Source organism: Enterococcus raffinosus (assembly GCF_018917525.1).
Lineage (GTDB): Bacteria > Bacillota > Bacilli > Lactobacillales > Enterococcaceae > Enterococcus_A > Enterococcus_A raffinosus_A.
On the sequence record NZ_JAHLOS010000001.1, the window covers coordinates 115,154 to 172,824 of the forward strand.

The 57,671-nt window shown below is 39.9% G+C and carries 45 protein-coding genes and 1 pseudogene (2 of these 46 running past the window's edge); 36 read left to right on the forward strand and 10 right to left on the reverse strand.

Annotated features, from left to right (window positions below):
* The 4 genes from KQI58_RS00615 to KQI58_RS00625 form a co-directional block, all read left to right on the forward strand.
* On the forward strand, positions 1–649 hold the 3' portion of the coding sequence (locus tag KQI58_RS00615; RefSeq protein WP_216405923.1) for a glycoside hydrolase family 43 protein. Its footprint begins 299 nt before the window's first position; 649 of the gene's 948 nt are visible here — the last part of the coding sequence; its start codon lies off the left edge, out of view; its stop codon occupies positions 647–649.
* A 91-nt stretch (positions 650–740) separates the two neighbouring features.
* A complete protein-coding gene (locus KQI58_RS00620; protein WP_216405550.1) occupies positions 741–2,180 on the forward strand; it encodes an alpha-N-arabinofuranosidase in 1,440 nt (479 codons plus the stop codon).
* Positions 2,181–2,183: 3 nt separating this feature from the next.
* Positions 2,184–2,426, forward strand: a complete 243-nt coding sequence (locus KQI58_RS22515) for a DUF6171 family protein (RefSeq protein ID WP_253295706.1) — start codon at positions 2,184–2,186, stop codon at positions 2,424–2,426.
* Between the two features lie 37 nt (positions 2,427–2,463).
* Positions 2,464–3,573, forward strand: coding sequence for an ABC transporter ATP-binding protein (locus KQI58_RS00625; protein WP_216405552.1), 1,110 nt, complete (start codon positions 2,464–2,466; stop codon positions 3,571–3,573).
* A gap of 176 nt (positions 3,574–3,749) precedes the next feature.
* On the opposite strand, the gene KQI58_RS00630 is transcribed toward KQI58_RS00625, so the two are convergent.
* The gene (locus KQI58_RS00630) at positions 3,750–4,577 is read right to left on the reverse strand and encodes a helix-turn-helix domain-containing protein (RefSeq protein ID WP_216405554.1); all 828 of its coding nucleotides are present in this window, start codon (positions 4,575–4,577) and stop codon (positions 3,750–3,752) included.
* A gap of 278 nt (positions 4,578–4,855) precedes the next feature.
* On the opposite strand from KQI58_RS00630, the gene KQI58_RS00635 reads away from it, so the two are divergent.
* The 4 genes from KQI58_RS00635 to KQI58_RS00650 all read left to right on the forward strand — a co-directional run bounded on the left by KQI58_RS00635 (position 4,856) and on the right by KQI58_RS00650 (position 10,400).
* Positions 4,856–6,127, forward strand: coding sequence for a sugar ABC transporter substrate-binding protein (locus KQI58_RS00635; protein ID WP_216405556.1), 1,272 nt, complete (start codon positions 4,856–4,858; stop codon positions 6,125–6,127).
* 90 nt (positions 6,128–6,217) lie between these two features.
* The gene (locus KQI58_RS00640) at positions 6,218–7,495 is read left to right on the forward strand and encodes a carbohydrate ABC transporter permease (RefSeq protein ID WP_216405558.1); all 1,278 of its coding nucleotides are present in this window, start codon (positions 6,218–6,220) and stop codon (positions 7,493–7,495) included.
* A gap of 1 nt (position 7,496) precedes the next feature.
* A complete protein-coding gene (locus KQI58_RS00645) occupies positions 7,497–8,354 on the forward strand; it encodes a sugar ABC transporter permease (RefSeq protein WP_216405560.1) in 858 nt (285 codons plus the stop codon).
* A 6-nt stretch (positions 8,355–8,360) separates the two neighbouring features.
* Positions 8,361–10,400 (forward strand): beta-galactosidase, encoded by a 2,040-nt coding sequence (locus KQI58_RS00650; RefSeq protein WP_216405562.1) that lies wholly within the window; start codon positions 8,361–8,363, stop codon positions 10,398–10,400.
* Between the two features lie 405 nt (positions 10,401–10,805).
* Here the strand turns inward: KQI58_RS00650 and KQI58_RS00655 are convergent, their stop codons facing one another.
* Entirely contained in the window at positions 10,806–11,729 is a 924-nt protein-coding gene (locus tag KQI58_RS00655) for an oxidoreductase (protein ID WP_216405564.1), read from the reverse strand.
* 122 nt (positions 11,730–11,851) lie between these two features.
* Between KQI58_RS00655 and KQI58_RS00660 the strand changes: the two genes are divergently transcribed.
* Entirely contained in the window at positions 11,852–12,388 is a 537-nt protein-coding gene (locus tag KQI58_RS00660) for a TetR/AcrR family transcriptional regulator (protein WP_253295707.1), read from the forward strand.
* Between the two features lie 81 nt (positions 12,389–12,469).
* On the opposite strand, the gene KQI58_RS00665 is transcribed toward KQI58_RS00660, so the two are convergent.
* From KQI58_RS00665 to KQI58_RS00700, 8 genes are all read right to left on the reverse strand, one after another.
* The gene (locus tag KQI58_RS00665) at positions 12,470–12,916 is read right to left on the reverse strand and encodes a hypothetical protein (protein ID WP_216405568.1); all 447 of its coding nucleotides are present in this window, start codon (positions 12,914–12,916) and stop codon (positions 12,470–12,472) included.
* Positions 12,917–12,993: 77 nt separating this feature from the next.
* On the reverse strand, positions 12,994–13,791 hold the full coding sequence (locus tag KQI58_RS00670; protein ID WP_253295708.1) for a peptidoglycan amidohydrolase family protein: 798 nt from the start codon (positions 13,789–13,791) through the stop codon (positions 12,994–12,996).
* Positions 13,792–13,804: 13 nt separating this feature from the next.
* Complete coding sequence (locus KQI58_RS00675; protein ID WP_216405572.1) at positions 13,805–14,236, reverse strand: phage holin family protein; 432 nt, start codon at positions 14,234–14,236, stop codon at positions 13,805–13,807.
* A 102-nt stretch (positions 14,237–14,338) separates the two neighbouring features.
* On the reverse strand, positions 14,339–14,941 hold the full coding sequence (locus KQI58_RS00680; RefSeq protein ID WP_216405574.1) for a hypothetical protein: 603 nt from the start codon (positions 14,939–14,941) through the stop codon (positions 14,339–14,341).
* Between the two features lie 45 nt (positions 14,942–14,986).
* Positions 14,987–15,370: a hypothetical protein gene (locus tag KQI58_RS00685; RefSeq protein ID WP_216405576.1), complete on the reverse strand. Its 384-nt coding sequence runs from the start codon at positions 15,368–15,370 to the stop codon at positions 14,987–14,989.
* Between the two features lie 34 nt (positions 15,371–15,404).
* Entirely contained in the window at positions 15,405–15,641 is a 237-nt protein-coding gene (locus tag KQI58_RS00690) for a DUF2922 domain-containing protein (RefSeq protein ID WP_216405578.1), read from the reverse strand.
* Between the two features lie 15 nt (positions 15,642–15,656).
* Positions 15,657–15,860, reverse strand: coding sequence for a hypothetical protein (locus KQI58_RS00695; RefSeq protein WP_216405580.1), 204 nt, complete (start codon positions 15,858–15,860; stop codon positions 15,657–15,659).
* Between the two features lie 394 nt (positions 15,861–16,254).
* The gene (locus KQI58_RS00700; protein ID WP_216405582.1) at positions 16,255–16,974 is read right to left on the reverse strand and encodes a hypothetical protein; all 720 of its coding nucleotides are present in this window, start codon (positions 16,972–16,974) and stop codon (positions 16,255–16,257) included.
* Positions 16,975–17,538: 564 nt separating this feature from the next.
* On the opposite strand from KQI58_RS00700, the gene KQI58_RS00705 reads away from it, so the two are divergent.
* The 27 genes and pseudogenes from KQI58_RS00705 to KQI58_RS00835 form a co-directional block, all read left to right on the forward strand.
* The gene (locus KQI58_RS00705) at positions 17,539–18,654 is read left to right on the forward strand and encodes a tyrosine-type recombinase/integrase (protein ID WP_216405584.1); all 1,116 of its coding nucleotides are present in this window, start codon (positions 17,539–17,541) and stop codon (positions 18,652–18,654) included.
* Between the two features lie 412 nt (positions 18,655–19,066).
* A complete protein-coding gene (locus KQI58_RS00710) occupies positions 19,067–19,483 on the forward strand; it encodes a DUF1149 family protein (protein WP_216405586.1) in 417 nt (138 codons plus the stop codon).
* Entirely contained in the window at positions 19,461–21,044 is a 1,584-nt protein-coding gene (locus KQI58_RS00715; RefSeq protein ID WP_437177483.1) for a glucosaminidase domain-containing protein, read from the forward strand. Before KQI58_RS00710 ends, KQI58_RS00715 begins: the two co-directional genes overlap by 23 nt.
* 9 nt (positions 21,045–21,053) lie before the next feature.
* Positions 21,054–21,656: a DivIVA domain-containing protein gene (locus tag KQI58_RS00720; protein ID WP_216405588.1), complete on the forward strand. Its 603-nt coding sequence runs from the start codon at positions 21,054–21,056 to the stop codon at positions 21,654–21,656.
* 13 nt (positions 21,657–21,669) lie between these two features.
* A complete protein-coding gene (locus KQI58_RS00725; protein WP_216405590.1) occupies positions 21,670–22,389 on the forward strand; it encodes a DivIVA domain-containing protein in 720 nt (239 codons plus the stop codon).
* A gap of 10 nt (positions 22,390–22,399) precedes the next feature.
* A complete protein-coding gene (locus KQI58_RS00730) occupies positions 22,400–22,690 on the forward strand; it encodes a hypothetical protein (protein ID WP_216405592.1) in 291 nt (96 codons plus the stop codon).
* Between the two features lie 43 nt (positions 22,691–22,733).
* Complete coding sequence (locus KQI58_RS00735) at positions 22,734–24,380, forward strand: hypothetical protein (RefSeq protein ID WP_216405594.1); 1,647 nt, start codon at positions 22,734–22,736, stop codon at positions 24,378–24,380.
* A 69-nt stretch (positions 24,381–24,449) separates the two neighbouring features.
* A complete protein-coding gene (locus tag KQI58_RS00740; RefSeq protein ID WP_253295710.1) occupies positions 24,450–29,087 on the forward strand; it encodes a MucBP domain-containing protein in 4,638 nt (1,545 codons plus the stop codon).
* Between the two features lie 11 nt (positions 29,088–29,098).
* Positions 29,099–29,179, forward strand: a pseudogene (locus tag KQI58_RS23100) (hypothetical protein); the annotation flags it as partial.
* An 82-nt stretch (positions 29,180–29,261) separates the two neighbouring features.
* Positions 29,262–35,891, forward strand: a complete 6,630-nt coding sequence (locus KQI58_RS00750; RefSeq protein WP_216405596.1) for a MucBP domain-containing protein — start codon at positions 29,262–29,264, stop codon at positions 35,889–35,891.
* 79 nt (positions 35,892–35,970) lie between these two features.
* Positions 35,971–36,693, forward strand: coding sequence for a class A sortase (locus KQI58_RS00755; RefSeq protein ID WP_216405598.1), 723 nt, complete (start codon positions 35,971–35,973; stop codon positions 36,691–36,693).
* Positions 36,694–36,741: 48 nt separating this feature from the next.
* Positions 36,742–37,467, forward strand: a complete 726-nt coding sequence (locus tag KQI58_RS00760; RefSeq protein ID WP_216405600.1) for a hypothetical protein — start codon at positions 36,742–36,744, stop codon at positions 37,465–37,467.
* Positions 37,467–39,602, forward strand: coding sequence for a hypothetical protein (locus tag KQI58_RS00765; RefSeq protein WP_216405602.1), 2,136 nt, complete (start codon positions 37,467–37,469; stop codon positions 39,600–39,602). The genes KQI58_RS00760 and KQI58_RS00765 overlap by 1 nt, the downstream gene beginning before the upstream one ends.
* 13 nt (positions 39,603–39,615) lie before the next feature.
* Complete coding sequence (locus KQI58_RS00770; RefSeq protein ID WP_216405603.1) at positions 39,616–40,332, forward strand: winged helix-turn-helix domain-containing protein; 717 nt, start codon at positions 39,616–39,618, stop codon at positions 40,330–40,332.
* Entirely contained in the window at positions 40,322–41,257 is a 936-nt protein-coding gene (locus tag KQI58_RS00775) for a hypothetical protein (RefSeq protein WP_216405605.1), read from the forward strand. The genes KQI58_RS00770 and KQI58_RS00775 overlap by 11 nt, the downstream gene beginning before the upstream one ends.
* A 21-nt stretch (positions 41,258–41,278) precedes the next feature.
* Positions 41,279–41,689, forward strand: coding sequence for a hypothetical protein (locus tag KQI58_RS00780; RefSeq protein WP_216405607.1), 411 nt, complete (start codon positions 41,279–41,281; stop codon positions 41,687–41,689).
* Between the two features lie 53 nt (positions 41,690–41,742).
* The gene (locus KQI58_RS00785) at positions 41,743–42,126 is read left to right on the forward strand and encodes an LNS2 domain-containing protein (RefSeq protein ID WP_216405609.1); all 384 of its coding nucleotides are present in this window, start codon (positions 41,743–41,745) and stop codon (positions 42,124–42,126) included.
* A complete protein-coding gene (locus KQI58_RS00790) occupies positions 42,114–43,820 on the forward strand; it encodes an aminoglycoside phosphotransferase family protein (protein ID WP_216405611.1) in 1,707 nt (568 codons plus the stop codon). The genes KQI58_RS00785 and KQI58_RS00790 overlap by 13 nt, the downstream gene beginning before the upstream one ends.
* 40 nt (positions 43,821–43,860) lie before the next feature.
* Positions 43,861–44,595: a sugar phosphate nucleotidyltransferase gene (locus KQI58_RS00795; RefSeq protein ID WP_216405613.1), complete on the forward strand. Its 735-nt coding sequence runs from the start codon at positions 43,861–43,863 to the stop codon at positions 44,593–44,595.
* Between the two features lie 24 nt (positions 44,596–44,619).
* Positions 44,620–46,440 (forward strand): hypothetical protein, encoded by a 1,821-nt coding sequence (locus tag KQI58_RS00800; RefSeq protein ID WP_216405615.1) that lies wholly within the window; start codon positions 44,620–44,622, stop codon positions 46,438–46,440.
* A 36-nt stretch (positions 46,441–46,476) separates the two neighbouring features.
* Positions 46,477–46,854, forward strand: a complete 378-nt coding sequence (locus KQI58_RS00805) for a hypothetical protein (protein ID WP_216405617.1) — start codon at positions 46,477–46,479, stop codon at positions 46,852–46,854.
* Positions 46,851–47,978 carry a Mur ligase family protein gene (locus KQI58_RS00810; RefSeq protein ID WP_216405619.1) on the forward strand — a complete coding sequence of 376 codons (1,128 nt, stop codon included), beginning with the start codon at positions 46,851–46,853 and terminating at the stop codon, positions 47,976–47,978. The genes KQI58_RS00805 and KQI58_RS00810 overlap by 4 nt, the downstream gene beginning before the upstream one ends.
* A 15-nt stretch (positions 47,979–47,993) precedes the next feature.
* Entirely contained in the window at positions 47,994–48,443 is a 450-nt protein-coding gene (locus KQI58_RS00815) for a hypothetical protein (protein WP_216405621.1), read from the forward strand.
* 42 nt (positions 48,444–48,485) lie between these two features.
* A complete protein-coding gene (locus KQI58_RS00820) occupies positions 48,486–49,505 on the forward strand; it encodes a D-alanine--D-alanine ligase family protein (RefSeq protein WP_216405623.1) in 1,020 nt (339 codons plus the stop codon).
* 78 nt (positions 49,506–49,583) lie between these two features.
* Positions 49,584–49,919: an LPXTG cell wall anchor domain-containing protein gene (locus KQI58_RS00825; protein WP_216405626.1), complete on the forward strand. Its 336-nt coding sequence runs from the start codon at positions 49,584–49,586 to the stop codon at positions 49,917–49,919.
* A 295-nt stretch (positions 49,920–50,214) separates the two neighbouring features.
* Positions 50,215–50,802 (forward strand): hypothetical protein, encoded by a 588-nt coding sequence (locus KQI58_RS00830; RefSeq protein WP_216405628.1) that lies wholly within the window; start codon positions 50,215–50,217, stop codon positions 50,800–50,802.
* Positions 50,803–51,397: 595 nt separating this feature from the next.
* Positions 51,398–57,671: the 5' portion of an InlB B-repeat-containing protein gene (locus KQI58_RS00835; protein WP_216405630.1), read on the forward strand. The gene runs 2,927 nt beyond the window's last position; the window shows 6,274 of its 9,201 coding nt (coding positions 1–6,274); it begins with the start codon at positions 51,398–51,400; its stop codon lies beyond the right edge, outside the window.

Genomic DNA, 57,671 nt, shown 5'->3' on the forward strand with positions numbered 1-57,671 from the left:
TCATCGCATGTTCGTCATTGAAAACAGCAGCCCGAATCCTTTTGAAGGAGAATGGATCGAAAAAGGACAAATCAAGACCCAGCAGGAAAGCTTTAGTTTAGATGGGACAGTTTTCACTTATCAGGAGGATCTTTATTATGTGTGGGCGCAATTAGACCCCGCCATTCCAGGAAATTCTAATTTATATTTGTCAAAGATGGAAAATCCGTGGACATTGACAGGTAAAGAGTTATTGCTATCGATACCTGAGTTTGAGTGGGAAAAAATTGGCTTTAAGGTCAATGAAGGCCCAGCGGTCATTCAACGCAATGGCAAAATTTTTATTACGTATTCGGCAAGCGCCACAGACGAAAATTACTGCATGGGATTACTGTGGGCAGATGAGACAAGTGATTTGCTGGATGGCTACAGCTGGAATAAAAGTCCGGTTCCTGTCTTTCAAACATCCGAAGAAAATCAACTGTTTGGACCGGGTCACAATTCCTTTACGGTTTCAGAGGATGGCAGCCAAGATTTGATTATCTATCATGCCCGACCGGAAAAAAATCAGGCAGGTGATCCTTTAGATAATCCTAATCGTCATGCCCATGTACAAGCATTTACGTGGGATGAACAGGGCTTTCCTGTGTTTGGAATACCAAAAATGTAGAACAGACAGTAAAGCGCCACTGAACGAATAAAGAGAGAATGCTCCTACTTTCAGTGAGAAGAAAGCAGGAAACCTAGAAAGGACAAATCAAATGAAAATCTTAACCAATAAAAAAGGCCCAAAAATCAGCAAGTACATTTATGGTCATTTCGCGGAACACTTAGGTCGTTGCATCTACGAAGGACTTTATGTTGGAACTGATTCTGACATTCCCAACGTAAATGGGATGCGGACCGATGTGGTAGAGGCCTTGAAGAATATTAAGATACCTGTGCTGCGTTGGCCAGGCGGATGTTTTGCCGATGAGTACCATTGGAAAGATGGAATCGGTGCGCTAGAAGATCGCAAAACCATCGTCAACACTCACTGGGGCGGTGTAACGGAAACGAATCATTTTGGGACCCATGAATTTTTCGAGTTGGTACGCCAACTGGAATGTGAAGCCTATGTCAACGGCAACGTTGGTAGTGGTACCGTTCAGGAAATGTCCGAATGGGTGGAATATATAACAATGGGCGGTACCTCTCCGATGGCTGACTGGCGGCGTGAAAACGGTCAAGCAGAACCATGGAAGATGGCATTCTTCGGAGTCGGCAACGAAAATTGGGGCTGCGGCGGCAATATGCGGCCAGAATACTATGCCGACCTTTACCGTCGCTATCAGACCTATGTCCGCCAATATGGGGAGGACAAAATATATAAGATCGCTGGCGGTGCCAATGTTGATGATTATCATTGGACGGAAGTATTAATGGAAAACGCCCATTGGATGATGGACGGTCTAAGCCTGCACTACTATGTTCATCCTCAAGGCTGGGAGAAAAAGGGCAGTGCGTTAGACTTCGATGAAGCAGAATGGTTCGTTACCTGTGAAAAAGCCGATCATATGGATGAACTGATCACCCGCCACAGTGCAATTATGGACCAGTATGATCCAGAAAAACGTGTCGGTATTATCGTCGATGAGTGGGGGACTTGGTTTAATGTGGAGCCTGGCACCAATCCTGGCTTCTTGTATCAGCAAAATACCATTCGCGATGCAATGGTGGCCGCGATTACCTTAAATATTTTCCACAAGCATGCAGAGCGGGTTCACATGGCAAATATTGCGCAAACAGTCAACGTACTGCAGGCGATGATTTTAACAGAAGGCGATAAAATGGTGAAAACCCCAAGCTATCATGTATTCGATTTGTACAAGGTGCATCAGGATGCCGAACGGATCGACAGCTATGGTGATGATTTGCCAACGACCATGACACATACTATTTCGAAAAAGGACAATCTCGTAAGTCTGTCCTTATGTAATTATGCAGTTACGGGTTCTGAGGATGTAACTTTTGAGTTTGAAGGTGTGAAAAACGCCAAGAGTGCCCGCTATATTCTGGGAGACAAAATGAATGCTTATAACGACTTTGATCATCCAGAAAATATTGTGATTAAGGAGTTTAACAATTTCACTTTGGAAGGTAATACCTTAAAGGTAACCGCACCAGCGATGAGCGTAATTACCCTACAATTCGAGGTGTAGCACATGGCTTGTATTGGGTGTGAAATCAAAGAAGAAGCACAAAATATAAATATTCAAGCGTTGATCGATGAGCAACTAGCGTTAGAGCAGCACCTCGCCCCCGAGTCGCTCTTTCAGCAGCGGATACAGACCTGTGAACAATGCCCCTTTCGATCCTTGCATACCTGTACCAAATGCGGTTGCTTTTATGAATTTCGCGCCCATCTTGCCAATAAACAATGCCCGGCCGCGCGCTGGAAGGAATAAGAACACAATCATAGAAAGAACGAAAAGAGGAATTAGAATGGTAAAAATGGCGCTGCAGCAGGTATATAAAAAGTACGACAACGCTGATAATTACTCAGTCACCGATTTTAATCTTGATATCGCCGATCGTGAATTTATTGTTTTTGTTGGACCATCAGGTTGTGGGAAATCTACTACACTGCGAATGATTGCCGGTCTGGAGGATATCTCTGAAGGAGAGTTGATCATTGGGGATACTGTGATGAATGATGTGGCTCCTAAAGATCGGGATATCGCGATGGTCTTCCAGAACTATGCGTTGTATCCACATATGACCGTTTTTGATAACATGGCCTTCGGGTTAAAACTACGCAAATACGATAAAGCAAATATCAAACAACGGGTGGATTCGGCAGCTGAAATTCTTGGGCTGACCGAATACTTGGATCGTAAACCAGCCGCACTTTCTGGCGGACAACGACAACGGGTAGCTTTAGGTCGCGCGATTGTTCGGGATGCGAAAGTATTCTTGATGGATGAACCTTTATCTAATTTGGATGCGAAGCTGAGGGTAGCCATGCGTGCGGAGATTGCGAAACTGCATCAACGATTAGACACGACCACTATTTATGTGACTCATGATCAAACAGAAGCCATGACAATGGCCGATCGAATCGTTATTATGAAGGATGGATTCATTCAACAAATCGGCACGCCCCAACAAGTGTACGATACACCTGTCAACGTGTTTGTTGCTGGATTTATCGGTTCGCCTGCAATGAACTTCTTCAAGGTGACGTTAAATGACGGGGTCATATCAGATAATCACGGCTTGAAGCTGCGGATTCCAGAAGGAAAAAACAAAGTATTAGTAGAAAAAGGCTACAATGGAAAGGAAGTCATCTTTGGAATTCGTCCAGAAGATATCCACAGTGAACAGGTCGCATTATCCGCTTCACCAGAAGCAACGGTTCGAGCAGAAGTTGTTGTCTCTGAATTATTAGGAGCAGAATCGATGCTTTATACAAAAGTTGGCGATACGGAGTTTGTTTCTAAGGTCGATGCTCGTGATTTCCATCGTCCAGGAGAAATCATGGAACTGGCCTTCAATATCTCAAAGGGTCATTTCTTTGATAAGGAATCAGAAGAAGTCATTAAACTTCCATAGCAGTAGAGGAGACATTGAAATAGTCAGCCAAACAGACGTTTAACGTCCGTTTGGCTGACTATTTTTTAGAAAAAAGATTCTTGATTGTAGAGTTTACAAAAATTTCAGAATGAAAACACCCGAAATAGTCCGCAGCCAAAATCTGTCATAATCTTGCTAATCGAACTATTTTTTGTTCATTCAAAAGAACTATTTTTTTTTGCCTCTAATGAGGTGGTGGAATCTTCATGGACACCTCGTTGATACTCCCTTGGGGAAGTACCAGTTACTCGCTTGAACTGGCGATAAAAATGGACATCACTGCTGTAACCACAAATCTCCGCAATCTCTGTAATCGTCAAGTCACTGGTTGCAATTAAACGTTGTGCCTTTGCTACTCTATTATGAATCACGTCTGCCTTCAGTGATTGTTGGAAAAAAGTTTTATACAAATGCTGGAAATGCGATAGGCTGATAGCCATCTCTTCTGCTAATGCTTCCGGTGAATAATGCATTTCCGGTCTGTTTTGGATATCCATTCGAATTTTCTGAAAGGCATAAAAGTATGGATTATCAATCTTTGTGTCCTGCTTTTCTTTGGTAATCGCAAAAAAATTATTTAACAATACTAAGAGCAATAAAGAAGCATTTTCAGACCCCAACGGATGGTCGGTGATATTACGTTCCCAGATCAAATCATGGACATAATTTTGAATCAGTATTCCTTTAGGTATCTGAAAAAATTGATTGAGCAGTGGGCGTAAACGATTGCTCCAATGATCATCTACCGTATTAAAATAGAGCCAATCATCAGAATAATCACCTTCAGGATTGAAATAGGTATACGGAGTATTCTTGTCAATAATCCCTACAGAATGTGCAGGAACATCATGATGCACCCCTGCAATACTGAAATGAGCAGGGGTGTTGGTAATAAGCAACGTATAATCTGGAAATCCACTATTGCGCAGTACATAAATAGATGAGTGATGTGATTGAACACCGCCGCCAGTAATTGTTAACATGCTTTTTCCTCCTTTGCAGAAAATGTTAGTACATTTTACACATTAGACAATATCATAATTGTCTAAATAAACATATAATGAACTTGTTAAATCAGTTATGACAAGGTTTCTGCAGGAGCTCAATGATTAGGCTTAGTATAACATATTTTTTTATTTATTAAAAAGGTTATTAAACACAATGCCGTTCAGCTATAAGCAATTATTTTTTTTAGTACAAATGAAGACGTTTTCTTTTTTGTATAATGATTTTAGTAGGACAAAGAATAGGAGAGACTGTGATGAAAAGAACAACAAAATTTTTGGTTGGTTTAGGGATCGCATTATTGTCGTTAACTGCTTGTGGCCCAGGTGAAACTAACGACAACAAAGGTAAAGCAAGCGGAAAGAGTAGCGGCGATTATGACTTGCTAGTTTGGGAGGATCAGCAAAAAACTGCAGGGATCGAGGATGCGATTGCGGCCTTTGAAAAAGAGCGCGATGTAAAAATAAAGGTCGTTGAAAAAGCATACGCTAAACAATTAGAGGACTTGCGTTTAGATGGTCCTGCGGGTACTGGCGCTGATGTTATCACAATTCCTGGCGATCAGATTGGTACTGCTACAACGGAAGGCTTATTACAGGAGTTGAAGGTAGACGATGCAGTGAAATCCACGTTCACAGAAGCAGCGATGGAGTCACAAATCGTTAAGGGGAAAGTCTACGGACTTCCAAAAGCGATTGAGACCCAGGTTTTATTCTATAACAAAGACCTAATCACTGAAGATCAGCTGCCAGAAACATTGGATGAATGGTATGACTATTCGAAGAAAATCACCGACAACGAAAAAGATAAATACGGTCTTATTGCTACATTTGACCAAATTTATTATGCGCAAGGAATAATGAATGGTTACGGGGGCTACATATTCGGAAAGAATGAAGATGGTTCCTTTAACCCTAAAGATATCGGCTTGGCCAACAAGGGTGCGATTGAAGGAGCGGAGCAAATCAAGAAGTTCTATGACAATAAAGTCTTGCCAACTGGGATCATCGGAGAACAGGGAACTACAGTCTTAGATTCTTTATTCACTGAAGGGAAAGCCGCTGCTGTCATCTCAGGACCATGGAACTTAACACCATTTAAAGAAGCAAACATTGATTATGGTGTAAAGGAATTACCGTTGCTAAACAATGGCAAGCATATGGGTTCTTTTATTGGTGTGAAGAGTTATAACGTTTCGAGTTATAGCAAGAATGCTGAATTAGCAGAAGAGTTTGTTGCCTTTATTACGAATGAAGAGAATTCAAAGGTTCGTTATGAAAAAACACAAGAAGTTCCTGCTGTTGCAACTTTAGCGGAGGATCCATCGGTTAAGGAAAGTGAAGGCGCGATGGCAATTGCTGAACAATCTAAATATGCAGAATTGACACCAGGCATCACGGAAATGGATTCTGTGTGGAAGCCGATTGATGCAGCACTACAAACAATTGCGACAGGCAAGGTAGAGGTCAAGAAGGCTTTAGATCAAGCAGTTGATCAGATTGAATCTAGTATTGCCGCAAATCAATAGCCCCTTTAGGAATGACAGCAATACTCTGATCATTGCTGTCCATTCCTTTGTCACTAGATCTGGATACACATACGAAAGGACGACAAGCATATGGAAGGGACATCACTTTCAACCACTCGAGGAAAAAAGGCGGCGCTACTTTCACTGCTGCCGGGCATGGGTCAATTTTTCAACAAACAGTATGCCAAAGGTGCGCTTTTTCTCTTTTTCTTCATCATGTATTTATTCGTTTTTAAAGACTTATTTAATATGGGAATCTGGGGACTGCTGACATTAGGTACAGAAGTTCCGCGAGACAACTCTATTTTTCTTTTAGCAGAAGGCTTAGTTGCATTAATTGTGATTGCTTTTGGTCTTCTTTTTTATTACTTAAATCTGCGTGATGCATACAAAAATGGTGAAAAAATCAGTATGGGTCATAAGCCGAATGGGATTAGAGAATCCTACCACGCACTATTAGCAGAAGGGTATCCGTATCTAATCAGCAGTCCAGCTTTTATTTTATTAGTTTTCTCAGTCATCTTTCCAATCTTGTTTAGTCTTACTTTAGCTTTTACAAATTACGATTTGTATCACTCAGCACCTGCAAACTTGGCAGACTGGGTAGGGTTAGAAACGTTTAAAAAAATATTTACAGTTGATATTTGGCGTGACACCTTCTTTGGGGTTCTTGGTTGGACGGCCGTCTGGACCTTGATCGCTTCAACCTTGCAGGTGTCAATCGGAGTCTTTTTAGCGATTGTGGTTCATCAAAAAGAACTAAAATTCAAACGATTTTTCCGCACGATTTTAATTCTGCCTTGGGCAGTTCCGGGTTTTGTTACTATACTTATTTTTGCAGGTTTATTTAATGATAGCTTTGGAGCGGTTAATAATGTAATTCTGGATTTTTTCCGAATTTCACCAATCCCATGGCTAAATGATGCAAACTGGACACGTTTAGCATTGCTGCTTATTCAAGGGTGGCTGGGCTTTCCATATATTTTTATCGTGACAACGGGAAACCTACAATCAATTCCAGATGACTTGTATGAAGCCGCAACGATTGATGGCGCTTCGGCTTTTCAAAAATTCAAAAATATTACTTTGCCACTTGTACTGTACGCGATGGCGCCTATCATCATCACGCAATATACCTTTAATTTTAATAACTTTAATATCATTTACTTGTTTAATGCGGGTGGACCGGCCATTCCTGATTCAACAGCAGGTGGTACTGATATTTTAGTTTCTTGGATCTATAAGCTAACTATGCAAAACAGTCAATATGCACTAGCTGCAGCATTAACCATTCTGTTATCGATTTTTGTCATTACCATCGCTATTTGGCAATTCCGACGTACCAATTCGTTTAAGGAGGAGGTATAACATGAAGACTACTTCTAGTATAAAAAGCCAACGTAGAATTCGGATGCTACTTACCTACCTTCTTTTAATTTTTATGGTCGTAGTTATTATTTATCCCTTGATGTGGACTGTAGGTGCGAGCTTCAATCCAGGGAATAGCTTGGTTTCTACCAGCATTATTCCAGAAAATCCAACCTTTTCGCATTATCAGCAGCTGTTTGCGGGAGAAGGCACGCTTTTATATAAGCAATGGTACTTCAATTCGATAAAAATCAGTTTATTTACCATGGTACTTTCTTTAGTCTCTGTTTCTTTTACTGCTTATGCTTTTTCACGTTTTCGCTTTACTGGTCGAAAAAATGGGTTGGTATTATTCTTACTACTCCAAATGATTCCGCAATTTTCAGCGTTAATTGCTATCTTTGTGCTCGCACAAATGTTAGGAATGATAAACAGTCACTGGTTATTAATCTTGATTTACGTAGGCGGTCAAATTCCAATGAACACCTATTTAATGAAAGGATATCTAGATTCTATCCCACTTGATTTGGATGAAAGTGCCAAACTAGACGGGGCTAGTAATACGCGAATTTTTCTTCAGATTTTAATGCCGTTAGCGCGACCAATGTTGGCTGTTGTTGCTATGAATGGTTTTACTGGACCATTAGGCGATTTCGCATTGTCCTCAGTTCTACTACGTAACCCTGAATATTATACTTTACCAATTGGACTCTACAAATTAGTCACAGACAAAATGGGCGCAAGCTATACCACCTTTGCGGCAGGAGCAATTCTAATTAGTATTCCGATTGCTGTTGTCTTCATAATTTTGCAAAAACATTTTGTTTCAGGCTTAACTGCTGGAGGAACGAAAGGATAACAATTTATGACTAATTACTTAAAAGAACCACGTTTACTACATGGAGGCGACTATAATCCCGATCAATGGTTAGATTATCCCGATATTTTAGCCAAAGACTTGGAATTAATGAAAGAGTCTCATACAAACACCTTCTCATTAGGGATTTTTGCTTGGAGCGCTTTGGAGCCTACAGAAGGGGATTTTCACTTTGAATGGCTGGATAAGATTATGGATGATCTCCATCAACAAGGCTGCCGTATAATCCTGGCTACTCCAAGCGGCGCAAGACCTGCATGGATGTCTCAAAAATACCCAGAAGTACTGCGAACGAATGCTGCTCGTCAGAAAATGCTGCATGGGGGACGTCACAACCATTGTTTCTCTTCTCCTATTTATCGGGAGAAAGTTGCAATCATCAACAAGAAATTAGCCGAACGTTACGGAGAGCATCCAGCTCTATTGATGTGGCATATTTCAAATGAATACGGCGGGGACTGCCATTGTGAGTATTGCCAAGAGAACTTTAGAAGTTGGCTACAAAAAAAATACGGCAACCTGAAGGCGCTCAACGATGCATGGTGGGGATCTTTTTGGAGTCATGCCTTTAGTGAATGGAGTCAGATTGCTTCCCCATCTCCGCTTGGAGAGACTGCTGTTCACGGTATGAATCTAGATTGGCGTAGATTTGTAACTGATCAAACCATTGATTTCTTTGAACATGAAATTAGTGATATTCGTAAACTGACACCTGATATCCCTATCACCACTAATTTTATGGCAGATACGATGGATTTGATTCCTTTTCAGGCATTGGATTATGAAAAATTTGCGAAGCATGTAGATATTCTAAGCTGGGATTGCTATCCAGCATGGCACAATGACTGGGAATTGACTGATGATTTAGCCAGTAAAGTTGGTTTTATTGATGATCTGTACCGCAGCTTGAAACAGCAGCCATTCCTTATAATGGAATCAACACCAAGCGGGGTCAATTGGCATCCAGTCAATAAAACCAAAAGACCAGGAGTACATTTGCTTTCTTCCATGCAGCATATTGCGCACGGGTCTGATAGCAATCTCTACTTTCAATGGCGCAAATCACGAGGCTCATCAGAAAAATTTCATGGTGCTGTCGTTAACCACGACAACACTTCAGACAACCGTGTCTTTCAGGAAGTCCGTGAGGTTGGAAACGCAATGGAAAAAATTCAAGCTGTTAAAGGGAGCTATAAAGATGCCAAAGTAGCGATTCTATATGATTGGGATAATAGTTGGGCTCTGGATGATGCACAAGGGTTTGCTCAAAAAACGAAACGTTATTCACAGACCTGTCAGGAGCATTATCGTTATTTCTGGAATCATGACATTCCAGTTGAAGTCGTTACTCCTAATGCGAACCTAAGTAAATATGATTTAGTTGTGGCTCCTATGCTTTATCTCATTACCGAAAAAAGTATCCAGTACCTTTCAGATTATGTGCAGGCAGGAGGGCATTTAGTCAGCACCTACATGACCGGTATCGTAAATGAAAACGACCTAGTTTATCTGAATGGCTGGCCTGATAAGCTACAGGAAATCTTTGGGATTGAAATTGAAGAAACCGATACCTATTATCCGTCTGATAAAAATACCCTTGTTTTCGATAATCGCTCCTTTACAGTAAAGGATTACGCTTCGCTAATAAAACGCGGAAATGCTCGCGCACTTGCCTATTACCAAGAAGATTTTTACGCTGGGCGAGCGGCGATTACTGTCAATCATTATGGTAAAGGCGAAGCCTACTTTATTGCACCACGAACCGACGCTGATTTTTTAGAAGCATTTTATCAAGAATTAGTAAGTAAATATGACCTTAGCAATTCGTTCGTACTTGTGGGAGATCCGAGTGTCTCAGTTCAATCACGAGATAGAAATGGACAACCAACTTTTTTTGTTATGAATTTCTCAGAAACAACGAAAACTATTCAAGTAAGAAATGAAACAGTTGATTTACTTACCGATAAGCCGATTGGAAAAGAAATTCATTTGTCTCCCTACGAAGTACTTGTTTTGGAGGTTAAGTGACATTCACACAGATAACCAGGATGAAAAGGTACATTTGAAAGCAGACTTGCTCCCCATGAACAAAAAACTACTCTTCTAAAATCGAAGAGTAGTTTTTTTATCGAGTAAGAATTGCTGTCAGGTTATAACCAGCTCTAATAATGCTTAGAGAAAACGAATCACGTTAGCTGAACAAATGGTCTGAAAGGATTTGCACGGTTAAAAATGACATTACCTCCAATTTTGTTGAACTAAAAATATTGGTAATTGAAAGAGGCTCCCTGAATTTGACAAAGTAGATTGACTTGAACTGTCCACTTTTGTTGTCTTAAGTTGATACTTACCAAAGATGGGACAGATAAAAAAACTCGTTCGAAAATAATGGATAATTATCATTTTTTTGAAATGGCAGTGAGCCAATTTACTTTATTTAAAATCAACATGAACCAATTTGCATGATACATCCCATAATTTTGCGGAGACCGCGGCATTTAAAGCCTGTTTTGCCGGTTTGATCAGCTTAGGATAGCCATATATTTCCATCATTCTTGTTGGACCATAAAAGTCACCACTTTTTACTTCTGGGGATGTCGCTGCAAGTAAGGAAGCTCTGGCTCCTTGACTGGGTGTTTGCAGGGTATGATAAATTAACCTCGTATAGAGATTTTTGCCAGGACCATTATCCATTAAATCTGTCGCAACGCCACCAGGATGAACACCGATGCTAGAAATTCCCCAATTTGAGGCAATGCTACGCTTATGAAGTTCAAGAGCAAACATTAGACAAGCCAATTTTGATTGCGAATAAGCGACATTCGGATCGTAGTTCTGTTCTAATTGCAAATCATCAAAATGAATTTTTCCAGAACGGTGAGCCATGCTGCTAACCGTTACGACACGAGCATTTGATGTTTTACGAAGAAGAGGAAGCAGCTGAGCGGTTAATGCAAAATGACCTAGATAATTTGTTCCAAGCTGTAGTTCAAAGTTATCCTTTGTTACCCTCCGCTCAGGTGTTGCCATCACGCCCGCATTGTTTATTAGAATATCCAATCTATCAAATGTTGATTGTATAATTTTCCCGAAATTTTCTATTGAGGCTAGATCAGCAAGATCTAGTTTTTGAAAGTTAATTGTTGCATGAGGATACTCATTTTTGATTGATTGAACTGCTTTCGCTCCTTTATTGGCATTGCGTCCGGCGATGATGACGTTCGCCCCTGCGCCAGCCAAAGATATTGCTGCTTCATAACCTAATCCTCCGGTACCAGTAATAATGACATTTTTACCAACCTGAGAGCCCAGTTCTTTTTCTGTCCATCTTTTTTTACTATTTCGATTTTCATTCATACTTATCGTTTCCCTTCTTTTTGACGTTACGATTGAAACGTCTTGGTGATTGCAGTATAGTAATCTAAATAAGATGTTTCAAGGGCAAAAGCATGAAACGTTACAGATTGGGGGATATTGTAATGGCAAACAAGCTGAATAGTTATAGAAATGCAATCACAAAGGAAAGTATCTTCATTGCGCTGATGCTTTTAATGAAGAAAAAAGAGTTTCATAAAATCTCAATTACAGAGGTAACGACAAAAGCGGGCGTCTCCAGAATGGCGTTTTATAGGAATTACGAGGTATTAGAAGATGTTATAACGGATTATTTAGATACCTTTTTTGCGAAGTATGAAAAAAAAGTATCTGATATCGGATTAAACAATACCTATGACATCGTTTTAATGTTCTTTTCAAGTTTTAAAACAGAAAAGACGCTTATGATGAACTTGATAGACTCCAATTTGTCTTATTTGCTTCTCGATAAGAGTAATTCATTTTTAGAAGAGATATGCAAAGAATTCGTCTGTGATAAATTTTATTCTCCCGAAAAAGAAAAATATACAATCAAATTCTTATGTGGTGGTTTCTTTAACATGTTAGTAGAGTGGGTATTAAGCGACTTCAAAGAGGATGAAGCATATATGGCAGAGTTGTTTTGTGAGTATTGTAAGTGAAGGGTTAACAAAAAAACACTCAAAATGGCTGTGATACAGCGGCCTTCCATCTTGAGTGTTTTGTAATGAACCAATATGAAATCAATGAAATTTATCAATTACTTCCTTTATATCCGTACGGATTCGTCTCGTCTTGATAATCTTTCTTCCCTGATTTGTTACACTGCTAAGAGCGAATTTCACAACTTCTTGATATAAACATTCCTTCGAGCAGCAATGAATCGCTGTTTTCCATTCTTTTCGCTTAACCTTGATAAGGCCGTTTACACTATTCATATTGTTTGGATGATAGCTATAAACGTAATCCCCAAGATCTTCGATAAAAAGTTTGTCACAACCAGGACAAAGGTGCCATTTCCTTTCTTTGTAATTACTTGGTACGATATGTTTTTCTTTGATCCGAAGACGTCGGATGGGGTAATGGCTTTTTGTAGGAAAATAGTTGTTCGAATAAAGTAATCGTTCGATAGCTTGGCGTTCATAAAAAGAATGGTATTTTGGTGCGAGCAACGTTCTAGTTTGGATCAAACTTCTCCCTCATTTCTATAATAACTGTATAAATAGCACACCCATGAACACAAAATCATGGGTGTTTCATAAAAAAATCATAGCGCCCCTTTATTCAATCGAACCTGTAGGGCTTTTACACAATCGGATTCTGGACTGATTACGCCATCCGTGATCGTTCCCATTTTTTTCTGCAAGGCAAGACAGGTGATAGGGCCAAAATTCCCATCTGAAGGCACACGTAATAAGGCTTGGAGTGCGCGAATCACCTCTGAGCCGCCATGACCAAACTGAGCAGAAGGAATGAATTGATTAGAACGGTTCTTAATCTGACCACTGATGATCCCGTCTTTGATCCGGCATTTCAAGATTTCCTGTAATCGTCTTGTGGTGGCCTGACCCCAAGAACCATCGATTGCTAGGATTCGCTGCTGCCCGCTGCTTTCAGCTGGACCACTGACACTGGTATTTTTCACCCGAAAAAAACGTACAGGTAATCCTGAGTAATCACCCATCCAGCCGATCGCTTTCGTCACTGCAATGTTTTGACAGCCTTTTGAATACGTACAATGCAGGGCATCGCCATTGATGTCGCTCAAAAACCAGCCGCAATGTCCAGCCGATCCTAGCGAGGCACCTTCATATCCAGCTACCCATAAGTCACCCCGACGAACGTCACTGCGATTGATTTCCTTCAATAAAGTTCCGTTTAATCTAAAGAGTGTTTCCGTGTTGCCGATAAAAGCATTTTTCTGCAAAAAACCAGCGGCAATCAGTGAACGAAATACGAAGCTGGAGCAATCCATCGAATAAGCACCAAGTCGGTTCGACATGGAGTAGCAGATTTTCCCTCGTAAAGCCAACCCGTATTGCAAAGCTGTTTCCGTGTTAGGCAATGAGCATTCCTCCTTACTGAACATTATTTTCTTGATCGTCTTTATCAGGGTAGTCGTCGACTTTGCGTTCAAAGATTTGCAGCCACTTTTGTAGCCAGCTAATCTTCAGACCAAAGTCGTGAGCATTTTCCAAAATAGAACCGATCTCATAAATGATCAACAACACGGTCCAGATCAGTGCGACATTGATAGGTAAGGTGATGCCGACAATTGGGGCGAGCTTGTCCAAGGCAGCGGCACAAATGATGGTTGAAAAGGTAATGAATTTGGTAAATAGACCATAAAGATTAATGGAGGACACCCATGTATGACTTTTCAGTGCTTTGCCATAGCCAGTTAGAAGGTCTAAGCCTGTCATGGTCAAAAAGATGCCCATGATCGGGACACTTCCACCGAAGAGATAATCAATAAGGGCTCCTCCAGCTGTAAATACGAAAAGAATCATTTAAACTACCTGCTCTTTCTTCAAATACACCCCTAGGATCGTGATCGTAGGGGGTGCTAGTTCTTCCTACGCATGATTAACAGGATTTAGTTGTGAAAAAGCTTATTCTCGTTGATTGCTGGCAGGGTCTTCTTTGTTTTTACCCCTTCTTCTACGAATCCAGAGCAGTAGCCGGTTGTCTTCTTTTACTTTTTCTACTGGTGGAAGGGAATCAGAAATTGGAGTTGACGACCGATCTTGCGTTTTACAAACAATTTGGCTTTGGTCTTTTAGTGACGCTTTTTCTACCTTAATAGAATAATCTGAGTGTTCTCCTGTTTTAACATGGTTCAATTGCTCAGAATAGTTCCCCTGCCCCGAAAGTATTTCCTTATTCATCATGTTGAATGGAATGGTCTTCGGTAGCTCCTCTAGTACTTCAAAACAATGAACCTCTTCACAGCTAGGTTCATTTGATTGACCTGTTTCAGATGAACAGTCGTGTTCCGGATCAAAGATTAGCCTTTCTCGATGGGTCAAGACTTTGATTTTTTCAACAGAATCAAATAGTTTTACGCCATTTTGTTCAAAAATGTCTAGTGTCGTTAATAGTTCGCAAGCTTCTTTGATTTCTGGTGTCGATATGCTAGAATCTAATTCCTTGTAGGTCCACTCATGCGTTCCACCATTACTTTTTCCAAAGGTTACTACTAAATCCTGGATCATGTTTGTGATTCCTTTCTAATTATTTTCTGCGCAGGAAAGTATAAATCAAGGTTCGGTTGTTTCTTCAGGTCGGACAGGTGACAGTAAGGAACGTACAACAGATTGCACCTTCTCGCTAAAGTTTCTCAATGGAAAGATTCTTGCATGCAATCGTTTCCACTCAGATTCCATGAAATAGTCTTGAAAGTAGTAGAAAAATCGTTTCATGGTACGCGTTGCCTTCGTGTTCAGGAATAGATAGCGAACAAGGTCTTGTAAAATATGAGCGAACTCTTGCGCACCTAGCTGACACCTCACGCGTAAAGCTAAGATATATTTGATCGTTAAACTGCTGTTTTGGGTTTCTTGATAATACTCGATGATCCGTTTTTCTAATGTTTTTGGCTTTAAGGTAAAGATCTGCTGGTATGACAAGAGTTGCTCTTTCATTGTTATCCTCCTTTATAAGGGGAGCGCATTAAATTTACTGCTGCTCCGGATTACTTGCATCAAAGATAATGGTTTCGGTGGTTTCTACATATTTGGCACTTTCGACAGTGGTGAATAAATCCGTTCCATCTTTGTGGAATAGTCTTATACGAGTGAAACGTTCTAATAGACTTTTAACTTCAGTATCTGATTTCGTCGGATCTGGGTCATTGAAACTCCAGGTATGATTTTTGCCAAAACTGTTTTTAAAAACTGCAACGATTTTTAGCATCTATATTTCTCCCTTCTATTTGGTGTAACGTGATTGGCTAGTGAGAATCACACCGTCTAAAGTACTATCTTTGGGGGATAATTGTGTCAAGATATCTCCCAATTCTAAAACATCTTCTTCGGCTGGCTCATCAATCACATTAGGGAAAGTGATTTTCTTAGGTTTCTCATTACCTGAGTCAATCTGAACCTGCAATTTGTTGCCAATTTTTTGAATCATTCGTTAACGCCTCCATGTTTTTATTTTTTCTTCCGGCCGGTAATTAAAAGATAACGAATTTTTCATAGAAGAGCGAATGGCAAAATAGCTATTACCCCCCCCAATTTAATCGTTTTAGAAGCTGTAACCCGCATTACTTCGTTGAAAACATGCGAAATTGAGGGGTGAGTGTGCAATTTTGCTATTTGATGAAAAAATGTATCTGTGATATAATAAAAAGTTAATTCAAAAAACAGAAATAAAACACTCATAATTAAGTGATTTTTGAGGACCGACTAATCCAACTAAAGTCAAATGAGAAACAGTATAGTAGGAGATTTTTTCACCTATTGCAAGCAAAAATAAAGCGCTATTCACTTCTCTGACAAAGTGAATAGCGCTTTTGTATTTTGTATTAGATCCAATGTATGTTGTGAATGTCGTAAGGATCATAAATCAATGATTCACAATGATGGAGAGAATAGGTAATCTGATAAAGCCGATTAATTTCACCAATTGCAGTAGGGAACTCTTTTAGATAAATCCGTTTGCTCAAGGTTTTCGCAAACGAGGTATTTGGGAAAAACAAGAAATCTAATGGAACTTCTCCTCGAATAACGTAGTGAAAAATACCTCGTCGAATGGTCGCTAAAGCTAAGCAGGCAATTTCTGCTCGTCTCATGAAAGGCTGCTTTTGAATAGGAAGAACTAGGTATAGGCCATTCGTCATTTGTACATAGGGGGTTTCTTCATGATTAAAAACCTTCGCAATTTTTAGGGGATTGATCCAGATTGTATGGTCCGTGCCTTCTAAGGGAAAAAGAGTAAAGTAAGGACAGACCCATGGCATTTTATATTTACCAAAATGACCAAGTTTTTTTAAGCAACTGGCTAAGACGTGATAATCTGAAAAAGAATGAAAAGCGGTGAGATCTTGCAACATTTTTAACGCATTGGTGTCACTAAAAAAGACATCTTCCTCTGTGAAAATTAAGATTCCTGATTTTTCCCCAGGCGATGAAAGGATACACAGTATTTCGTGATTACTAGAGGGATCGAAAAGAGTGGCTTTTGATAAATAATCCTCCCACAATGGTGACCAAAGTTTGTCGTCTAAATACTCAAAATTGTCCATAAGAATCCTCCTCAACAAAAAATGAATAGTTTGTTTCCATTAAAAATATAACTCAAGGAGAAAGTAAAGGTAAATATAAGTTTTTAGAATTAAATAAAAAAGAACGTAAAAATAGGAATATAGAGTATTTAAGTAAGTGGGTAAGGGGAATGTGAAAAATAAGAAGAGCGAATTTTTTGAGAGGAAAATTTCGTGTGCAGTTTATAAATGAAAAATATATTTGTAATAAATGCGGGTGATGATAAGATATTTATCGGGTAGTATATGGATTTACTAAATAGTGGTTATTATATTTATTACTTGGTCTTACAAAAAACTAGAAAAAAAAGAAAAGAAAAAATCGTTTTTTGTGACTTGTTAATGTTTTGTGAATTATTTTGTAATGCTATTATAAAATATCTATTATTAATAATCAATACAAATCATAAAAAAACACTATTTTTTGAAACGATAGAAAATAACTAAGTTAATCATCATTTAATTCTAGTTTGTTCTTTAGTGACTATTAAGAATGTATAAAAAAATGAACCGTCTGATAAGCCGTCAATTAGGAGGAATGAAAATATGCGCAAAGGTGAAAATATATATTTACGAAAAGATGGTCGTTGGGAAGGGAGGTATCCTAAAGGTAGAAAATTAAATGGCAGACTAAAATATGGCTATATCTATGGAAAGAGTTATACAGAAGTTCGACAAAAGTTGTATCCATTAAAAATTCAATATCAATCACTGCAACAGGTAAAGGGAGTCTCGGCAGATACATTTGAAGAATGGACGATGGAATGGCTTAATGAGATTCAAGAGGAAGTAAAACCTTCTACATTTGCCAGTTATTATTATAAAATCACTAAATATATTCTACCTGTACTCAAAGATATTCCCTTAAACGAATTAACTATAGAAAACGGAAAAATATTGCTTCGTTATCTTCAAAAAATGCTCTCTCAATCAACAGTTCAAGTTGTTTTCCGCATTCTCAATAAATGCCTGAATTATGCGAAAAAGCTTGGGAAGTTGGTTTCAAATCCAATTTCTGAACTGCAACTACCTAAATCAAAACGCAGAAAAGTCAGGGCTTTGACTGTTTCAGAACAAAAACGGATGATGCGGGCTGCGTCTCAAGAGAAAAAAGGGAGAGGGATTCCAACGCTCTTATCTCTACACTCTGGAATGCGAATTGGTGAGATCGCTGCTTTAAAATGGTCAGACATTGATTTCGAAGCAGATCTCATTCATGTACACCACACCTATCAGCGTGTAGGAACAACTGAATTGAAACAAAAAACACAATTAATTTTAGCTGATTCAAAAACAGAGGCATCTGTAAGAGTAATCCCATTAAGCCCTACACTAAAAGCCTTATTAAAGCAACATCAGAAGAAGTCAAAAGGGAGTTTTGTTTTTTCAACAAATGGTCAACCTTGTGAGCCACGTTTGCTTACTTATCATTTCCATAAAATTCGTGAAAGGGCAGGCTTAACAGAGATACATTTTCATCAACTCCGCCATACTTTTGCGACACGATGTTTGGAAGTAAAGAAAGACATTCCATCAGTTAGTGCACTTTTAGGACATGCTTCGACACAAATGACGTTGGATACTTATGTAGATGCTATGTTAGATCAACGTTTTTCTGTCATATATAAAATGGATGACTATTTTGGTGCAGGAATAATATAATTTTTTCAAAAAAAAAAATGAACATTCAAATTTTGGTGTATTTCTTTTTCGAAATACGAGTAAGCGCTTACTGTAAGTGGTGGGCTTAAAGAAATAACCTTGGATTGTTCATATCTTTAATTTGAGTTAAAAAAAAAGAATCTGTTATGTTAAAAAAATTGATAACCCGTCAATCATCGTCAACAAAGCACTAAAAACCTTTTATATAAAGGTTTTTAGTGCTTTTCTAGTTTTTTGTAAGACCAAGATTGATTCACCCCAAATTATTACTAAGAATCACTTTTTTATCGAGTGGTTAATGTGACAGGAATTATTACTACAGGAAACATAGTTTATAACTAACAAACAAATTTTCAAAAATAGTTGATAAGACTGTTTAGATAGCTACTACTTAAAAATAACGGAGGTCCACATGAACATCGAACGTTATAAACCTAAAGTGAATTCGTTTCATTATGATACGAAAGAAGATTATGAGGAATATGAAACCGCCTTTAAAATTCATATCACCCCTTTAAGGATAGCGTATCCTGCCGATCAGGACAATAGTTGTACACTTGGGATTCGTCTAGATTTCACAATGATTTTTGAAGAATTTGTCATATCCGGCAGTTTGGGGCAGGTTAATCTTTTTAAAGATCGCCGAATTGAATCTCAGGAGGATCTGACGCAGGAAGAGTTGGATGAGTTAATGAGGCCGCTCTTTCTTTTAGTAAAACGATTGACCTACGAAGTAAGTGAGATTGCGTTAGATGAACCGGGAGTTACGATTCAATTCGATCAGGTAAATCAACAGGCAATAGAAAATGTCAATGGAGAAGAAGGGTGAGTGTGATTTGGTGAAGAAGCATTATTATCAAAAGCAGGTAAAAACAATCTATCGTTCCAAAAGGAATCAACCACAGCTTGTGAAGTCAGGAGTAAAAGGTGCGACCACCTTGATTGGGTCAGCCTCTATCCTATTAAATAGTGCACCAGTAGTATTTGGTGCAGAAGAAGTTGGCGCGAGTGAAGGGACAGAACCAGTTATTGAACAACTACAAACAGCAAGTGAAGGAACAGAACAAGCGCTGACAGAAAACTCAACAGTGCCAGAAGAACCGATTGATCCAGTAAACCCAGTGGAACCAGAAGAACCGACTGATCCAGTAAAGCCAGTGGAACCAGAAGAACCGACTGATCCAGTGAAACCGGTTGAGCCAGAAGAACCGACAAATCCAGTGAAACCAGTAGAGCCAGAGAAACCGACTGATCCGGTGGAGCCAGTCAAGCCAACAAAACCAACCAAGCCAACGACTCCGACGAAACCGAAAACGCCTGAAACACCAACAGATTCGAGTACGAATAATGCAACTATGACTCCTTCAACAGACACTCCAATATCTGTTCAAACAAGCGCAGCACCTGTTGAGCAGCCAATTGTCAGTCAGGTAGAAACACAACCAATTGCTGAACTGGTTCCTTCAACAACAGAGGCAAGTGATGGTGCACTTCATTTTGAAAAGGATGAATCGGTAGAAAGCTTTATTAAGAAAATCAGAGAGCCTGCTCGAAAGATTGGGCAGAAGGAAGATTTATATGCTTCTGTGATGATCGCGCAAGCCATTTTAGAATCAGCGAGCGGAACAAGCCAGCTAGCGCAGGCGCCAAACTATAACTTGTTTGGAATCAAAGGCAGTCATAATGGAAAGAGCGCGACTTTTAATACACAGGAAGATCTAGGCAATGGAAATATGACGACCATTCAAGCTGAGTTTAGAGCCTACGAGAATTACGAAGAAAGCTTTGAAGATTATGCCAAATTGATGAAAGAAGGTCTATCAGGTAATAGCGAGTTTTACAACGGTACTTGGAAATCAAATACAGAAACCTATGAAGATGCAACGAAATTCTTGACCGGAAAATATGCGACAGATACTTCCTACAATCAAAAATTAAATGGATTGATCGAGACATACAATTTAACAGAATATGACAAAGAAAAAGCCGAAGCCGAAATCAGTGCACAAGGCTATGCCGTTCCAGTTGAGAACTATACGATTTCTAGTCCCTTTGGTGCAAGGGGGAGTGAGTTCCACCGTGGCTTAGATATGGCGGCCGCACAGGGAGAACCCATCTACGCCAGCAAAGCCGGAACAGTCAATGTCGCCGAATACCACTATTCTTGGGGAAATTATGTAGTGGTCGAACATGAAGAAGGGATGACTACACTCTACGCACATCAAGCACAATATGTGGTGAAAGCGGGCGATCAAGTGGAGCAAGGTCAAATTATCGGTTACGTAGGAAGTACAGGGAACAGTACCGGACCTCATTTACATTTTGAAGTTTGTCGTGACGCTTCATTGAGTCAATCCCAACTGATTGATCCATCATCGGTTCTGTTTTAGAGGTTCTGAATGAAGTTTAACGAAGAAGCTATTAAAAACACGACTTTCCCAAGTGGTGCAATGGGATACAAGAAGAAAGACGTTGATGATTTTCTAACCTATGTCGCCAAAGATTATGGTTCCTACCAACGACAATTGGAGAAAAGCAAGCAAGAAACAGCTGCAGTCGAAAAAGAAAAAGAAGACTTGATAAAAAAGCTTGAGGAACAAAAAACTGCAGAAAAGACAGCACTTGAAAAAATCAAACAGGAAAATCAAGCGCTGAAGCAGCAAATCGTCGCGATTCAGACCGAAAGTGTCTCGAATAATCTGAATGAAGATACCGCGTTGTCACTGGCGCAAAAGGTCGCATTACGAATCGAAAGGCAAGCAAAAGATGAGGCACAGGAAATTCTGAATAGTGCGGATCAGTACTATCAGGAACAATCAAGAAAACTGGAACAAAAACGCAAAGAAATCGGTTCAGAAGTGGTGACGAGCTTATCTGAATTGATTGGCAGTGAGCGGATGATCGTGGCGTCAATTGATACTGTTAAACAAGAGTATGTTCGATTGATGAATGTGATTCGAGAGAATTATGATGCCCTGACGGAAGAGACAACAAAAGAGTAGAGGAGGGAGAAAGATGCACTTTAATCCAAAGGATATCCGCGGATTGACGTTTCGTCGTCGGTTATTCGGCTATCGTGCGGGAGATGTCAAAGATTTCATGAGGCACGTTGTGGAAGATTATGAAGCCTATCAAGTCAAAGAGAGTGAGATCGTTGTTTATCAGCATGAGATAGAAGAACTACAGGAAAAGATCAAGAAACACCATACGAATGAGCAAGAGCTTAATAGGCGAATTGATCAGCTGAAAACAGAAAATCAACGATTGAAGGAGTTTGAAACAGAGCTCCAAGAGCTAGAGAAGATGAAAGAACTGGCTCAAAAGACAGCAGATACTGTGCAGGCAGAAGCGAAGCTCCTATTGGAGGAAGCCAAACAGCAAAAAGACAAGCTGATCCAAGAAGCAGAGGCTGCCAAGATGAACCACTTGCTCAATTTGCAGATTGAGTTAGGCGAGCTACTCAACGAACAGGATCACCTCAACACCCAGATCGCCAACAAGAAGATGGAGTACTTCGAACTAGAGCTCCAATACGAAGATTTACTCGCCACCAAGGAACGTGCAGCAAAAGAAGCGCAGGTATTGAAGTCCGAATTCTTAGCTTTACGTAGTAAGTTGATCCAGAAATATGCCGAGGGTCTCGATGAATTCATCGAAGAAAACCAATTATTGAATCAGCCAACGATTGAAGAGTCGTCGAAAGTCATGAAATTAACGTCTAAAAGGATCGGCTAGGAGGGGAAAAATGGATTTTGATTTTTTAAATAAAGTTTTCGATATCCTAGCCGAGCTTAAGATACGCCGTTACGTCTTCCCTTTGATGGTGATTATAACGACACTTAGCTATTTAAAAGTACGGCATGAACGTAAGAAGATTACCCGTGAAGAAGAAGACGCTATGATTGAAGCCACCTATGAAAAAGACGAGAACGGCCTTTATCCATGGGAGACGGATACGAACGATCATCCTGATCGTGTAGGGAAGAACAGTACACCATTACAGAAAAATTGGGGACCGAAAAGAGGTCAATGGTGAGAATTTTTGAAAGCAGAACAAGCATGTAAAAAGGGGAGTCTATGTGAAGGAAGTCAGCATTGCAAGAATAGTCAAACAACTGAAACAAGTGCCAATCGAAACGAAGCAAACGCATATATTTCTTTCCGTTTCTAACGGAAAAGAACGAGCAAAAGTCAAAAACGTTCGCGGAGAAACCCTAGAGCATAGTCTAGAGTGGCTAAAGGAGGAATTGTTAAAAACAGATGCGCCACACATTCGAGTGGATGCCGTTACACATATCGAGGAATACAGTTATGTGGAGTTGAACCATCGATTATCGTTGGTTCCGCGCAATAACTACTTTCGGACAGGAATCGCCTTTGATCGGAAGTTTCGGACGGCTTTTCTCGGGGAAGAGCTCATGGGCAGCGCCTTGATTCAACCATCGAAGAACCATAGAGTCGGCTTTAACAATCCAGAATTATCGCTCAATATGCCGAATCTGGAAAAATACATCCAGCGAAAATATCATTCACCATTGCGAGAAAAGCTGAAGCAGAAAACCTTCTACTTGTTTACCACGCAAGGGTTTTATTTTGAAGCAGATGAATGGATCAAGCTATCTACTAAACCGGATCAAGAAGGAATTCGCGGAACGAACTATGGATTGCTGCCAAAGCAGATTGATCATGCAATCGCTCATGGTGAAGATTTCTTGTTCCGTCAAATCAAAGATTCCGGTCAATTCATCTATGGTTACTATCCAACTTATGACTATGAGCTGACCGGATATAATTCTGTCCGACACTTTTCAAGTGTTTATGCGCTATTAGAAGCACAGGAATACTTAGGAAAAGAAGAAGAGCTGAAGCGTACGGAGCAAGCTCTTGACTGGGGAGTAGCGAATCTTTTATTTGAAAAAGATGGCGCGCAGTATGTACAGGAGCAAGCGCGTTCCGGTATTTCCATCAAGTTGGGGGCACAAGCCTTGGCGATCCTTGCGATGGCGAAGTTCCAGACGATTACTGGGAATGATAAGTATGAAGAAATCATCAATCAATTAATTCAAGGGATTGATGACCGTTTTGTCAACGAAGAAGGCGAAACCACTCATATCTTGAATGATCAGCTGGAAACGAAGAAGAAGTTCAACATCATCTATTACGATGGGGAAGCAGTTTTCAGTATTCTTCGAGGCTATGCCATTACTAAGAACGAACGGCACCTTCAATTAGCAAAAAAATTGTTTGACCTTTTCGTTGAAAAAAAATACGAACGTTACCACGATCATTGGTTGAGTTATGCCACCAATGAGATTCTCTTATACCTTAATGATAAAAAATATTACGAGTTCGGCTTGAAAAATGCCTTCGAGAATATGAATTTCATTGAGTTTCGCGATACTGCCTATCCAACTTTGTTGGAGCTATTGATGGCAGCCATCAAAATGACTGATAAGGTCAAAGAAACGAGCTATTTTAAACAAGGCGAGTTTACTCAATTTGTTTCAAAAATAGATTTTTGGCGTTTGCGACAGGTCGCCGCCAAACGTGCTGAAATCGAGATTGAAAAGGGGGTCATGTTTCCTGAAATGGCAATGTTTATGAAGTGTCCAGAAAAGATCGTGAATGGGTTCTACACTCGTCATGATAAGTTCCGGATGCGTATCGATGATCAAGAGCATTTTCTTAGCGGCTTGATTAATTTTTTTGACTATTTTTACAAATAGATCAATAAAAATCACTCATATTCATGGCAAAAAGAAACTTTTTGATAAAGAAAGAAGGGGTTATTACACATGAGCAATGGCAAAAAAATCATTTATCGGAAGGAACCGATAAAGAAGTACAAAATGCACAAAGTGAAAAAGCATTGGGTCGTTAAAGGCGGTGTCGCCGGCGCAATGATCGTCGGATCCGTCGGTGCACCAATGGTTCCACACTTAGCGCAAGCAGCAGAAACAGAAAATGTTGATCCAGGAGACGGTGAAGAAGTCAAAGCGAAGAGCTTGAATGAAGTTCAAGAAGAAACGCCAACCGTCGAAGCAACAACTGAGACTGCCGAACCAGAAACTACTGAAGAGTCAACTGAAAAGACAGAGACCACAGATGAAACAATAACGAATGAGACTTCAGAAAAATCATCTCGAGTTGTTGAAAACGAAGATGGCACGAAGACTTGGACTGCGAATGAGGATGAAGGAATCTCACTTTCTAATGTCTATCTTACTGATAACAATAACTCAAAGTGGGAAAATACTACATCGTCTTATGAGATTCAAAATGGAGTACATTTTACTTTAGTGATTGATAATACAGCAAGCCAACTTTCAGTGGGAGATATTATCAGTTTACCGATTAAAGCAATAGGCTCAGGTGGTGAAGATTACAATAACATCTTTCAAGCTGTTGGAGGTAATATCGAAGGTGTAGGTTCAATATCATACTCCATAGAAGACAGGTGTTTTTTGATAAAGATCACTTCTCGGATTGAAGGAGAAAAGAGAGCAGAAGTTAATTTAGCTGGAAAAAGTAGTGAGCAGTACCAATTTCAGAGAAAATATGACATTGAACAAGGTAAATTTGTTTATATACCATTTTCAGTATATATGAATGACCAAATTGTAGAAACTTATACCTCTACAGCAAGCCTTACAGCAAGCTATGGTCAAAGAGATATTTACAGTGGAGTCAGTGCCGAATCTAGTCGTATGAGAGTTCTCTCAGATTATTATTCAAGTAATCTCTTAAGTATAGCAGTTAATGGTGGAAAAGAAGCTCTACCTTCAAATGAAACTATTGTTCAAATTAACTCAGTTACTGTTGAATCAGAGTCAAGTGTGATTGATTATGCCGGCATGAGTTGGGACGATGTTGGAGAAGCGACATGGGACACGATTTATGTGCCTACATCGGATGGATCGGGGCAAGTTATTGCAACTAGTGGAAGTTCAAGATTAAACGAAGCTATACCTACTAAATTTGTAGAGGTCCCTGAAAATGCAACAGATGAAGAAATGACAGCGATTCTGAAGGCCGAATCTGAGAGATCATCTGAGTTTAGGGGGCTTGTTTACACTTCAAGAAAAAATGCCGATGGTACGTACACTTTTGCGCGAGCATTCAATAGTGGAAGTTCAGGGTACCGACTAATTGATAGTGCTGTGTATAAAGAAAGCGGCGCCAATTCACCAGTAGAATTTTTTGAAAATGAATATGGATTAACATATGACGATGCTGAATATATCGACTTGATTAACTATGTGTACAGTAATTATTGCATGGATTTAAGATGGATGCCAAAACTTGATTTTGCAGATGATAGTGTTGCTCATACTGTAAAAGTTAATTATAGCGATAATATGGGAAATCAAAGATTTGCTGAAGCGACAAGTACTCCGAATAAGATAGGTATCGAGGGACAAAGTTTAGTAAAAATCAATTATGTAGATTCATCAGGTAATGCAATCAAATCAGTAATAAATAAAGTTGGTTGGCCCGAAGAGACAACAACAATTACTGAGGAAGACTTGACTGTTAAAGGCTATACCTTAGATAAAGCAAAACTGCCTGCAGGTGCCAATGCTGATACAGGTGAAATGAATGTTACTTTCCCAGCTGAAGGTGAAACTACTGAGGTAACATATGTTTATACTGCAAACGAATCCACAGTAAATGTGAAATACATGTTGGATACAGATGGAGACGGTGTTGGTGACGAATCCATTAATGCAGGTGCTGATGACACCTCGTTGACTGGAAAATTTGGTCAGTTATACGTTTCACAAGCGAAAGACTATCGTGATAAAAATTACGTGCTTTCACAACGCCCATCAAACGCAGTAGCTCGTTATGATGAACCAACACCAGATGTTGTATACGTATATCAAGAAGTCGGATTCTTGATTGTTAACACAAATGCCTATGATGGAAATACCTCTGGATCTGAAACACGTTATGAAATCAATGATGATTTTACTAGTTTGAAAGATTTAGTCGTACCAACACCACCTGAAGGATACCATTATGTGGATGAAGATGGCAAAACATTAACTCCAGGAAGTGCAGTCCAACCGAAAAAGAAAAATCAGGATACGATTTGGACGCTAGAAACCAATCAAGCAAAAGTGATTTATCATTATGTGAATCAAAAAGGTGAAACAGTAGCTCCAGATAAGACAATTGAAACAATGGTTGGCCAAACTATTGAAGAACAGATTAATGTTGTAAATGGATGGTTATATGTAGAAAAGCATGAAAGTTCTGACTCAGACATGTTGGTGGATATTGATGGCACGTCTGAAATCACATATGTTTATAAAGAAATGGGTAGCTTTGTTTGGACAAATCCAAGTACAGGTGAAGAAGTGACGATTGTTTATCCAAACGATCCAAATGATCCTAGTAAGATGTTAGATCAGGATGATCCAGCCTTTCCAACAATTCCGAATGTACCAGGATACACTCCAACGGATAAAGACGGAAATGATTTGATATTAGTTGATCCGAGCGATCCATCAAAAGGACATAAAACACCTGAAGTTTCTGATCCAGGAGAAAATACAGAGATTAACTATGCCGGAAATGAAGCACAAGTCGTTTATCACTATGTTGATCAAGAAGGAAATAAAATTGCTGAAGACGTACCCGTTTCTGCAAAAGTCGGTAGTACGATTGCAGCTGACCAAGAAATCAACGTTGTTCAAGGATATCTGTATGTAGGGAAAGACGATGCTAATTCTGATGACGATATGATTGTGGATGTTGATGGCACATCTGAAATCACTTACGTCTACAAGGCAATGGGTGGATTTACATGGACAAATCCAGACACTGGTGAGGAAATTACCGTTATCTATCCGAATGATCCAAATGATCCAAGCAAAATGCTAGATCAAAATGATCCAGATTTCCCAACAATTCCGAATGTACCAGGATATACACCAACGGATAAAGATGGAAATGAATTGGAATTAGTTGATCCAGATGATCCATCAAAAGGGCACAAAGCACCTGAAGTAGCAGATCCTACTGAAGAAACTGAAATAAGATATAAAGAAGATGACGATTCAGACAGCGATAGCGATTCAGATAGCGACAGCGACTCCGATTCAGACAGCGACAGCGATTCAGATTCAGACAGCGATAGCGACTCGGATTCAGATAGCGACAGCGATTCAGACTCAGACAGCGATAGCGATTCGGACTCAGATAGCGATAGCGATTCAGATTCAGATAGCGACAGCGACTCCGATTCAGATAGTGATAGCGATTCAGACTCAGATAGCGACAGCGATTCAGATAGCGACAGCGACTCCGATTCAGACAGCGACAGCGATTCAGACTCAGACAGCGATAGCGATTCGGACTCAGATAGCGATAGCGACTCAGATTCAGATAGCGATAGCGATTCGGACTCAGATAGCGACAGCGACTCCGATTCAGACAGCGATAGCGACTCGGATTCAGATAGCGACAGCGACTCAGACTCAGATAGCGACAGCGATTCAGACTCAGACAGCGATAGCGATTCGGACTCAGATAGCGAAGCGATTCAGATTCAGACAGCGATAGCGACTCCGATTCAGACAGCGACAGCGATTCAGACTCAGACAGCGATAGCGATTCGGACTCAGATAGCGATAGCGATTCAGATTCAGACAGCGATAGCGACTCAGATTCAGATAGCGACAGCGATTCAGACTCAGATAGCGACAGCGATTCAGACTCAGACAGCGATAGCGATTCGGACTCAGATAGCGACAGCGATTCAGATTCAGACAGCGATAGCGACTCAGATTCAGATAGCGATAGCGATTCGGACTCAGATAGCGACAGCGACTCCGATTCAGACAGCGATAGCGACTCGGATTCAGATAGCGACAGCGACTCAGACTCAGATAGCGACAGCGACTCCGATTCAGATAGCGATAGCGATTCGGACTCAGATAGCGACAGCGATTCAGACTCAGATAGCGACAGCGACTCGGATTCAGACAGCGATAGCGATTCGGACTCAGATAGCGACAGCGACTCGGATTCAGACAGCGACTCCGATTCAGACAGCGATAGCGACTCGGACTCAGATAGCGACAGCGACTCCGATTCAGACAGCGATAGCGATTCGGACTCAGATAGCGACAGCGACTCCGATTCAGACAGCGATAGCGACTCGGATTCAGATAGCGACAGCGACTCCGATTCAGACAGCGATAGCGACTCAGACTCAGATAGCGATAGCGATTCGGACTCAGATAGCGATAGCGATTCAGACAGCGATAACGATTCAGACTCAGATAGCGATAGCGACTCAGACTCAGATAGCGACAGCGATTCAGATTCCGACAGCGATTCAGATTCCGACAGCGATTCTGATGGAACAAGTAAGAAAACCGCTAAAAAATTACCAAGTACAAACACAGATGATGATCAAGTAACGTATTCTGTTGCTGGATTAGGATTAGTTTCGATGGGATTAGCCTTCTATGGGGGATCAAAGAAGCGAAAAAAAGGAGATAACAAAGCCTAAATCGTTGTAGATTCCCATGTCAGTAAGAGGTCACGTTCTGTAATTTAAAGAGCGTGGCCTCTTTTCTAAGAGGAGGTTAAGAATGAAACGAAAGTGTTACCAGGTGAAAAGAACATCTCGATCATCCTATCGTAGGTACCGAATGCATAAGGTGAAGAAGCAATGGGTTGTCAAGAGTAGTGTCATTGGTGCGATTATCTTGAGTGGTCCTACTTCTGTATCAGCTATTGAAGCAGCAGATACGACTTCTGTTGAGCAGAGTGCTGACCCAACGGAGGACACCACAGCAATAGATCCCTATGAATCAGAGGTGTCCGATGAAGAAAATCTTTCTGGTGAGCCTGAAAACAATGAGCAAACTGAGGTCCCGTTTGCCAATAGTAGTGTGAGTGACGAGACAGATCAACTTGAGGGTACAGGAGTTATTACAGATGAACAGATTTCTGAAGAAATAAGTTTACGAATGACGCCTTTAGAAGAGAAGGTGGATGTTGAAATCGTTCAACCTGCCATCAATATGGCTCAAACAGTTCAAAATGAACCAGAAATTGCTGCATTAATCACTAATCTATTGCAAGCGCAAAAAAACGATACAGTGAATTATTATGGCGGTGTAACTGTTGCAGCTGATGCATTAAAGGCGGCTGTTCCAGAAGCGATCAATAAAAGAAATGCCGCGGTTGACCGTGCGAATGCGGCACTATTGTATGATGGTTATTTTGAAATTACGCCTGAATGGAGTTATCACAATGCTTTGGATGCTCCCTACGGTGCGTTGCAGCTTGGTCGTGCAGGTGCGACTTCATCGAATCCAACGACAACAACAGCAGAGTTGCACATTTTAGCAGAAGCCTATGAAACCATTGTGGCTCAAGTGGAGAATGAAATCATTACATTAGGAAAAGCAGGTCCTTTATCCGACCAAGGTGGAACAGCGATACAAACAAAAGTGACGTATCGATATATTGACCGAAATAACAAAACGGTCATTCCTGACGTCGTGAAGACCGCAGTCTCAGGTGATATCATTCCAGAGGAAAAAATTTCTATTGAAGGCTACACCTATGATGGAAAGGATACTGCTTCTGATTCAGATATGAAGGTAAATGAAGATGGCAGCTCAGTGGTTATTTATTACTACAAAGCAAATGCAGGAGAAATTACGTATCGGTATGTTGATGAACACGGGGAACAAATTATCCCTGAACATAAGGAAGCTTCAACAGTAGATGCTATCATTCCAGAGCGAGTGGTTGGTATTGATAATTATACGTATTCAACCAAAGATGCAGGTTCAGACAGTGATATGATTGTTGATCGTAGCGGAAAATCTACTGTCACATATATTTATACAGCTAATAAAGCAACGGTTACACATCGATATGTCAATGAAAAAGGTGAACTTCTAACAGAAAATCAAGTCGAACAGGCAGCGGTTGGTTCAGTCATTAATGGGAAAGTTGAAGAGATTGAAGGCTATACCTTTAAGCAGATTGATCCAAGTTCTGATGGAGATATGAAAGTCAATGCGGATGATACGTCTGTCGTGACATATGTTTATTCGCCAAATGATGCGAAAGTGATTTATCACTATGTGGATTTGGAAGGAAATCCAGTTGCAGATGATAAAACGGAAGATACCAAAGTTGATGAAGTGATAAATGAAAAAATTGACGTTGTAAATGGTTGGTTGTATGTCGAAAAGGCCGCTAGTTCAGATACAGATATGCTTGTTGATCGTGATGGTGTATCAGAAGTTACCTATGTCTATAAGCCAATTGGGAAGTTTGTTGTTGAAAATGATGATCCTAGTTATCCAGGCACAGGAAGTGAGCTTCAATATGAAAATGATTCGAATGATCCATCAAATGCATTAATTCCTGACGGAGCATTTGTTCCACATGTTCCAGGGTATACGGCCACCGACCAAAATGGGAATGAATTAGAACTAGTTGACTCAAATGATCCAACTAAAGGGTATAAGTTACCTGATATCGATGATCCAAGTGAGGATACTATCATTAAATATGTAGAAAATGATGATAGCGACTCGGATTCAGACAGCGACACGGACTCAGATAGCGATTCAGATTCGGATAGTGACTCAGATTCAGATAGTGATTCGGATTCCGACAGCGATTCAGACTCGGACAGCGATTCGGATTCAGACAGTGATTCGGACTCGGATAGTGACTCAGATTCCGACAGTGACTCGGATTCGGATAGTGACTCAGATTCCGACAGTGACTCGGATTCGGATAGTGATTCAGACTCGGACAGCGATTCAGATTCGGATAGCGACACGGATTCCGACAGTGACTCAGATTCCGACAGTGACTCCGACTCAGACAGTGACTCAGATTCGGATAGTGACTCAGATTCCGACAGCGATTCAGATTCGGATAGTGACTCAGATTCCGACAGCGATTCAGATTCGGATAGTGACTCAGATTCGGATAGCGACTCAGACTCGGATAGCGACTCGGATTCGGATTCAGACAGCGATTCGGACTCGGACAGCGATTCGGATTCAGATAGCGACTCGGACTCGGATAGCGACTCGGATTCGGATAGTGACTCAGACTCGGATAGTGACTCGGATGCCGACAGCGATTCGGATTCGGACAGTGACTCAGATTCCGACAGCGATTCAGACTCGGACAGTGATTCCGATTCGGATAGTGATTCGGACTCAGATAGTGATTCGGACTCAGATAGTGACTCGGACTCAGATAGTGACTCAGATTCGGATAGTGACTCGGATTCAGACAGTGACTCAGATTCAGACAGCGATTCAGACTCGGACAGTGATTCCGATTCGGATAGTGATTCGGACTCAGATAGTGACTCGGACTCAGATAGTGACTCAGATTCGGATAGTGACTCGGATTCAGACAGCGATTCAGACTCAGATAGCGATTCGGATTCGGACAGTGACTCAGATTCAGACAGTGATTCGGACTCGGATAGCGACTCGGATTCAGACAGTGACTCAGATTCAGACAGCGATTCGGACTCAGATAGCGATTCAGACTCGGATAGCGATTCGGACTCAGACAGCGATTCGGACTCGGACAGTGATTCCGATTCGGATAGTGATTCGGACTCAGATAGTGACTCGGACTCAGATAGCGATTCGGATTCAGACAGTGACTCGGATTCAGATAGCGACTCCGATTCGGACAGCGATTCGGATTCAGATAGCGATTCCGACTCGGACAGCGATTCGGATAGTGACTCAGATTCGGATAGTGACTCAGATTCAGACAGTGACTCAGAATCAGATAGTGACTCAGATTCAGACAGTGATTCGGATTCAGATAGCGACTCGGACTCAGACAGTGATTCGGATTCAGACAGCGACTCGGACTCAGATAGTGACTCGGATTCAGATAGTGATTCGGATTCAGACAGCGATTCCGACTCGGACAGCGATTCGGATGCCGACAGTGACTCGGATAGTGACTCAGATTCAGACAGTGACTCGGATTCGGATAGTGATTCGGACTCAGATAGCGATTCCGACTCAGATAGTGACTCGGACTCGGATAGCGATTCCGACTCAGATAGTGATTCGGATTCAGACAGCGATTCGGATTCGGATAGTGACTCGGATTCGGATAGTGATTCCGATTCAGACAGCGATTCCGACTCGGATAGCGATTCCGACTCAGATAGTGACTCAGATTCAGACAGTGACTCGGATTCGGATAGCGATTCCGACTCAGATAGCGATTCGGATTCGGACAGTGACTCAGATTCAGACAGTGATTCGGACTCGGATAGCGACTCGGATTCAGACAGTGACTCAGATTCAGACAGCGATTCGGACTCAGATAGCGATTCCGACTCGGATAGCGATTCGGACTCAGACAGCGATTCGGACTCGGACAGTGATTCCGATTCGGATAGTGATTCGGACTCAGATAGTGACTCGGACTCAGATAGCGATTCGGATTCAGACAGTGACTCGGATTCAGATAGCGACTCCGATTCGGACAGCGATTCGGATTCAGATAGCGATTCCGACTCGGACAGCGATTCGGATAGTGACTCAGATTCGGATAGTGACTCAGATTCAGACAGTGACTCAGAATCAGATAGTGACTCAGATTCAGACAGTGATTCGGATTCAGATAGCGACTCGGACTCAGACAGTGATTCGGATTCAGACAGCGACTCGGACTCAGATAGTGACTCGGATTCAGATAGTGATTCGGATTCAGACAGCGATTCCGACTCGGACAGCGATTCGGATGCCGACAGTGACTCGGATAGTGACTCAGATTCAGACAGTGACTCGGATTCGGATAGTGATTCGGACTCAGATAGCGATTCCGACTCAGATAGTGACTCGGACTCGGATAGCGATTCCGACTCAGATAGTGATTCGGATTCAGACAGCGATTCGGATTCGGATAGTGACTCGGATTCGGATAGTGATTCCGATTCAGACAGCGATTCCGACTCGGATAGCGATTCCGACTCAGATAGTGACTCAGATTCAGACAGTGACTCGGATTCGGATAGCGATTCCGACTCAGATAGCGATTCGGATTCGGATAGTGACTCAGATTCAGACAGCGATTCGGATTCGGATAGTGACTCAGATTCAGATAGTGACTCAGACTCGGATAGTGATTCGGACTCAGATAGTGACTCGGACTCAGATAGTGACTCAGATTCGGATAGTGACTCGGATGCCGACAGCGATTCGGATACGGACAGTGACTCCGATTCAGACAGCGATTCGGACTCGGACAGTGATTCCGATTCGGATAGCGACTCGGATTCAGACAGTGATTCGGATTCAGACAGTGACTCAGACTCAGATAGCGATAGCGATTCAGACAGCGACAGCGATTCGGACTCAGATAGCGACTCAGATTCAGACAGTGACTCCGACTCGGACAGTGATTCCGATTCAGACAGTGACTCCGACTCGGACAGTGATTCCGATTCAGACAGTGACTCCGACTCGGACAGTGATTCGGATTCAGACAGCGACTCGGACTCAGACAGTGATTCCGATTCGGATAGTGACTCAGATTCAGATAGTGACTCAGATTCGGACAGTGATTCGGATTCAGATAGCGACTCGGACTCAGACAGTGATTCGGATTCAGACAGCGACTCGGATTCCGACTCAGATTCAGATAGCGATAGCGATTCAGACAGCGATTCGGACTCAGATAGCGACTCAGATTCAGACAGTGACTCCGACTCGGACAGTGATTCCGATTCAGACAGTGACTCCGACTCGGACAGTGATTCGGATTCAGATAGCGATTCCGACTCGGATAGCGATTCGGACAGTGATTCGGACTCAGACAGTGATTCAGATTCGGATAGTGACTCAGATTCAGATAGTGACTCAGATTCGGACAGTGATTCGGATTCAGATAGCGACTCGGACTCAGACAGTGATTCAGATTCGGATAGTGACTCAGATTCAGATAGTGACTCAGATTCGGACAGTGATTCGGATTCAGATAGCGACTCGGACTCAGACAGTGATTCGGATTCCGACAGCGATTCGGATACCGACAGCGATTCAGACTCGGACAGCGATTCGGACTCGGATAGTGACTCAGATTCCGACAGTGACTCGGACTCAGATAGCGACTCGGACTCAGACAGTGATTCGGATACCGACAGCGATTCAGACTCGGACAGCGATTCGGACTCAGATAGCGATTCCGACTCGGATAGCGACTCAGATTCGGACAGTGATTCGGATTCAGACAGCGACTCGGATTCAGATAGTGATTCGGATACCGACAGCGATTCAGACTCGGACAGCGATTCGGATACCGACAGTGACTCGGACTCGGATAGTGACTCAGATTCCGACAGTGACTCGGATTCGGATAGTGATTCGGACTCAGATAGCGATTCCGACTCAGATAGTGACTCAGATTCCGACAGCGATTCGGATTCGGATAGTGACTCGGATTCGGATAGTGATTCCGATTCAGACAGCGATTCCGACTCAGATAGTGACTCAGATTCCGACAGTGACTCGGATTCGGATAGCGATTCCGACTCAGATAGCGATTCGGATTCGGATAGTGACTCGGATTCAGACAGCGATTCAGATTCCGACTCAGATAGCGACTCGGATTCAGATAGCGACTCAGATTCAGACAGCGATTCGGATTCGGATAGTGACTCCGATTCAGATAGTGACTCAGACTCGGATAGTGATTCCGATTCAGACAGCGATTCGGACTCAGATAGTGATTCGGACTCAGATAGTGACTCGGATTCGGATAGTGACTCGGATTCAGACAGCGATTCGGACTCGGATAGCGACTCGGATTCAGACAGCGATAGTGATTCAGATAGCGACTCCGATTCGGATAGTGACTCGGATTCAGATAGCGATTCGGACTCAGACAGTGACTCGGACTCAGATATTGTTATTGGTGGTCCAGATGATCCGTGTATTCTTGACCCAATACCTTCGGGTGATGAACCAGATACTGCTGATCCAATTTCTTTTGAAAAGACCACTACGTTAGCAAAAACGAACTCGTATTCAAGTAGCACGCCGAAATCTAGTTCGACTAAAGCTGCTGAAAAGAACACCTTACCAAAAACAGGAATGAAGTCAGATCACTCGGCTTATCGTGTTCCTGGACTAGGGATGTTAGCTGCTGGATTAATTGGATTAACAAAGCGCAGAAAGCGTGGGAAACATAGTAAATAATGTTTAGAAAGCAACCATTATTTTTCAAGAAGCGGGTCTTTTTGATCCGATCCGCTTCTTGATTATTTAGGAGAAAGACATGAAGCGAAAAATCATTGGACTTTTGGGTATTCTACTTATTTTGGTAGGGAGTTTGTTTGTATTTAACAAACCCATCAAGAATTATTTTGTGGAGAAAACGGGGCAAAAGTATGAAATCTCAAAAGTAACCAAAAAGGAGATAGAAGAAAATCAGAAAGAAGAGACCACCTTTGATTTTGATGCGGTGAAGCCCTTGAATATGCGGGCGATCGCAAAGTCCCAAGCAGCTCAATTAAGTGGTGAACTGAACGGCAAGAGTAAAAAATTGCCAGTAATTGCTAGTGTGGCAGTACCGAGTGTAGATATTTGCCTGCCAGTATTTAAAGGGCTGGAAAATGATGGTCTCTATTATGGTGCAGGAACACTTTCGGCGGATCAAGAGATGGGTGAAGGAAACTATGGAATTGCCAGTCATCGATCCGATCAGGCGGATTTGCTATTTACGCCATTAGAGCAGGTGTCAATAGGAGACAAAATCTATCTCACAGATTTGACCAATGTCTATACATATATCGCAGTTTGGAAAGAAGAGGTCGATCCAGAGAGAGTCGAGGTATTGGAGGTTGATCCTGAGCGAACGTTGGTTACATTGCTGACCTGTGGGGATATCTATGCGACGACTCGGATTGTTGTTCAAGGAGAACTAGAGAGTGTGGTCCCCATGAATCAGATGACTGAAGAAGCGGCCAATGCATTTGATTTACCAATGAAGACCTATTGAATACACACATAGCAAGTGTATTCGCTCGATAACGTAGGAGGAAAAGAAGTGAACGTGTTTATTATATGTTGTTTGGCAATGATGGGAATCATTTTCCTCTGTTTATTGTATCGCTTAGTGGTTCATTACCAATTGAATCGAATCAATGTGAAGCAGACCTCGATTCTTTTTCAAACAAAATTGAATCATTTCAAACAAAGAGAGCTGCGAAAGAGCTTTATGGTTCTGTTTGTAGGTACGATGGGTCTGATTACGGTTCTTTCCTTTGCGATCCTTCAATTATTTCAGGTAGAGACACAGGTACAGGGGGTTCGTACGAATAATCGATCATTACAGGAGGAGCTCAAGAAGCTTCAGGTAAAGCAAAGCACCAAAAATCTGTTGAAGGAGTATCCGTCTTCAGGACTTGATCTAGAAAAGACGCTAACTGCGAAGGATCAAACGATAGAGTCTAAGGGACAGGTAGAAAAAGCTTTGTCAGAGAAGCTGCTGCCATATATCGAGGATGCCAATCTTGTCTTATCTAATAGTGATGAGTCTGATTCTGTAAAGGTATTATTAAACGGATCGATAGAGGCGACGAACGCGAACCTTGTAATTCTCGGTCAAAATATTTCGGAATTGATGCGTGAAATGGAAGGCATCAAAGCAGTCACAGAAGTGCATCTCATGATTGTCGATCGTGAAGGAAATGACGTGTATAAGGGCACACATATGCGGAACGAAAGAGGTCAGTTTACATTTCAATCAGAAATGCGGAAAGGAAAAGGCTAATGGCAAAACGGGCAGGATGGTTTTTTAATAAAAATATCATTGAGGAAATCCATGATTTTACGAATGATGAGGTCGAGCAAGAGCGTTTGGCAATCGAAGACAAAACCAGGGAAATTACTCAATTAAAGGAACGTTTAAAAAGTACAACTCAGCAGCAGGAGGACTATCAAACGGAGATTCGTCGTTTGACAAAGAGTCTGGAGGAGCTGAAGGAAACTCATAGTAAGCAGGTAGAAGAGCTTTATCAGGAAAAATGGCAGAATGAACAGCTGAAGGCTACCATTAAAGAGGAACGAACCGCGGTCAAAGAGCAAGCGGAGCAAGTAGAACAATTGAAGAAAAAGCTTACTCAGGATGGCGATAAAAATAAAAAAATTAATGAATTGACAGAAAAAATCAAACAGCAAAACCAACAATTGATTACAAACCAACGACAACTAGAAGAGACGAAGAAACAGCGTTTAACGATCGAGAATCAATTGAAAAAGCAGATCGCGGAGCTGAAGGAAGAACAAATTCTGTTTGTTGAGAAGCAACAGGCCGACGCTGATAAGTTAGCAGAGCGTGAACAGGCGCGAAAAGCGGCGATCAATGAGCTGAAGGTCATTCAAGGAGAACGTGCGCAATTAGAGAAACATCTGGCTGAAAAAAACGAAGCTTTACACATATTGACTGAACAAAGCACATTAGAAAAGCAAGAGAATGACAATAAAATCGCACAGCTAACCGAAGAAGTACAAAGCCAACAAAAAAAGATGACAGCTTATGAACAGCAAATCAATGAGCATAAAGAACGTATCACTGAATTGAACGAGATGGAACAGAAGCTTCAAGTCTTAAATGACCAGCAGGCAAGAGATGCCCAAACCATTCAGACACAAGCAGTAGAAGTGCACCATTATCAAGAAACACTCGCAAAAGATGAGAAAACCATAGAAGAGTTGAAGGCGACTTTAGAAAGGAGCCTTGAACAGGAGGACAGCTTCAAGAAATTAACGGAACAGCAAAAACAGGATCAAACGACAATCAGCACCCAACAACAGGAAATTCAAGAGCTAAAAGCACAACTAGAACAAGCAATTTTGGCAAAAGAGGAACCAACTAATAATTACCTAGTACTTGAAAAAAAATACATTACGCAAGAGCAAACCTTGAAGGAAAATCAAGAACAGCTTACTAAAACACGGGAACAACACCAAAAATTGGTGAAACAATATGGCAATCTCACTCAACAGATTCATCGTTTGACTGAAGAACGTGGAAACTTGGAGAATCAACTTATCCAACAACAAAATGAAAATACACAATTAGAGGAGCGAATAGCAGGGATGGAAGAAATAAAAGATATCGTCAATCAATTAGGAGAAGAAAAGCAAACATTGGAGGAGCAATTTAAAAAAGAGCGCGAAGCACTTAATAATGCACTATTTCAGGCACAGGAGGAAATTATTAAATTGGAAGAGCAAATCGATCATGGGACAGTAAATCAAAAGCTAGTGGAGAAAAATGCCCAATTGGAGGCTAGCCTACTAGAAAAGGAAACACAGATGAATGAATTACAAAAAGAAGCGGAACAGGTTGCGGAGTTAAAAGAGCAATCCGATACGCAAGAAAAGAAATTAACAGAATTGACGCAGCAAATCACTGAACTGAACAATTCTTATCAACAGCTCCAAACAGAAAAGGAAGAGACGATCAACCGCCTACAGGCAGCAGAAGAGACTCTGGTACAAAAAAATAAGCTGGTACAAAAGCTAGAAGAGCAGCTTCAGGCGAAATCCGAAGAGCGGGACTATGACCCAGAAGCATTAAGTCAAGCCAAACGCCAAATCAATGAGTTGATGGAGAAAAATGAAGCCCTGAAGCAGGAAGTGACTCAATCTCAGCTCGAAATCGGAGAAGTTCTATACACCGCGAAAAAACAAGCCAATCGTACGCTCGAGGAAGCGCAGATTGAAGCGAAGCATTTGATTGGTGCAGCAGAATTAGAGGTTGAGAATATTGGGAATCGTGCGAAGAAGGCACTTCGAGAAGTCTCAGACTCAAAAGAAGCGGTACTAGAAATTTATTCAGACTTGGAATACAAAGTTGAGCAGCTAGCGAAGGGGACGCTACTCATTGAACAGCAGCAGTAGGAGGGAAGAATCAATGACGATTTTACTATTAACGAAGAGTCTTTCATTTGAACAGGATTTTGTTCGAAAACTGAATGATTTGGGGCATGAAGTGCTATGCAGTAAAAAGTTTCTGATAGATTTGTTGACAAACGATTATTTTGGAATGGATTTGAATTATTTTGATACGTTGATCTTCAGTGAGACCATCTCTGATCAAGAGGTCAGTCATATTCTGCCATTTTTCTTAAATTTCACTTGTAAGATCTATCGAAAAACAACTAACCCATTGTCTCCTGAAGTTGCGAGAACTTGGCGGGAATTGGGAGTTACAGGTCTTATTTCACAGATGATGCGCTTTGATGAGCTGCGAGAGGAATTGATTACTTGTAATGAGAAAAAATTTGCACTGAAATGGACGTCAGAAAATAGTGAAGACAGAACCATCGAAATGATGGTTCGAGATTTCTCTAGACAAGAGCTTCAGGTTTTTCGAATTTTACAAGCCTCCAAAGACGATTACATTTCTCGCGAAAACTTATCTCAACAACTTTGGGGAGAGGCACCAACAAAATCGAAGGAAAGCCGCCTGTCTGGAATTATTCGCAGTATTAAAGAGAAGCTGTCAACCTATGGTTTTGATGATTCTTGCTTAGAGACCTCGTGGGGACATGGCTATCGTTTAAAAAGAATAAAATTGAAAAAAATGAGTATCGAAGTTCCAAAGGATTTGAAGGTCGTTGAATCATAAAAGCTGGATCTTGAAGGGTGCGTTCTTCTTTTTATTGGTTTCTACACTCGTTTCCTTATTATTTCCGATTGTACACCAGGATAAAATGATAGCTGAAAAATCAGTGATGGTAAAGAAATACAGGGAGAATTACAGGAAGGTAGCGCCCACTAGTCTTGACTATCAAACAAAATACAATGATTACCTGATGGAAATAGATACGATCGCACTATCGAAAAGGCCTGACTTTCAGAGAGTGTCTGACACTGATGGAGTGATCGGAACACTCTCCTTTCCAACAGTGCATCTATCTGAGACCCCACTTTATAAAGAAGAAATGAAAGAATGCCTTTTTCATTATAAACAGGGGTCTCTTCCCACCACAGGAAAGAGTGAACATACAGTCCTGACAATTAAGGATCGTTGGAAAAACCTCCCGGACCTTGTAAAACTAACTCAACTGAAAGTCGGTGATTGCTTCTACCTGAGAATTGGGAACCAAATCAGTGTCTATCAAATCACGACGATACAGACAGGGGATACTCAGGAGGAAAGAAAAGTGATCCTGGATGAAGGACTTCTAACGATTGAAAGAAAGAATCTACTGGGATTTACTAATGACCAAATAATCATCAAAAGTAGAAAAATAGCGAAGGAAACTCTTCAAAAAGTCAATATCACACCCAAGATTGTCTTTAGCTATCAAACATTCGTAATCGTGTTTCTTCTATTAAATAGTCTCCTTTTTGGTTGGTTAGTGCTGTGTTATCAGAAATATGTAAGAAAAGCTCATGCGATACCATACCGAACCAAGAATGGCGGGTATAGAAAGCTGAGACGATTGTTACAGATTACTCGTGGATATTACATTCTTTTGGGGTTGATTATGAGCTTTTACTTAGCGGTGATGGTTTATCGGTTTTTCTATTTGAACAAACTCTATTAATGAAATGAAGGAATACATTTAATGAAAAAAGTAATTATTATTGGGAGTCTATGGGCTCTGCTTATAGGCTTAGCTGGTTGTAAAACAACGTCAACCAAAGAATCAAGTACGGAGGAAACAAAAAAAGTGACGGCACCTCTGCGCTCGTCTTCCTCAAAGCCGGAGAGACACTCAACTGAAAATACCAGTGAACAATCAGCTGAAACACCCGAAACATCAGAATCAGTCGAAACACCCAAGACACCCGAAACACCTGAAACATCGCAGTCTGATGGGAAATTGTCTGATGTAGGCTTCAAAGAACTGCTCTCTGGAATCAAATACAACAAAGAATACCTAACTGAAGATCAAATAACTGAGTTAAAAGAATTGCATAAGGCAGATCTGACGGAGAAACAATATCAAGAGTTTGTGAAGGCGTTGGAGGAGTAAAGACTAGAACATCAATGAAAAGAATAGTTTAGTTGAAAGTGCAGGGAGCGAAGATGAAAGCAATCGTAATGGATATCGATAATACCTTTTGTGAAAAACGAGGATCGAAGGAATATAAAGACTTGGAGCCATATCCCGAAGTTGTCGATCAGATGAGAAAGTATCGAGAAATGGGCTACAAAATTGTTTTACAAACGGCGAGACAGATGAATACCCATCAAGGAAATCTTGGCTTGATTAATAAAATCACTGTTCCAGTCTTAATCGAATGGCTGGAAAAATGGCAGATTCCTTATGATGAATTACATGTTGGAAAACCTTGGTGTGGACACACTGGCTTTTACGTGGATGATCGAGCGATCCGACCGAAGGAATTTATCGCATTAACGGAAGAAGAAATCTTACAACGAATCGAGGATGACGCATGGAAGCAGTAATGATCTTAAATACCAAAAAAATACCTATGGAAATGCAAAAACGTTTTGGTGACATTTATCCATCAATGCTTCCCTTTAAAAATGAAAGTATTGGGGAGTATTTAGTACAGACCTATTCAAATAAAGACTATATCTTTATGGTTTCCAATCAAGAGCAGGCACCGGATAAGAATGTGAGGCTTCTGAAGAAAAGCGAAAGAAATTACGAACTGTTCTTAACGGATCAAGAGAGTTCTTCCTTATTGAAGGTGGCTCAACACGCACTGACACAGATGCTTCCATTGATTGGTCAAGATTTTGAAGTAATCATCAACTTTGGAGATACGGTCGTTCAAGAAACAGCTCCTTTATCTGTAAAGAATTACCTGCTGACTGGTGAAAAGGAACAGCTAGGGCCTTGGACCAGTGTTGTTCGGGAAAATGAGCAACTCACTTTTAGTCATAAACATGCCTCTTCTGATCAAAAAGAAGGGGAAGTGGTCGCTGGTGTCTTTGGCCTTCAAAGTGGGAAAAACTTTTTAACTTCCTGTAAAGCGGTGGATGACAATGAAATGACGGATGATAGCCTGTCTTTCTATCATGCCATTACGTACTACGATGAAAAATTTGAGCAGGTTGCATTGTCCTTTACGGATTCTTGGCTTGATTTAGGGCACGAAGCCGAGTATCTAGAGACTAAAAAAATCGTACAAGCACGCTTCTTTAATGCAATCACGATTGATGATCAACGAGGCATTCTGACTAAGAGTAGTGAAGAACGTCAGAAGCTGATCAATGAAATTCAGTGGTACCTGAAGATGCCGCCTTCACTTCAATACTTAACACCACGCATTTATGATTACTCATTAGAACCAACAAAACCAGAAGTGAAGATGGAGTATTATCCATACGAAACACTACACACTCTCTATATTTATGGCAATTTAGAGCTCAATGACTGGGAAAAAATCATTGAAAAAATGTTGTTTGTACGCAAAGAGATGTCGGAGTGTTCTGAAGCCCAATCTCTGGCCTTGGAGGAAAAGGATTTATTAGATATTTATTTCCAAAAAACAATTGATCGATTAAAGCTATTGTTGCAAGATCCGGCGTTTAAGCCATTTTATGAACAAGCACCAGAGATTAATGGAGAGACTTATTTGCCATTGAAGACAATCATTGAAAACTTAGAAACAGTGTTGGGACAGATTGGATTATTAGATGCAAAAACTGCTCGTGTTATTCACGGTGATTTCTGTCTTAGTAATATTTTATTAGATCGTGAGAGTCATTTGATTAAGCTAATCGATCCACGAGGGCAATTTGGATCTTTCGATATTTATGGTGATGAGTTCTATGATATTGCGAAGATTCTGCATAGTTTCGAAGGATCATATGACCACATTATCACAGATAATTTTGAATTAAATGAAGCAACGGACACTAGCTACACCTATCACTTTGAGAAGTCGGAACTTCAAGAAAATATTACTAAGTTGGTAAATCAAAAAGTTGGAGAACATTATGAGATTCAGCAAATTCGCTTGATCGAAGGACTTTTATTCTTGTCTATGATTCCGCTGCATAAGGATTACCCTAAACGACAAAAAGTGATGTTCGGACAGGCGATGAAAATATTGAAGCCGTATTTTGAAGAGGTAGAGAGTGTAAAATTTACTCGTATTTCTAAGAATGAAATTCAGTTACCTCTATAAAAAAGAAATTTCGAGAATGTTCACAAACAGGAGAATATGAATGAATGTAATTATTACCATGGCAGGTCAAGGAAGTCGCTTTACAAAAGTCGGATATCAGCAACCTAAGCATGAAATCATGGCTGGAGAACTGAGTCTATTTGCATGGTCAATGCGCTCGTTGGAACAGTTTTATGATGAACACTTTATCTTTATTGTTCGAAAAGGAAGCTATTCAGAAGCTCATTTAATCGAAGAAATGAGAACGTTGGGAATTCAGTCTTATTTCATTATGGAGCTCACAGAAATGACTAGAGGACAAGCTGATACAGTTATGCAAGTAGCAGATATTCTTTCGGATGATGAAGATATCTTGATCTACAATATTGATACGACAATTAAGTCTGAATATCTATCGAAAGAAATGATCGTTCAAGGTGATGGCTCAGTTCCGTTATTTGAGGCAGAAGGAACCCATTGGTCATTTGCTAAATTGGATGAATCATCGAACAAAATTATCGATATGGCTGAGAAACGTCCAATCTCATCTTGGGGTTCTGTCGGATTGTATTATTTCTGTCGCTGGAAAGATTTTTCTAATGCTTTTGAAAAAATGTCAGATCAATTATTGGAAGAATATGGAGAAATTTATATCGCACCTTTATATAACGATTTAATTAAACATGGAAAACAAATTTATCCAATCTTTTTACCAAAGAGTAGTTTTGCAGCATTAGGAACGCCAGAAGAATTACAAGACTTTGTTCAAGAAAAAATAAGTGACTTTTCAAAATAGAAAATATTGGTTAGGTTGGGAAAAATGGAAAAGAAGTCGACGACAAAGAAGAAAAGTAAAGGAAGAATTGTTTGGTCAGTTGTATGCGGAGCGATCCGTGATGAGTTAGAGCTACGCTTAGTATTAGATGAGCTGTTGAGAATGCGCTCTGAAGAGACTATTCAAGGGATCGTTATTAGTACATGGAAAGGTGATTTTGACTCTTTCCCGCAACTGCGTAAAGAAATAGAAAAGAACAATATTGAGATTATTGAACAGGTACCATTGGATAATCGAGTTCAAATAGGTCGAACAAACTCTGTGAATTATCTTCGACAAGCGATGCAAATGCAAAAAGCCTTAGACCAGTTGCCAGAAGACTGCTTTGTTTTAAAAGCACGAACAGATCGAAGCTTAACTCATTTGAAGCAAATCAAACCCTATGTAAAAAAACGTCCAACGAAAATTAGAAATAGAAAGGACTTAAAAAAATACAGGGGAATTTTACCAGAAATATTTGAGTATCCTTTGACAATTTTTAATGCGAAAACACAGCGTATTATTCATTTTAGTGATTTTGTTTTGTATGGCCATATCAATGATGTTCGAAAAATAGTGAATTTCAATATTCCAGAATTGTATCTAGACCGAGATTTGGTTGCAAATACTCAATGGTTTGTTTATCCCTTCTTAGAGAAGTTACCAATTATTCGAGACTATTTCCGACTGATTAATTTTCGTCCTTTAATTACTGGAATGCGAGATTCTTTACAAGAAAAGCCTGAAGCAGATGCCATTCCACGTTTTTTTTATCGAGTTTATGGGACTTATTTAATGGTCCTAGATAATTATTTTGAGTTGGTTGACTTTACTAATGAATTATCTGAAGAAACAGCCTATCACTTCTTTGATCTGTTTATAAATGCAAAAGACAAAGGCATTTCATTTACCATGTTGGGAAGCGCATTGTTAAGCGATCAAGTGGTAGATAATTTATTGGATTTAGAAAAATTAGGCACTACGAAATCTGATCAACTGTTCAAAGAAGTACTAAAAGATAATCAAATCATTCGAAGAGCTGACTCACAGGAGTACCAAGAGATGCGAGACTTCCGTGAAAATGGTTGGTTCAAAGAAAAAAATTGGTTGAGAGTTCCCAATTGGCGACCAATTGTTGAACCACAGGCTGTGAACTATCAAGAAAGTTTACTGGATTATCGATTTGAAGAACTATCCGAAGAGGAAACGAATGATTTGTTAGAGGAATTAAAAGTTACAGATTCGATAGATCGTCATTTATATCATTATTGGTTAAATAATTCCAATTTGGGTGCCAAGGCTGCGGAGGAAATGATTCTTCCTTTTGCACGTACTCAAAATCAAGATGGTGTATTACTTGTATCTAGGTTATTGCGGTTGGGAAAGATTATGAAACCAGAAAATATAGCGAGTATTAAACATTTAATAACTGTGACATCAAATATACAGATTCAGAGGAAAACAGCCAATATTAAGACATATCAGATGATGTTGAATTTATTCTTAACTGAACGATCAGAGGAAGAGTTTAATGAAATTTATCGCACGCCCTCTGGTCAAAGGATTGTTCGGCATTATTTGACAAGTAGTGAATATGATGAAGTTCAACGAAATGAGTACTCAAAACAAGCGTTGATCGAATTTCTTTACAAACGATCAGAGGAATATGAAACCATAGGGAAGACAGTCCTTTCATTAAGATTGGAAGAGATAGCTTCAGAAATTGCACTAAGCAAAGAATCCACTTATCGCATACACCAACGTTATTTGCATGATAATAATAAACGGAATATTACATTATCAAAACGAACATTATCGTTTTTTTGATTGAATGAATAGCAGGATAATTCTAAGGGAGAAAGTATGAACAGTATGATTAAAAGCAAATTGAAGCCAAAACCATTTACAAAAAAAGATTTTGAAAACTTTGATGGCTATTTTTTATTTCCGGAAATTGCTAATAAAATGTTTGTTACAAATTTTGAATATACCGCTGCAGGAGTAGAACATACAGATGTCTCTCACATTGGTTTTGTTGCGTTTACGACTAAGAGAATGAGAGAGTCTTTAGGGATAAAAAGAGAATGGCCAGATGGAAATGAGGTAGTAAAAAGAGACCCTCAAAAATTTGAAGTTTTAGTGACTGAAAATCCAATAGATAGTCTGAAGAAGACTATACCTCAATTTATTGTTCCTAATACTTGGGAGTTCATGTATCAAGTTGGTGATATCTTAGAATGAATACAGATATTCCAGTTATTGCAATTACTGGATCGGTTGGTAAAAGCTCAACTAGAATGATGATCGAACATCTTTTAGGTGAAAGGTTTTCAGTGTTATCTAATGTTGGAAATCATAACACAAGATTTGCCATGCCTTTATACATGACTAGAATGGTCCAGTCTCCTGATATCTTAAACTTAGAGGTATCTCTAAATGCTTTAAATTACAAAGATAAAGGACCACAAACTCTTTTTATTAAGCCAACAATCTCTGTATTAACTTCAATCGGTTATGCTCATATGAGTGGCATGGCAGATTTGAATACTTTGGCCGAGTTCAAAGCGAATGTTTTTAAAGGATTAAGCAAAAATGGAGTAGCTATAATAAATCAAGATATTCAAACAGAACAATTTGAAATTGCTGTTGAGGAAGCTCAAAAAAGTACAGCGAATATTTTTACTTATAGCATGAAAGATGTTTCCGCAAATCTATTTCTGATTTCAATGAAGGAATTAAAAGATTTTACTGAGGTGACGATTTCTCTTAATAATGAGCTACACACTTATTATTTAAGTTTGTCTAGTGCAGGTATGGTAGAGAATTCATTGGCAGCGATTGCTGTACTGACTAATTTAGGACTAGATATTGATTTTTATCTTTCAAGATTTTCGACATTCTATTCTCTTCCTAAAATTATGGAGCGAAAGAAAGGATATATAGATGGTAAAAGAGTAGAAATTTTTGACGATACTCATAATGCTGCAATTCCATCCATGATTAACGCCCTTAGAAGCTTTACAAACAAAGTTCCTTATTATAACGGAAAGAAAATACTTGTACTTGGTCAGGTGGCTGATTTAGGTAAACACTCTGATGAGCTACATAAGAAACTTCTACCTCACATTAATAATTCAGGTGCTGATGTTTTGCTAGGCTATGGAGAAGGGATGAAAAAGGTTGTCTTGAACGCATCAATCCCAGGCCGGTGGTTTGATAATTTAGATAGCTATTTGGCGGCAATTAAAAGGAATATCACTGAAAATAGTCTGTTATTACTAAAAGGATCGATTTCAGGGAGTGATTACAAACGAATCAGTTTTCTATTAGACAAAGAGTTACAAAAAGAAAGAGTAATTGAATAGAGGAGATATGAAAGCGTGGCGAAGATAATACAGAATGTCTATCCATTAACCAATAAAATGTCAAAAGATTTGTTACACATTTCCAATCTTGCGTTACCTACTTTTTGGAGATTACATTACGGGGATTCGATTTCTTTTTCTATAGATGAATCGTTTGTGTTCGCACCTAATTCAAGCGGTCAGGTTCCACAATATAAAAGAGAACTATTTGTTCAAAAAGATCATACCTACTTTTTATGTTTTGAGGTTCATTGCACTGAACACCATTCAGGAAAATTTGGTATAGGTTTAGGAGGGTCAAAAAATTCTTTGGGCGTTTTAGAGAAAACGCCTGGGTTCATTTTAAAACAACAAGTTTTTCATTTTAAAGAGACACGAATGATTCCAATCTATTTTGGCGGAATGAATCAAGCAAATCTTAGTGGTGTAATAAAAAATGTTGTGATGATAGACATGGATGAATAAATTTCAATAGAAGTATAAGACTAAAAAATGGAGGAATTTTTCGTGAAAATAGTTGTACTAGCTGGTGGAAAGAGTAACGAACGAGAAGTCTCAATGACGTCAGGAAGTAAAGTAGCTAATGCATTGATTTCAAAAGGACATCAGGTATTATTGATTGATTTGTCATCAGGTCTTTCTGGATCTACTGATTTTAATTCGGCTTATGAAAAGTATCAAACAAAGCATTATAGCTATACTGTTTCAAAAGAAATACCTGATTTGGGAAACAATTCAAGCAAAGAGATAGGAGAAAATGTTTTAGAAATATGCGGTAGTGCAGATATCACATTTTTTACATTACACGGAGGTATAGGTGAGAATGGCAAGCTACAAGCTATTTTTGATGTGCATGGTATCAAGTATACTGGGTCCGATTATAAAAGTAGCTTGTTAGCGATGGATAAGTTGATCTCAAAAGAATTAATGAGATTTCATGATTTACCAACAGCGAATTGGCAGGTTGTTTCTGGATTAGAAGGTATTGAATCAATCAAATTACCAGCAGTAGTTAAACCAATTGATAGTGGATCAAGTATTGGAATATCAATCGTGGATACCAGAGACGAATTAAAACAGGCCATTAGCAAAGCTCTTAAATATACGAGCAACTCTAGAATTTTGATTGAAGACAAAATTGATGGAAGAGAATTTTCTGTTGGTGTGTTAGGTGAACAGGCATTACCAGTGATTGAATTAAAACCAAAATCTGGTTTTTACGATTATCAAAACAAATATCAAAAAAGTTTAACAGAGGAAATTGTACCAGCTGTTATAACGGATGACCTGAGTGATCAAATGAAGGAAATGGCTCTTAAAATTCATCAACTATTGGGACTAGCTGTTTGTTCGAGAACAGATTTCATTGTTGATGAACAAGACCAAATCTATATGATAGAGGTCAACTCTTTGCCAGGGATGACACCAAGTAGCCTGCTTCCACAAGAAGCTGAGGCCACGGGGATAAATTTTGAAGAATTGTGTGAACAAATAGTCACAAAATCTCTAAGTAAATATCGAATATAAAGTAAATAAGGGGCGAGTTGTACTGAGTAATATAGCTGGGCGAAGGTAGAGAATTCCGACCACCTTCAATTTGAAGTGTTGGATCAAGCAATTCCAATCAATAAGATCACTAACAAATTAACTAAGTCAGGAGAATATACCATTCGCTATATCGCCTCTCAAAATTTTGACGAAACAAAGGAAAAAATCATCAAACTGACTGTTAGGGATCATCCGGTAGCTTTTCTGTCACCAAATACATCAGCAAAAAAAAGCCTAGATAATACAGGGAAAGTGTCAGTTGGTGCATCGGAGAAGAAAGGAACGTTACCGAAGACGGGGAGTGAACAGTCGAGTGTTTTGCTTTCCATTATCGGATTTCTGTTGTTGAGCATGGTAGATATTGTCAAAAAGAGAAAAGCTTTTCGTTTATAAGATTCAGTAGCAAAATATCGATAACGAGAAAGTTAAAAATAATTACTGATTGAAATTCTTGAGCGGTATGATCTATTGACCATCATATATTCAAGCTTTCTAATAAATACCCGATTCTGAATATATCCCCAATTGATGTTAATTATAGGAATTATATTAGTAAAACGAACAAGCCACATGTCTAAAATTTGAAAGGATAGAAGCATTTTCTATCCTTTTGAAAACGTTGCTCTTTCAATCGTTTGACACAATTATATTTGTGAAATGTCCCCATGTATGTAATAAGGAGTTCAAAATGAAAAAAATATTGTTATTGTTAGTTGGTGTTATTTCAATAGGAATATGTTGTTACTATTCGATAGTAGGTAACGGACAAGAAAAATCTGAATCAATTGTTTTGAAAGTTGAAGAAGATGATGGTGAGTTTAATGATGATGAGGGAATGAGTTACAAGGAAGGCTGGAGTGTTTTCCATGCTAATCGATACGCGTATGGATATAACTGGAATTGGAAACTAGATAACTCAATTCAAAATGGGGTAGGAGCATATGCAAATTGCTTCGGCAGATCTACCAACTGGACTGTGAATAGCGTGTTCAGGGATATTTATGATAAAGAATCACCTCGAGAGCCAGAGGATCAATATGATTTGGCTAGAGATTGGATGCCTAACGTAGCAGCAAAAGGAGAAGATTATCGAAAAAAACTTTCCAATGGTCTGATGTTTATTACTATGGTTAAAAGCAAAGAAACTACTCTAGCTGAGTATATTCAATATATGGAAGTCAATGGGATGATAAAGAATACCACTCAGTTTAATGAGATATTGAAATTGAACGGGATTGATGCTAACGGGAACTTTACATTAGGTCAAGTAAATTAATTTGGGGAGTCATTTTGAATTTGCAGTTGGAAGTAGTCGGTTTAAAAATCTTTATCGCAATGGTAAATAGTAAGGCGACTACTCTAGAAGAGTACGTTACTTATATGAAGGAAAATTGATTCGTCAAGGACAAGATACGATTTGATATTCTCTTAGTATTATACGGAGTTGATCATCTCGGGCGCTTCACCCTAGACAACAACGGAAACAGAATCAATTATTAGATGGAGAGTACTATTCACTTAAAAAAATGAAGAGTGCAGGGTCTACACAGCATATTACGTATTCAAAAAATTAAGTTACTTAGCTAATGGAAAGTTTCTCAATATGAATTGAGCATAAATGATATTAATGATTGAAAATCGATATGATTTAAGAATTTTCATATGCTAAAGTAATGGACTAAAAAAGAACCAAAATTAACCTGTTTACTAGCTATGTTTGATTCAGGGAAGCTTAATAATTGTACGTTTCATAGCTAGTTTACATAACTTCATTCTTATACGCCAAAGTTATTTGGAAAACGAGAAATCTAAAAAAGATAAAATGAAAGAACAGATTAACAATTTAGTTAATGATTGGAAGGAAGGAATCAATGAAAAATAAAAGTTTAATTAGTTTAGTCTGTGTTGCTGTGTTAAGCCAATATGGCCTAGCACCTATTACGACATTCGCAATGGAAAATGAGGAGACGATTACGGAAACGGCGTCTAACGAAGAGTTAACGACAGAGCCAAACTTGGATAATTTACCACAATCTTCAACTCAGTTTACCAATGGAGAGGAAGCTTCTGCAGAGTCAGAAAATACGACAGAAGAAACAACAAGTTCAACACCTCCAGAAGTGGAAAAAGTCGAGGCGAAGTCATTAGATATAATGTTAAAAGACCCTAATCAAGCTCTTGTCGAAGAGGATGATTTCATAGTAAAAATCAGTGGAAGTGAAACGGTAGCTAAACTTCACTTACCTGAAGGTATTAGTTACGATTCAGAAAAAAACACAGAAGAATTACGTACATTGGTTGATGTTGATTCAGAGAACAGATTGCTTACTTTTTCTAAGGTTAATGAACTGGAAGAAATAGAAGTTGTGCTTACTGTTGAAAAAACTGGTGAGTATGAACTGCAATTGATCAATGAATCTAATGAAGCTATGGGAGAGAAATTGAGTTTTACCGTTGCAGAAAAATCAAATGATGTCCAGAAAGAACTAGAACAGAAAACATCTGATCATCCGAAGGAAGAAACGATGAAAGAAGAGCAGAAAAAGATAGAAACAAAAGAAGAAATCAAGAAAGAATCACGGGCAGGAACGAATGATAGTCGGGTAGGGTTGGATATGGCTTCTGATCCTACAAGTGAAGTAACCTCTGCTAGTCAGAGGATTCTCTATACAACGACGATCTCTCATACTGATTCAACGAAATCAATTAATCAAGGGAAACTAGTTATTACTATTGAAAACGGAAAGTTCAAAGATTATCCTAATGTCGCTGATTACAGCTCTCTGAAATCGTCCACTTTAAGTTCGGATGGGAAAACAATTACTTTATTATTAAATGATGGACTTGCTTCTGGAAATTTTGAATCCTATTCTTATAGTGCTTATTCCTCAGTAGGAATTACGCATGGAACTGAGATTAATGTTAAGACTGTATTTACTGGAGTATTTACTGGCGAGTTTACCAGTTTTGCAAATGAAGTAGAGAAAAAACTTCAAGTAAACATACCTACTGGTGGAATCCAACAGGTGGTTCCAGGAACCTCTAGCTGGACAATCTCACCTCCTGAAACAAAAAATGTATATCCTGGAAATTCATTTTCAGATAGTATTGGGTTATATAATGTTTCGAAGAATGAAGGTTTTAGAAACTTAAGGTTTAAATTACATTTTTCGGATAAAAATAAAATTGATTGGTTTGTTTATTTAAAGAAACAGTTTTCAATTTATTATCAAGGGGGAGGGAATTCTGTAGTAAAAATTACTCCTGAAATGATTGACACAATAGATGACCAGACCTTTATTCTGAATTTTGGAGAAATGAATCCAGAAGATATTGAAAGAATTTACTTATATTTCAATTCTAGAATACCTAATGATGCAGCGACTGGTGAACAGTTTACAGTAGATGTTACAGTGATGGAGGATATGATTGATATTTTATCATCAACATTTACGTATAATGTGATTGGTGACACAACTGAGGTTTCATTTGTAGCCAATCGTGATGGCAATGGTAGTCAACTTTCTACTGGGCAAAAATTTTGTAGTGCTTACCGTACAACTGGGATGACTTCAAAAGAAATTTCTGACTACACAATCATGGTTGATGTGCCTAAAGAAGTTACCGCAAAAAGAGTAATCAATGGGTTAACAGGCCCCAGTACAAAGAGTATTGATAAATTGGAGTTTTATGACGGAAATAACTGGCAAGAAGTTTCTGAGGATAGTAATAACAATTTTACGCTACCTGATGTTACTATTAAAAAGTTAAGAATAAAGTATAGTAAAGTCAAAGGAACGATTTACTGCCATCAACCATTCCGAATTGAATGGCAAGTGAAAGATACAGCGACAATAGGAACAAATTTTGATTTGAAAAATTCATTGAACTATACCGATTCTTCAGGGAATATACAAACCCCCGACGTTTCTAGTCAAGATTTATCTTATGAAATTGTCGGAACAACACCTATTGAGCAAACGACGAAAGTTACTGTAGCTCAGTATAATTCTACTAGTGATTTTGATAATGGATCAGTGGTTACTGGTGATAAATTTAAAATGAGTTATCGTGTAGGAGCCGCATCAGGAAAAGTTGAGCAACCCTACGTTTTCATTAAATTGCCTAAAGGAATAAAAATAGAGAATATTAATAATACTATTCAATATCCATATGGTAACGATATAGCTTACTTCGGTTCCCCTAAAAATGGGAAAACCGTAACACCTATTTCAAAAGCGAATACAGTAGGCTCTTTCGAAGCTTCTGATGGAAATATGGTTTACTATTACAAGGCAGATGATACGTCATTATCGCGTGAAGACTATATTCAAATGTTATTAATAGAGAATGAATACACGGTTGAAAACATCAAATCTGGTATTTATGAAGTCGAAGTAGGCATCGGTTCGTTGAAAGAAAACTATGAAGATGCGACACTAAATAACGGATATACAGCCTCCACTTTATCTGCTGAATTACAGTCAAAACTTGGTGCAACGTCTACCGCGTATTACTCCAAAAAGACTAAGATGACGGTTGGAAAAATAGATAAAGTAACTACGAGTGTTGCAGTCAAGGGTAGTGAAGATGCGGCGTGGTTGGATTCATCCAAAACAGGAAAAGTTGTACCGGGTAAGAAAGTTTCTTATCGAGTGTCTATCAAAAACGAGGGTACAGAAAATTATTCGAATGTTCAGTTAGTGAATATTTTACCGTATGTTGGGGATACTTTAGTAAGTAGTTCAACTGCCAGAAATTCTCAATTCCAAATTAATCCAGATTCAAGCGGGGTATCGGTCAAATACAATGGTGGAGAAGCAAGCGGAGTAACTTTAGACTATTCACTATCCAATGATCCAGTTCGCTTTACTTCACCAAGCGGGGATACGATTGGGGTGGATCCTTGGGTAAGTTCGGTTTCGGATTTTTCAAGAGTACGAGCGATTCGAGTGAGTGCGCCATCAGTAACGCTTAAACCCGGAGATGAGATTACTTTAGAATATAGTGGAGTCGTAGTACTGGATGCCCAGCGCCCTCAAAATCCAGAAGAAAATTTTGTAGCTAATAATAGTGTAGCCTATCGTTTTGAAACAGATGAAGAAGCCATTCGTGCTGGAGAGCCTGCGATTTCTAAAGTTCAGACAATACAGGCTGAAGAAAATGGGCTGATTTCTGGAAATGTCTATATCGACTTAAATAAAGATGGGAATAAATCGAGTAACGACCCAGGTTTAAATCAGGTTCAATTTGAACTATATAAGAAGAATGACAGTGGACAATTTGTTTCAACAGGCTTAACGAGTGAATCAACCTCTAATTCATTAGGAGATAGCGGTATTTTTGGATTTAATGATTTAGAGTATGGCACCTATAAGGTAAAAGTGATCCTTCCTTCAACTAAAGGAGCGGAATTCATTACCTCTGGAACAGATAAAGTGGACAAAATTGATGATACGAGTGCTTGGATCATGAAAGGAGGAAGCAGTGAATTCACAATAAATGATGCTACAGAGACATCAAATGAGATCAAAGATTTAAGTGTACCTATCTTTGTAAACACTCCATTGAATGGGACAATCAGTTTCAAGAATAAAGCAGGAGTAGTTATTCCTAGTAATTACGGAAAAGATTGCACTGTAGAACTATATAAGGGCACTTCGAAAATCGCGACAACGACCTCAAAAGATAATGGTGCTTATTCCTTCGATGACTTGTCAATTAATAGTAAAGATGATTACAAAATAAAAGTGACTATCCCAAGTGGAAAATCATTCGTCTTCACTACAGATAATTCTTCTGGTGAGTTGACGGTTGAAATGGAACCGGGAATCGGTACCAAAGCACCAACCGACATCTACATCACTGACACAGACAACCCAACTGGAGAAATCAAACTGGTGGATGGTCATGAGGCTGGAAAAGATGTCAATCCCTCAGACGTGGAGATCAAAGCGGAAGATGCAACTACCGATACGACGATGGCGTGGGAGATCACGCAAGGCGGAACAGTAGAATATTCAGGAACTTCGGATAAAGCGAAAGTCTCACTGGCTGATTATGTGGATTACCTAGTCGGCGATAAAAAAGCGGGCGAATTTGAAGTGAAGGCAGTCATCACGGATGCGGCTGGAAATACTACGACAGTAACGAAGAAATTCACGATTAAATATGGAACTGTCAAATATATGGTAGGTACTATTGAGCACGCGAAAGAAGAATCTCTACTATTATATGTAGATAAATTGACCAAGCCAGCGACTGACCCAACGAAAGCAGGGTATACCTTCGATAAATGGGTAACGGAAGCTGACTTGGATTGGAACTTTGCCACAGGGATTATTTCTGACGAAGACCTTGTCCTAAAGGCAACGTTCAAGGCGGAGAAACAAACGATCACTTTTGATGTCAATGGCGGAGATGAAGGAACGAAACCAGATGACATCGAACAGAATACAGATGAAGTTGTCAGTCTGGGTAGTGTCACTGCACCGACAAGAGTAGGTTACACCTTCAAACATTGGTATAAAAAAGGCGATGCCAGCAAGGCGAATGTCGGTGCATCGGTAACGATGCCCGCTGGGGGAATGGAACTAGTAGCGGAGTGGGAAGCAAATAGCTACAAAGTATCATTTAATAAAAATGACGGTACTGGGACAATGGCGGATCAGAACTTTAAATATGACACCGCGCAAAACTTGACGACGAATGTCTTCACCAGAGACGGCTATACTTTCCAAGGCTGGGCGACGAGCGCTTCGGGAGTGAAGGAATACGATAATAGCGCCAATGTCAAGAACCTGACCGCAGCTAAGGATGGTACAGTGACGCTTTACGCAGTCTGGAAAGCTGAGAAACAAACGATTCAATTTGATGTGAATGGCGGCGATCCTTCAACACAACCAAACGATATTCAAAAGGATACGGGCGAAACAGTCGATCTAAGTACAGTCGATGAACCGACTCGGACAGGCTACAGCTTCAAACATTGGTATAAGCAAGGGGATGCCAGCAAGGCAAATGTCGGAACTTCGGTAACGATGCCGGCGGATGGCATGACCTTAGTAGCAGAGTGGGAAGCCAACAGCTACAAAGTTTCCTTCGACAATAATGGCGGTACTGGTACGATGACGAATCAAAACTTCAAGTATGACACGGCTCAAAACTTGAAGGCGAATACCTTTACCAAAGACGGCTATACCTTCCAAGGCTGGGCTAAGACGAAGACTGGTGCATATACGTATCTTGATGGCGCCTCTGTCAATAATCTGACCGATGAGCAGGATGGTACGGTAACACTTTATGCAGTCTGGAAAGCAGACAGACAAGTAATCCAATTCGATGTGAATGGCGGCAATGTCGCTTCGAAGCCAGGCAATATCAGCAGTGATACCGATAGTACGGTGGATCTGAAGGATGTCGTAGCACCAACGCGGACAGGTTATACCTTCAAACATTGGTACAAACAAGGCGACACAGATAAGACAGCAGTCGGCAATTCGATCAAGATGCCAGCGGGCGGAGTAATTTTGGTCGCAGAGTGGGAAGCGAATACCTACACGGTCAATTTCCATAAAAATGGTGGTACTGGATCAATGACTGCCCAAAGCTTTACCTACGATGAAAGCAAAAAATTGACGAAGAACAGCTTTGAAAGAGAAGGGTACACCTTTGTCGGCTGGTCAACGACTTCTGGCGGTTCTTCAAGCTTTACGGACGAAGCGTCTGTTTCAAACTTAACAGCTACCAAAAACGGTACCGTAGATTTATATGCCGTGTGGTCAGCAGGTGCACAAGTGATTCAGTTTGATGTGAACGGCGGCGATACTTCTTCAAAACCTGGCAATATCTCTGGAAACACCGATGAGGTAATTAATTTAAGCGGAGTGGCAACACCGACACGTACAGGTTATAGCTTCAAACATTGGTATAAGAAAGGCGATGCAGCAAAAGCAAATGTTGGAATATCAGTGACGATGCCGGCAAAAGGCATGACCTTAGTGGCAGAGTGGGAAGCCAACACATATAAAGTCAAGTTCAATGCCAACGGCGGAACGAAAACGATGAGTGATCAAGACTTTGTATACGATACTGCTCAGACTTTGACAGAAAATCAATTTGAACATGCTGGTTACAGCTTCCAAG

Excerpts from the sequence above, each read along its gene's own strand:
- KQI58_RS00695 (WP_216405580.1), bottom strand. The coding sequence starts at position 15,860 with ATGATTCAAAAAATTGGCAACAAATTGCAGGTTCAGATTGACTCAGGT.
- KQI58_RS00715 (WP_437177483.1), top strand. The coding sequence starts at position 19,461 with ATGTCAATGGAGAAGAAGGGTGAGTGTGATTTGGTGAAGAAGCATTAT.
- KQI58_RS00800 (WP_216405615.1), top strand. The coding sequence starts at position 44,620 with ATGGAAAAGAAGTCGACGACAAAGAAGAAAAGTAAAGGAAGAATTGTT.
- KQI58_RS00690 (WP_216405578.1), bottom strand. The coding sequence starts at position 15,641 with ATGCTAAAAATCGTTGCAGTTTTTAAAAACAGTTTTGGCAAAAATCAT.
- KQI58_RS00650 (WP_216405562.1), top strand. The coding sequence starts at position 8,361 with ATGACTAATTACTTAAAAGAACCACGTTTACTACATGGAGGCGACTAT.
- KQI58_RS22515 (WP_253295706.1), top strand. The coding sequence starts at position 2,184 with ATGGCTTGTATTGGGTGTGAAATCAAAGAAGAAGCACAAAATATAAAT.
- KQI58_RS00795 (WP_216405613.1), top strand. The coding sequence starts at position 43,861 with ATGAATGTAATTATTACCATGGCAGGTCAAGGAAGTCGCTTTACAAAA.
- KQI58_RS00620 (WP_216405550.1), top strand. The coding sequence starts at position 741 with ATGAAAATCTTAACCAATAAAAAAGGCCCAAAAATCAGCAAGTACATT.
- KQI58_RS00785 (WP_216405609.1), top strand. The coding sequence starts at position 41,743 with ATGAAAGCAATCGTAATGGATATCGATAATACCTTTTGTGAAAAACGA.
- KQI58_RS00645 (WP_216405560.1), top strand. The coding sequence starts at position 7,497 with ATGAAGACTACTTCTAGTATAAAAAGCCAACGTAGAATTCGGATGCTA.
- KQI58_RS00655 (WP_216405564.1), bottom strand. The coding sequence starts at position 11,729 with ATGAATGAAAATCGAAATAGTAAAAAAAGATGGACAGAAAAAGAACTG.
- KQI58_RS00680 (WP_216405574.1), bottom strand. The coding sequence starts at position 14,941 with ATGATCCAGGATTTAGTAGTAACCTTTGGAAAAAGTAATGGTGGAACG.
- KQI58_RS00705 (WP_216405584.1), top strand. The coding sequence starts at position 17,539 with ATGCGCAAAGGTGAAAATATATATTTACGAAAAGATGGTCGTTGGGAA.
- KQI58_RS00630 (WP_216405554.1), bottom strand. The coding sequence starts at position 4,577 with ATGTTAACAATTACTGGCGGCGGTGTTCAATCACATCACTCATCTATT.
- KQI58_RS00740 (WP_253295710.1), top strand. The coding sequence starts at position 24,450 with ATGAGCAATGGCAAAAAAATCATTTATCGGAAGGAACCGATAAAGAAG.
- KQI58_RS00770 (WP_216405603.1), top strand. The coding sequence starts at position 39,616 with ATGACGATTTTACTATTAACGAAGAGTCTTTCATTTGAACAGGATTTT.
- KQI58_RS00660 (WP_253295707.1), top strand. The coding sequence starts at position 11,852 with ATGGCAAACAAGCTGAATAGTTATAGAAATGCAATCACAAAGGAAAGT.
- KQI58_RS00675 (WP_216405572.1), bottom strand. The coding sequence starts at position 14,236 with ATGATTCTTTTCGTATTTACAGCTGGAGGAGCCCTTATTGATTATCTC.
- KQI58_RS00830 (WP_216405628.1), top strand. The coding sequence starts at position 50,215 with ATGAAAAAAATATTGTTATTGTTAGTTGGTGTTATTTCAATAGGAATA.
- KQI58_RS00640 (WP_216405558.1), top strand. The coding sequence starts at position 6,218 with ATGGAAGGGACATCACTTTCAACCACTCGAGGAAAAAAGGCGGCGCTA.
- KQI58_RS00725 (WP_216405590.1), top strand. The coding sequence starts at position 21,670 with ATGCACTTTAATCCAAAGGATATCCGCGGATTGACGTTTCGTCGTCGG.
- KQI58_RS00685 (WP_216405576.1), bottom strand. The coding sequence starts at position 15,370 with ATGAAAGAGCAACTCTTGTCATACCAGCAGATCTTTACCTTAAAGCCA.
- KQI58_RS00810 (WP_216405619.1), top strand. The coding sequence starts at position 46,851 with ATGAATACAGATATTCCAGTTATTGCAATTACTGGATCGGTTGGTAAA.
- KQI58_RS00780 (WP_216405607.1), top strand. The coding sequence starts at position 41,279 with ATGAAAAAAGTAATTATTATTGGGAGTCTATGGGCTCTGCTTATAGGC.
- KQI58_RS00790 (WP_216405611.1), top strand. The coding sequence starts at position 42,114 with ATGGAAGCAGTAATGATCTTAAATACCAAAAAAATACCTATGGAAATG.
- KQI58_RS00625 (WP_216405552.1), top strand. The coding sequence starts at position 2,464 with ATGGTAAAAATGGCGCTGCAGCAGGTATATAAAAAGTACGACAACGCT.
- KQI58_RS00750 (WP_216405596.1), top strand. The coding sequence starts at position 29,262 with ATGAAACGAAAGTGTTACCAGGTGAAAAGAACATCTCGATCATCCTAT.
- KQI58_RS00700 (WP_216405582.1), bottom strand. The coding sequence starts at position 16,974 with ATGGACAATTTTGAGTATTTAGACGACAAACTTTGGTCACCATTGTGG.
- KQI58_RS00755 (WP_216405598.1), top strand. The coding sequence starts at position 35,971 with ATGAAGCGAAAAATCATTGGACTTTTGGGTATTCTACTTATTTTGGTA.
- KQI58_RS00730 (WP_216405592.1), top strand. The coding sequence starts at position 22,400 with ATGGATTTTGATTTTTTAAATAAAGTTTTCGATATCCTAGCCGAGCTT.
- KQI58_RS00710 (WP_216405586.1), top strand. The coding sequence starts at position 19,067 with ATGAACATCGAACGTTATAAACCTAAAGTGAATTCGTTTCATTATGAT.
- KQI58_RS00765 (WP_216405602.1), top strand. The coding sequence starts at position 37,467 with ATGGCAAAACGGGCAGGATGGTTTTTTAATAAAAATATCATTGAGGAA.
- KQI58_RS00635 (WP_216405556.1), top strand. The coding sequence starts at position 4,856 with ATGAAAAGAACAACAAAATTTTTGGTTGGTTTAGGGATCGCATTATTG.
- KQI58_RS00805 (WP_216405617.1), top strand. The coding sequence starts at position 46,477 with ATGAACAGTATGATTAAAAGCAAATTGAAGCCAAAACCATTTACAAAA.
- KQI58_RS00720 (WP_216405588.1), top strand. The coding sequence starts at position 21,054 with ATGAAGTTTAACGAAGAAGCTATTAAAAACACGACTTTCCCAAGTGGT.